Genomic DNA, 57671 nt, shown 5'->3' on the forward strand with positions numbered 1-57671 from the left:
AACGGTGGAATCGGTGAAAGCAGTTTCTGATATCTTGGCTTCTGTCAGTGGAAAAGTGGTTGAAGTCAATACTCTTGTCTTGGATACACCCGAATTGCTAAACAGTGATCCCTACGGTGAAGGCTGGTTAATTAAGGTCGAAGCTGAGGATTTGTCTCCTCTCAAAAGTATGATGACGGCTGAAGAATACGAAGCATTTTTAGCAGAGGAGGAACATTAGAATGAATTTCGTACCGAATACGGACAGCCAACAGGCACGGCTCTTAGCCCGTATCGGGGTTAAGTCGGTGGAAGATCTTTTTGTCGATATTCCGAAAGAAATTCGTTTAAGACGCCCTCTTGCTATTCACGGAGGAATGTCTGAGCAGGAATTAGTTAAGCATGTCAAGAAATTGGCGAATCAAAATACGACGGTCGAGGACTTCAGTTCTTATCTTGGTGCAGGAGCTTATGAGCATTATATTCCAAGTTTTGTGGATCAATTGTTGCTTCGCTCCGAGTTTTACACTGCTTATACACCCTACCAACCAGAAATTAGTCAGGGGACGCTTCAAGCCATTTATGAATATCAAACCTTAGTTTGTGAATTGACAGGGATGGATGTGGCTAATGCCTCTATGTATGATGGGGCATCCGCTTTGGCAGAAGCTGCTCTCATGACCTGCGATGCGACACGACGGGATAAGGTACTTGTGTTACAAACTGTGCATCCGGAATATCGCGATGTTCTAAAGACCTACTTGCCGCCACGGGGTGTAGAACTTGTGGAAATTCCCTTTAAGGATGGTGTAATGGATCGATCCGTTCTTGAGGCGGCGCTTCAAGAGGATATTGCAGGTGTCCTCGTTCAAAATCCCAACTTTTTTGGACGGATTGAAATGGCGGAAGAAATCGTTGAGCTTGCTCATGCCAAAGGAGCTCTTGTGGTTATGACAGTAAATCCCGTTTCTTTGGGGTTACTGAAGTCCCCAGGAGAATGTGGTGCTGATATTGTAGTTGGTGAAGGGCAACCCTTTGGTAATTCCCTTAATTTCGGAGGACCTTATTTAGGGTTTCTTGCAGTACGAGACAAATTTGTCCGACGGATGCCAGGACGGATTGTTGGGGCAACCATGGACAAAAGTGGGAAAAAAGGCTATGTTTTAACTCTTCAGGCCCGCGAACAGCATATTCGACGTGAAAAGGCCACGTCCAATATCTGCTCCAATGAAGCGCTTTGTGCGTTAGCTTTCACGATGCATCTGAGTGCACTCGGAAAAACAGGGGTTAAAGAATTGGCGTACCTGAATTTGCAAAACGCTCACTATGCTGCACAGGAGATTGCCAAACTTCCAGGGATGAAGTTGGCCTTCACAGGGCCGTTCTTCCATGAATTTGTAGTTGAGACGAAGATCGAACCGGCTAAAGTTAATGCTGCACTACTTAAAAATCGGATTATCGGAGGACTCGATCTTGCTCGTTTCTACCCAGAGTTCGATCATCATCTCCTCTTTTGTGTAACTGAAACGAAATGTAAAGCAGATATCGACAGGCTTGTAGGCAGATTGGGGGAGATCCAATGAAAGCATTAGAACCACTTATTTTCGAACTCAGCGCCAATGGACGAAGTGCAGTTAGCTTACCCTCGTGTGATGTACCGGAAGTTTCACTGGATACGATGATCCCAGCTAATATGTTACGCGAGCAGGAACCAAATCTCCCAGAACTTTCGGAAGTGGATGTGGTTCGTCACTTTACACATCTTTCTACTTTCAATTACGGTGTGGACACCGGGTTTTATCCACTAGGCTCTTGTACAATGAAATACAATCCTAAGGTTAATGAAATGTTAGCACGTCTCTCTGGCTTTACTACCCTCCACCCTTACCAACCTGAAGCTTTGACTCAAGGGGCTTTGCAACTCATGGCAGAACTTCAGGAAGATCTCTGTGAATTAGCGGGAATGGATGCCTTTACTCTTCAACCGGCTGCGGGTGCTCACGGGGAAATGACTGGTATGCTGATTATTAAGGGCTATCATGATCATCGTGGTGATAAAAAGCGTAAAAAAGTAATTGTCCCTGATTCAGCTCATGGGACGAATCCTGCGACCGCGGCAATGGCTGGATATGAAATCATTCAGGTTCCATCGAATGATCGCGGTGGGGTTGATCTTGAGGCCTTGAAAAAGGTCGTTAACGACGAAGTAGCTGCATTAATGCTGACGAATCCCAACACAGTGGGCCTCTTTGATGAAAATATCTTAGAGATCACAAAGCTGGTTCATGACGTGGGAGGGTTATTGTACTACGATGGGGCAAATACCAATGCGATTATGGGTCTTGCGCGCCCGGGAGATATGGGTTTTGACGTTGTACATCTCAACTTGCACAAAACATTCGCTACGCCTCACGGGGGTGGCGGACCTGGAGCTGGACCAGTGGGGGTTAAGAAATTCTTGGCGCCTTTCCTGCCAAAGCCTATGGTTGTTCGTTGTGAAGATGGAACCTTTATACTTGAGGAAAATTTGCCACTATCGATTGGCAGGGTACGCTCGTTTTATGCAAACTTCTCTGTGCTTGTAAAGGCCTATGCCTATATACGTAGCCTAGGTGGGGCAGGATTGAAGGCGGCATCGGAAAACGCGGTGTTAAATGCTAATTATTTAATGAGTCTTCTTAAAGACCATTATTTTCTGCCGTTTGAACGTGTTTGTCAACACGAATTTGTTATTACACCGAAATACCTAAAATCCACTGGGGTGCATACTTTAGATATTGCCAAGCGTTTGTTGGACTATGGTTATCATCCACCGACCATTTATTTCCCGATGATCGTTGAAGAAGCCATGATGATCGAGCCAACGGAAACAGAAAGCATCGAAACTCTGGATGAATTTGCAAAGGTACTTATCCAGATTGCAGAGGAAGCTCGAAGTAATTCGGATCTTGTTAAGAATGCACCCTATACCACATTAGTGACGCGGTTAGATGAGGTGGGTGCGGTACGAAAGCCGAACTTGCGTTGGAGGAAGGAACTCTAATAGTTATTGATAGAAATTCACTATCTTCATCTGCATAAATTTATGAGCTAATTGCTATTTTATATTAATGATGCGCTGATAAAGCAGCGCCTTGTTGAAGACTATAGAATTGTTTAATAAAAGGGATACATTAATTCATAGTATTTGTGAATTAATGTATCCTTAATTTTTTAACTGTTGTGGTTTTTATTGCTGTAGGGCTCTTTAGATCCTTGAAATAATATTTTAAATATTTGTAATAGGTAAAGGTAATGCCAAGTATGAATTTGGAAAAAATTAGATGTCGTTTTAAGGCGAAATAGAGTATACTAAGAGAAATAGAAATTTTTTCAGTTATGTTTCGGTAGGCTTAGTTCGAACAAGGAGGTTGAAGAAATTATGGCAAGTTTTAAAGTTCCCGTAGGTATTTCTAATCGACACATTCACTTGTCCCAAGAACATATTGAAGCTCTTTTTGGGCAAGGACACTCTTTAACTAAAACAAAAGATCTGAGCCAACCCGGCCAGTTTGCCTGTGAAGAGACGGTAACCCTAATTGGGCCAAAGGGCACTATGTCTGGGGTTCGAGTTTTAGGACCGGCTAGGAAAGCTTCACAGGTGGAGCTTTCAGCAACAGATACCTTTAAGATAGGGGTAAGACCACCAGTACGGGATTCTGGAATGCTCGAAGGAACTCCAGGTATTGATGTCCAAGGGCCTTTGGGCCAGGTTCATCTTGATCAAGGCGTAATTATTGCAGCCCGTCATATTCATATGACCCCTAGTGAAGGGACGAAATTTTCTTTGAAAGACGGAGATCATGTCCGTGTTGCGGTTCCTGGTAGCCGAGGTGGGGTTTTTGAGCATGTGCTCGTTCGTATAGGCCCCAATTATGCTTTGGATTTACATGTGGATACTGACGAAGGCAATGCACTCAGCCTGTCCAATGGGCAAGAACTAGATGTTTTGTGCGATTAGGTTTAGGAAACTTTACGATATAAAATTCATAAGAGCGTTAAAGCAACATCTTAGAAAACCAGGAATATTTATTCCTGGTTTTCTGTTTTTGTACCAAACAGAGCTTGATTTTGGGTTGAAAAAGTATAACTAAGGCATCGCCTTCGCAAAGGTTTGACGCTAACCAAGGTTTTCTTATTTCATTAGGCTTAATTTGTGCCTAAACTGCTTTTCAGGGCTTGTTGAAGTTTGTAGAGTTCTGTGTAAATTTCAAAGACGTGGGAACACTAAATTTGGTGGTTTAACGTGAGGTGAATAAAAAAGATGGACGTTTCCAACGATAAGAATAAATCGCCAATATCACGTTTGTCATGTAAAGAAGATGCCGGTCTCTTGAACATGCAAGAGTGGGTCGACGTGAGGCACCAAGTCACATTATTGGCAGAGACTCTAGAAAAAATGAGATTGGCGGAATATATTGCGTATCTGAATCGTCCAGGACGCATGCTCTGGTTTAATTTCGTCGTCGGCCTTTTGCGGGGATTGGGTACTGCGCTGGGAGCGGGACTTCTCGCAGGGGTTGCCTATTTTCTATTGAAACGTATTGTCGTGCTTAATTTGCCGGTTATTGGCGGGCTTATTGCTGAACTGAGTAAGTACGTTCATCAGCCTTAGGATAAATGTGAGGATGACAGGTCCTAATGTGAAGCACCAATAATGAGTAAGATAATGAGAGAATCTTAGCTTTGTGAGGGAGGTTTATTTATGGAAGAAAAGACGAGGTACACGAAACTGATCGATACACTTCATGAAGAGAAACAAGATTCAATGGAAACCGCCACAGAACTAATTAATGGAGATATGAGAGAGTCATTGGGCGAATTGTCGGTTATAGACAATCACCCTGCTGATATTGGCACAGAGGTTTATCAAAGGTCTCAAGATGTCGCAGAACACGACCGCTTGATACACAGAGTCGAAGCGATTGACGCTGCTTTAGAACGCTTTAAAAAGGGTGAGTATGGAATTTGTGAACATTGTGGCGGCGAGATACCGTACGATCGACTAGAGATCTTACCTCATACGACGGTATGTGCTGAATGTAGTCGCGAAGAGGAGAAGGAAGAGCAACACTCCTTTCACCGTGATCCCGTTGAGAACGAAATCTTGAATCGTCCTTTTTCGCGGACCTTTAACGATGGCACAGACCGCGTAGAGTTTGATGGAGAAGATTCTTGGCAGGCAGTGGCCCGTTATGGTACCTCGGATTCTGGCCAGGATTTGGGGACCAATCGAGATGTCGCGGATCCAAATGACGGATATGAAGATGCGGATGAGGTTATTGGGGCGGTCCAATATATTGAAACGATTGAAACTGAACGGGAACCGGAAGGGCGGGGTAATACGATTCACTATAGTAAGGAGCATGGAAGGACGCATTAAGAGGAGAGAAACGAATAGTTTGCCCTGGTTCGTGCCCTGTGTTAAGATGGGGAAAAGAGCGGGGGGGTTAGTCGGTTGTTGGTTTGGCTTGCTATGATCGGGGTATGGATAATTGATCGTTTATTTAAGGTTTTGGTGCAATCAAATTTTATTCCAGGTGAGACGCTGAAAGTCATTCCTAAAGTATTTCATCTGACGTATGTCTTAAATCCAGGCGCGGCGTTTGGCTTGATGGCCGGTCGGACCTGGATTTTTGTTGTTACTGCGCTTTTAGTTGTGGGCGGGGTGATTTATGGGCAGTTTCGTATTTCGCACGGTGAAGTGCTCACCCGCCTGTCCTTGGGTATGATCGGAGGAGGGGCATTAGGAAACCTGTATGATAGACTCGTTATTGGGCGTGTGGTAGATTATTTGGATTTCCAGATTTGGCCGTTTGTCTTTAATTTTGCGGATAGTATGATTGTTATAGGGGTAGGATTGCTTGTTTTTTGCTTATATCAGCAAGAGAGGGCTCAACAAGCTAAGGTTGAATCTATATCTCAGAATGAGAAATAGGAGTATAAACAAGGCTACTTATAGCAACTAATAGAGTTATTTAATGATTACGAGAAGGTTCATATTTAGTGTTGCGTTATCGCGATATATAAGAATTTGCGGGGTTAGAGAATGGAAAAAATGATAAGTGAAGTTGTGCTGGAGGATTTTGAATTGGACGAACAAGTTTCTGACGAGGAAAACTTGTTTGGAGGTATTGACTTATCGGTCGAAAAGGATACGTTTGAACTTCCCCAAGGAATTCGCTTAGACGTTGGGCTGACGGATGTTTTGGGCAAGAGTCGGTCTTTCGTTCAAGGACTCATAGAGCAAGAATGTGTAACAGTTAATGGCTTAGTTAAAAAAGCGAATTACAAGGTGCGCCAGGGTGATAAGATTGAGGTCGAGTTTCCTACCCCACGTGAATCTACAGCCGAACCTGAAAATATCCCGATTGAAATCCTTTATGAGGATGAGGATGTTTTGGTTGTGAATAAGCCCCAGGGGATGGTTGTTCATCCGGCTCCGGGCGCATGGACGGGAACCTTGGTTAATGCATTGTTATATCACTGTCAGAATCTTTCTGGCATTAATGGGGTATTACGTCCGGGAATTGTACATCGTATTGACAAAGATACGTCAGGGATTTTGGTGGTGGCTAAGAATGATATCGCTCATCAAGGGCTCGCAGCTCAACTTAAAGCACATACTATGGATCGGAAATATTTGGCGTTAGTTCATGGGGTGGTTTTAGAGCCTTCTGGTACGGTCGACGCACCTATTGGACGTGATCCAGCTGATCGTAAGCGGATGGCTGTGGTTATGCACCATTCGAAACTGGCTGTGTCGCATTACACTGTGTTAGAGAGGTTTAGTGAAAGTACTTATGTGGAAGTGCGTTTAGAGACTGGAAGAACCCATCAGATCCGGGTCCATATGCGCTATATTAAGCATCCCGTTCTTGGAGACCCAGTGTATGGACCAAAAAAGAATCAATTTGGGGTACAGGGACAAATGCTTCATGCAGCGCACTTAGGATTTGAGCATCCGAGAAGTGGGTTATGGATGAAATTTGAGGCTCCTGTGCCTAAAAAGTTTGCAAAATTAATGGAGAAGTTAAGGAAGGAAGTGTCTTAGAAGGAGTCAGTGTCTTAGCATCCTACGGCGATATGTATTCGTTGTGGGACAGCGCCTCCGGCGATAGTCTCCACTGGAGACTATCGTGTTCGCACACGCTCCATCGCTATTCGCTTGATGCCGCGGCTAAAACGCAAAACCTCAGGGATATTCTGCATGTTAACCGTTGCGTTTCTTCACGCCGTGTCATCTGCGCTCATTGACGCGATTCCGCTAAAGCGCTTCACTAAGCTAAGAAACTTCCTCGGGTTTGTGGGTCGACGGGGGTGTCGGAAGGGCTTCGGGGGCTGTTTACGTCTTTGACGCAAAGGCGCTCTGAAAGCAGGAGGAACGCAGTTGCGGGCTGTTGGGGAAGGAAGTGTGTGGTGGTTCGCATAACTTTTCGTGGTTGACATTTAGGGGGACCTGCAGTACACTTAGTGACAGTTATATAGCCTTTAATGAAGTCCTGAGAGGCTTGGGAAGGCAGACGGAAGTGATTGAGGACTGTCTGCTATTCAGACAGTTTTTTTGTACATTTCGATCTAATCTGCGGACCGAAAGATAAGCCCTAGGGGGAAAGGAGTTTGAAAGCTTTGGAAGGAACAATTAAAAGCAAAATCTTAGATGCGGATGGGATTCGCCGAGCAATTATACGGATTGCCCATGAAATTGTGGAAAAGAATAAAGGGACAGATAAACTTGTCTTGGTCGGTATTCGTCGTCGAGGGGTGCCGATAGCGGAACGGATTCAACAATATATTGAAGAATTTGAAGGGGTAAAAGTTCCACTCGGAATTTTGGATATCACTCTTTATCGAGATGACCTAAGTACTATTGATGTCCATCCGGTCGTTCATGAAACCGATGTACCAGTGAGTATTGAGGGGAAGGCCGTGATTCTGATTGACGATGTTCTGTATACAGGGCGGACGGCTCGTGCAGCCTTAGATGCGACGATGGACATAGGTAGACCGGAGCGCATTCAATTGGCAGTACTCGTGGATCGGGGACATCGGGAATTACCTATTCGGGCAGACTATGTTGGTAAAAATCTACCCACTTCAAAGCGGGAGATTGTAGCGGTGCGATTGCAGGAAATAGATGGCGATGAGGATGTACTTTTGCTGGAGCGGGAAGATAATCATACGAATTAAATAAGACTTAACCCTTTAAATGCTATCCTGAGAGATGGCCAAGGGCGAGTAGGATATAGGCTTATGTCTATTTGAAGTCCTCTCCCTCTAGGGAAGAGGATTTTTTGATACCCACTTTAGGATTAAGCATAAAATCATAAGAGATAATAAGAGTTAACGAAGTTAGGGAGGTTTACTATGAAATGGCAGCGTAAGGATATTTTAGCGATAGAGGATATGAGCGTGGAGGAAATTCGTCATATTCTGCAGACTGCAAAAGCGATGAAGGGAATTTTGATGCGCCCGATCAAGAAATTGCCTACGTTAAAAGGAAAATCCGTCGTTAATCTTTTCTATGAAGCAAGTACTAGAACTCGAACCTCCTTTGAAATGGCTGGAAAAGTATTAGGGGCCGACACAACGAGTATTGCCGTTGCCCAGAGTAGTGTGAGCAAAGGGGAGAGCTTATATGATACCGCTAAGACGATTCAGGCGATGCGTGCAGACCTGGTAATCCTTAGGCATCCCAGCTCGGGTTCTGCGAATTTTTTGGCAGACATTCTTGATTCCTCCGTCATTAATGCGGGAGACGGTCAGCATGAGCATCCAACTCAAGCTTTACTGGATATTTTCACAATGGAGGAGCGCCTAGGAACACTTGAAGGTAAGAAAGTAGTCATCGTTGGAGACGTTTTGCACTCTAGGGTTGCTCGGAGCAACGCTTGGTGTCTCAGCAAAATGGGTGTTGATGTCACCTTTGTAGGCCCTCCGACGTTGGTTCCTGTTGAAATGGAGGGCGTGGGTGTTAAATTGACCCATGATCTAGATGGGGCTTTACCAGGGGCGGATGTAGTAATGGCTTTACGCCTTCAACTTGAACGCCAGAAAAGTGGGCTCTTCCCGAGTCTTCGCGAGTATAGCCATCTTTATGGCCTCACGGTAGATCGCCTAAAGAAAACTGGAAAACAGAGTATCGTATTACATCCTGGGCCAATGAATAGGGGCGTGGAGATCTCGGATGACGTGGCTGATGGTGTAGACGCATTAATCGAGCGACAGGTTACGAACGGTGTGGCCATTCGCATGGCTCTTATATATCTACTGATAGGAGGATCTAGCAATGTGGTGGCTTAAAGAAGTACGGGTCATTGACCCGAGTCAAATGATTTCGTCCGCCCGGGATGTTTTGATTAAAAACGGGAAGGTGTTAGAAATCTCTTCCTCAATGACAGAAGCAGAGGTTTTGGCAAAAGCACAAGGTGAACCAGTGGAAGCCATCGAGGGAAAAGGGAAATTTCTCTTTCCCGGGCTAATCGATGTACACACTCATCTGCGTGAGCCGGGACAAGAGGATAAAGAAGATATTTTAAGTGGCTCACGTGCCGCAGTGCGCGGAGGATTTACGACTATTTTGGCGATGGCTAACACTCTGCCCGTGATCGATAACCGAGCTTTGGTTGAATTTGTACGATTACAGGGGGAACGTGCAGGATATGCTCGAGTGCTACCAATTGGGACGGTTACTAAAGGGATGAAAGGTGAAGAACTGGCCGAAATGGCAGATATGAAAGAGGGGGGAGCAGCGGCCTTTTCGGATGATGGTAAAAACATTCAAAATGCTGAAGTGATGCGGCTTGCTCTAGAATATGCCAAATTGACCGGATTACCCATTATTAGTCATTGTGAGGATAAGAATTTAGCCGGAGAAGGTTTGATGCGTCGCGGTCTGGCGTCTGGTCGGATGGGATTAAGAGGGATTCCTGCGAGTGCTGAAAGTGTCATTGTTGCTCGAGATTTGCTCTTGGCCGAGGAAACGGGTGGAAAACTCCATCTTGCTCATATTTCTACCGCGGAGAGTGTTGACTTGATTCGAAGAGCTAAAGCACGGGGTGTTAATGTCACGGCTGAAGTAAATCCTCACCACTTAATTTTTTGCGATGAAGAGATAACTCTTACAGATACGGTGCTAAAGGTGAATCCTCCTTTGGGTTCCCGAGAGGATAGAGATGCACTTATTGAGGGACTCCGAGATGGTACGATCGATATGATCGCGACGGACCATGCTCCCCACACCCAGGCCGAAAAGGCGCGACCTTTTGCGGAGGCTCCGTTTGGCATAGCAAGTCTTGAGACCGCACTGAGCGCAGTTTGGCAGTATTTGGTGTTGCCAGGGCGGTTGTCTATGGATCGGGTGATCGAGGCCTGGAGTGTTGCTCCAGCACAGCGGTTTGGTTTGAGTGGAGGTTCGCTTAAAGCGGGAGCAGTCGCAGATATGGTACTCTTTGACCCGGATTTCCATGAGGAGATTGTTCCAGCTAAGCTGGTTTCGAAAGCGCGGAATACACCGTTTTTAGGTAAGACCTTACAAGGTTTTCCCGTCATGGTATGGGTGGAAGGCAGACTTGTGCAGAGAAATCGCACCGTAATATAACGTAATTTTAAGTAAATATTGATAGAAATAGGTATCAATATTAGTTGGCCTTTATAAGGCAAGATTAATGAACAAAATCAAGGGCCAGTTACAAAAATACTGAAACCTATATTAATAGGCTTATAGCATCTCTTGATTGAAGGATTTAATGGGTTGAATAGAGGATTAGAGAGGAAGTGCCGAAGGTGGCTTATCTCGTATTTAAGGATGGGACAACCTTTGAGGGGGAAGAGTTTGGGGCGTGGTTGAAGGGTTTAAACTCAGTGACTGAGCAAGAAGTGGTCTTTAATACGTCCATGAGTGGCTATCAGGAAATGGTCACTGATTTGTCCTATGCGGGGCAGATTCTCGTCCTGACTCAACCGCAAATCGGAAATTATGGCTGGCATCACGAAGAAAATGAAGCAGATAAAACTCGTCTACAGGGACTCATCGTGAGGGAGCTTTCTGATGGAGAGGGTAGTTTACATGCTGAGGGATCGTTGGAGGACTATTGCCAGCAGCATGGAGTGAAGGGTTTAAAGGGAGTCGATACACGGGCTTTAACACGGTATTTGAGAGAATTTGGAACATTGCCTGGCGTACTTGTTCATACCCGGGAGATTGGTTTGGAGTTCTGGGCAAATTTTCAGGAGCATGATAAAGCAAAGGAAAAGAGCGAACACTGGGTTTACCGGTCAACGGTTAAGGAAGCTTACGAAATTCCAGGATTGGGCTCTTTAATTGCTGTTTTAGACTTTGGGGCTAAACGAAATATTGTCCGGCATCTTCAAAAACGAGGGTTCAGGATCATGGTGTTTCCGGCCGGATCGACGCCTGAAGAGATTTTGAGGCATCGTCCCAGCGGAATAGTTTTAAGCAATGGTCCCGGAGATCCTGAAGAGTTGCCGGAATGTGTAGCCACAGTGCGCGGATTATATGATAAGTTGCCAGTCTTAGGTATCTGTTTAGGACATCAACTTTTGGCTTTGGCAGCAGGTGGAGAGACGTATAAACTCCCTTATGGGCATCGCGGTGGTAATCATCCGGTCCTTGATGTTCGGACGGAAAAAGCGACCATGACTGCTCAAAACCACGGGTATGCCGTGCAGGAAGCCTCTTTGGCGGGTTCAGGCTTTGAAGTGACGTTGCGCAATCTCAACGACGGAACGGTAGAGGGGATGGAGCATGACACTTATCCAATCCTATCGGTACAGTTTCATCCTGAGGGTGCGCCGGGACCAGAGGAGAACGCTGAGATTTTCGATCGGTTTAAAGAATTAGTGGAAAGCAGCAGCTTAATCAGAAAGGGGAGAAACTAACGATGCCCAAGAAGGAATGGAAAAAGGTTTTGGTGATCGGGTCAGGTCCCATTGTGATTGGGCAGGCTGCTGAGTTTGACTATGCAGGTACCCAAGCCTGTCGTGCTATACGCGAAGAAGGGGTAGAAGTTATTCTCGTCAACTCCAACCCTGCAACGATTATGACAGATCGAGAAACGGCAGATCGAGTGTACATTGAGCCTTTGACCGTAGAATCTGTGGAACGGATTATTGAGCGGGAGAGGCCAGATGGACTGATCCCTACTATGGGAGGGCAAACCGGCTTGAACCTGGCTTATCAGCTTGCAAAACGGGGAGTTTTGGATCGCTGCGAGGTCACTTTAATGGGCACCTCTCTTCAAAGTATTGATCAAGCGGAAGATCGGGAAAGCTTCCGGTCCTTGATGAAGGAACTTGGGGAACCCATTCCTGAAAGTAAAATTGTGTCCAAAGTTGAAGATGCACTTGATTTCGCGAAGGAAACAGGCTACCCACTCATTGTGCGCCCAGCTTTTACCTTGGGAGGAACCGGGGGAGGGATTGTGCAGAGCGCTGAGGAACTGAAGCTGATTTCAGAGAGTGGATTACAGGCAAGTCTCATTGGACAGATTTTAGTGGAGCGCAGTGTAGCGGGCTGGAAAGAAGTCGAATTTGAAGTCTTACGCGATGGAGTCGGCAATTGCATAACGATTTGCCATATGGAAAATATGGATCCAGTGGGAGTACATACAGGGGATAGTATCGTCGTGGCGCCCTGCCTAACCTTGACAGATCGGGAAGTTCAGATGTTACGCAGCTCTTCACGGAAGATCGTAAATGGACTGGGAATTGAAGGGGGATGCAATGTCCAGTTTGCCTTGCATCCTTCAAGCATGGAATATGTAGTGATTGAGGTTAACCCCCGTCTAAGCCGTTCTAGTGCCCTCGCCTCTAAGGCTACTGGGTATCCGATCGCCAAGGTCGCGGCCAAAATAGCCTTGGGTTATGCCCTGACAGAAATCAAAAATGCTGTAACAGGAAAAACCTCGGCTTGTTTCGAACCAGCCTTAGACTATGTCGTGGTTAAAATTCCACGCTGGCCTTTTGATAAATTCACAGAGGCAGATCGGCGCTTAGGCACCCAGATGAAGGCAACCGGAGAAGTCATGGGTATCGGTCGTAATTTGGAAACTGCCTTACTCAAAGCCGTTCGTTCTCTCGATATAAAGGTGTACGGAGTTCGATTACGAGAGCTTGAGGGATTATCAGATACTGAACTCAAAACCTCGTGCCTTCAGCCCGATGACCGACAATTGTTTGTTCTTGCCGAGGCTTTGAAGCGCGGTTGGACGGTGGATTGGTTAGCAGAGTTGACGGGCTGGAATCGTTATTTTCTGGTTATTCTTAACCGTCTGGTGGACAACATGGTTTTACTGGAACAAGCACCTTGGGATAAGGAGATCATGCTTCGTGCTAAACGGCTTGGGTTTGCGGATTTAGAAATTGCAGCCCTTTGGAATAGTACAGAAGATGAGGTATATAGATTCAGGCAAGAGTCGGGTCTTCGACCTGTTTTTAAAATGGTTGATACTTGTGCCGGGGAGTTTGAGGCCACAACGCCGTACTTTTATTCTAGCTATGATGTTGAAGATGAAGGGGAAGTCCATAAGGTACCCAAGGTGGTCGTCTTAGGATCGGGCTCCATTCGGATCGGGCAAGGGATTGAATTTGACTATTGTTCCGTACATGCGGTTTTGGCACTGCGAAAAGCAGGCTTTGAAAGTATTATTATCAATAACAATCCCGAGACAGTCTCAACGGACTTTGACACAGCGGATCGACTGTATTTCGAGCCCTTGACCTTGGAAGATGTCTCTGCGATTTTAGACAAAGAACAGCCCGATGGTGTGGTGGTTCAGTTCGGAGGGCAAACAGCCATTGGCTTGGCCAGCGGATTAGCGCGGCGCGGATATAAAGTTTTGGGTACGACAGTGGAGGATATTGACCGAGCTGAGGAGCGGGGAACCTTCGATCGTGTACTTCATGACCTGGGGGCCAAACGGCCTCGCGGGGGCGGGGCCACGAATATGGAGCAAGTGCAACGTGTGGCCCAAGAGATAGGATTCCCCTTGGTGGTTCGGCCATCCTATGTCTTAGGTGGACGGGCCATGGATATTGTCTATGAAGAAACGGAACTAGAAGCTGTCGTCAAACGTGCTCTATTGGCATCCTCGGATCAGGAGATCTGGATGGATCAATATCTCCTGGGAACTGAGGTGGAAGTCGATGCAATCTCAGATGGAGAAAATGTCTTCATCCCGGGAATCATGGAACATTTAGAGCGGGCAGGGGTCCATTCTGGGGATTCTATAGCGGTCTATCCGCCGCAAACACTGGACTTAGATATGCAAGGGCGGATCATAGCTTTAACGGAATCGTTAGCCCGGTCATTAAAGATTAAAGGATTACTAAACATCCAGTATGTCATTTATCAGAAAGAACTCTTTGTCCTTGAAGTGAATCCTCGATCGAGTCGCACCGTTCCTTTCCTGAGTAAAGTTACTGGGGTCCCCATTGTAGACTGGGCGACCCAAGTCATCCTAGGAAGAGATTGGAAAGATATAAAGATCCCGCACGGCCTCTGGCCAATAGGGGATCGGGTAGCTGTCAAAGCACCTGTGTTCTCTTTCTCGAAACTTCAACGGGTCGAGCCATCATTAGGCCCAGAAATGAAATCTACGGGTGAAGTCATGGGAATGGATAGAACGTATGAAAAGGCCCTCTATAAAGCGCTTCTTGGTGCAGGGCTGTCATTTACGACATATGGTTCTGTGTTTGTTACCTTGGCAGACCGTGATAAAGCAGAAGGGGTTGCCCTCGCTCGGAGGTTTGCAGAACTTGGGTTTAGAATCTTAGCCACGGAGGGAACAACGCTTTACTTAAAGAATCAGGGGTTAAGAGTGGAACAGATTGCGAAATTGCACGATGGCTCCAACGAAATTATCGATGGAATTCGGAAACAAAAAATTCAATGTGTCGTTAATACTACAACCCATGGTCGTGTACAAGAAAGTGATGGGTTTGCGATCCGAAGAGCGGCTGTGGAACATGGAATCCCTTGCTTCACGAGCTTAGATACCGCCGGAGCATTGCTCCAAGTTCTGGAAAGTATTTCGCCAGGTCTCTTGCCACTTTAAGTAGCTCCATCTCTAGATTATTGAACTTATTTAGGATTGTGATATTCTATATTTCGAATTACGAACCAGGAGAGGAGGGGATGCCATGCTTACGGAAGGACAAGTAGTTGTTCATGAACGCATTGGAGATGAAGACCAAAGGCTTAGGCGATTGGTTCTAAAGGGACCGATTGCCCAAGTCGCGAAGGCTGGACAATTCGTCGCAATCCAGGTTCAGGATCCAGCGCTTTCGTCATTTGATCCGTTATTGCGACGGCCTATTAGCATTGCAGGTATTTCTCCCGAACGCGACGAGATTACCTTGCTTTATCGAATTATGGGTCGGGGAACTGAAATCTTAGCACGAGCTCGATGCGGAGAGCGGCTTAGTATTATGGGACCCTTGGGAAACGGTTTTTCGTTTCCCAAACAAGAAGGGGAATTGTGGCTGGTTGCAGGGGGAATCGGTGTATTCCCCCTATATGCTCTGGCTCAAAGCGCGCTTGCTCGGGGCCTTAAAGTGCGTTTGTTTTGGGGAGGCGAAAGTCACTCTTTTCTCGATAGTGCGGGGCTTTCCTCATGGCAAGCTTTGGGGCTTCCCATACATCTGAGTACGCTTGACGGAAGTATAGGGCAAAAGGGTTTTGTAACTGAGCAGGTACAGGAGCATTTATCACGGTTATCAGGGCAAGTGGTCTTGGCCGGACAGATGGAACAGGAAAATCAGGAGAGCCAAGGGAGTCAGGTTAAAACCGAACATACAAAACTAATATCAACTAGCGGTAGCATCATCGTGGCGACTTGTGGTCCAAAAAAGATGATGCAGGCTGTTACGGAACTGTGCATGAATTTTGGAGTTTCCGTAGAAGTTTCTCTGGAAGAACGTATGGGCTGTGCCGTAGGTGCTTGCTTAGGATGTGTATGTACGCTTAGGGATGAAGCGGGGAATCTGATTCATAAGAAAGTTTGTCAGGATGGACCAGTGTTTCGGGGTGAGGAGGTTGTCTGGGATGAGTCTTGTTGACCTAACAACACAGTTTGCAGGTATCAATTTAAGGAATCCGGTCCTCACCTCGTCAGGAACTTATGGATTTGGAGAGGAGTATGCCGCCTATTGTCCCGTCGAAGCTTTAGGGGGAATAACCTTAAAGGGGCTTACCCCATTGCCCAGACTGGGAAATCCAGTTCCTCGGCTAGCTGAAACTCCAGCAGGCTTACTAAACGCGGTAGGTCTTGAGAATCCGGGTCTTGAGGAATTTTTAAAATCCTATCTTCCCAAGGTACGCAAATTGCCCACAGCGGTGATTGCCAATATCTCTGGATTTTCGTTAGAGGATTATGTACAGATGGCCCAGGCGTTGAAAAAGGATTCTGGATTAGCTGCGCTTGAAGTGAATATTTCCTGCCCCAATGTTAAACATGGCGGGATGCATTTTGGAACAGATCCAGGGAGTGCAGAGGAAGTCATTGCGGCCGTGAAGGCTGTAACGGATCTCCCGATTATCGCCAAGCTTTCACCCAATGTCACAGATATTGTTGGAATGGCACGAGCGGTTCAGCGCGGAGGAGCAGATGCACTATCACTCATTAATACACTTTTGGGAATGCGTATTGACATTGATCAACAACGTCCCGTGTTAGCCAACACGTTTGGAGGGCTCTCTGGACCAGCGATTCGACCGGTTGCTGTCCGTATGGTTTGGCAAGTTTCTCAGGCCATAGATTTACCTATCATAGGTATGGGCGGAATCACCACTTGGCAGGATGCTGTGGAATTCCTTTTGGCTGGGGCGACGGCCGTAAGTATCGGCACGGGGAACTTTGTGAATCCTCAGGCTCCATTGGATATCCTAAGGGGAATCCAAGACTACTGCGAAAAACACGGACTGACTTCAGTGAGCGAATTAATAGGATTGGCACATAAGGCTTAGTGGGAAGTGCATGCCTAAATCATAGAATATTTCTCAACAAGTCCAAACCAGGAGAAACGGAGGGTTATCGTTTTGGATGAAACATCAAAAAATCAACGGGTCATGGTGGCTCTCGACGTGCAAGGGCGCGAAGAAGCATTAGTCCTTGCGAAAGCACTTCAAGGCAGTGGATGCTGGCTTAAAGTGGGGTTAGAGCTGTATGCATATACAGGTCCAGCGATGATTCAAGAACTGAAAGCTCTGGGATTTCCCATCTTCCTGGACTTAAAGCTTCACGACATTCCTACAACGGTGGAACGGGCGATTCGTGGATTCGTCCAGTGCGGTGTGGACATGATCAATGTTCATTGCAGTGGCGGGTATGATATGATGGCAAGGGCTGCGCACGCTGTGCGGGAAGCAGGGAGTACATTAGAGCGTGTACCGAAAGTTATTGGAGTTACGGTCCTCACAAGTATGTCAGAAGATCAATTTAGACAAGAGATGGGGGTTGAACGGAAACTCCAGGAGCATGTGGTGGAACTCGCGAAACTGGCAGAAAAGGCTGGATTAGACGGAGTTGTTGCTTCGGCTAGAGAAGCGAGGGAGATAAGGCGGAGCACCGAATCAGGTTTTCTGATTGTCACTCCGGGGATCCGTCCAACATGGAGTGAGGCGCAGGACCAGTCACGTGTCCTAACTCCCCATGAGGCCTTGGAAGCTGGAAGCTCGTATCTTGTGGTCGGGAGGCCGATTACACGTGCTGAAGATCCACGTCAAGCTTTGGAAAAACTTTGGGTACGGTAGGAAAAGGAGAGAAAAATAATGGATAAGCAATCGAATATAAATAGAACCCCACTCACGTCCGATGAATATCTTGACTTGTTCAGAAAAAGCGAAGCTTTGTTGGACGGGCATTTTCTGTTAACTTCAGGAAAACATAGTGCTCAGTACATGCAATGTGCTCAAGTACTGCAATACCCAGATAGAGCAGCCGTACTCGCAGAGGGACTCGCCGCATCATTCCGCGACAATGACATTCAAACCGTCATCGGTCCCGCCATGGGAGGGATTTTGGTGGCCCATGAAGTCGCCAAAGCCTTAGGGGTTCGAGCCTTATTCACAGAACGAGAAAATGGAATCATGCGTTTGCGCAGAGGGTTTACTCTTTCCCCGGGAGAACGCGTGTTAGTTGTGGAGGACGTAATCACGACGGGTGGATCCGTTCGTGAGGTGCTTTCTGCGGTTCGTGAATTCGGAGCCATTCCGGTGGGTGTCGGCGTGCTTGTTGATCGAACAGGCGGAAAGGTGGATTTTGGTCTGCCACAAAGCTCAATCATCCAGCTTAACATTCAGGCCTTTGAAGCGGAGGAATGTCCGCTATGTGCTCAAGGGATTCCTGCTATTAAACCTGGAAGCCGGAAAGTCTAAGAAATGGTTTTATCGCTTATGAATGTAGTAATAAAATAAAAAAACACGCTCTTTAAGTACGAGCGTGTAAAAGAATAAGATCTAGGTTAAGCTTGAATATCAATTTTGTAGTTGTTGGAAACAGAAGCAGTTGAAGGCTGAGTTACTTGTTGATTACTTCCAGCCTGATCAGATTTTTTGGCTTGTAGCTGTTGTATTTGCATTTCAAGTTGTGCTATTTGTGTTTGCAGTAATTGGACTTTCGACTCTTTTGTTTTAGCATCATCTTTGCTTTGACCCTCCGTTGTTACTTGCTTCTGGAGATTTTTGATTTGATTTTGGAGTTGCTTTACCTCACTACCATTCCCCGATGAATATGAGGTACTCGATGAAGAAGAAATTGATGAAATATGCATAGCTGTAGCCTCCTTGTTAAATAGATTTGAGGTTGAAACGATCTCGAATTTACTTAGTCTATCGAAATAAACTCTTGGAAATATCTGTAGTTTAATTAACTTTTACCAATCAATAACATTTATATAGTTAGTATATTCCAAGAGACCCGATGAATACAACTACTTCATCGGGTCTCTTTGTGTTGAAGTCTGAATCAAATCGTGACAATAGATAAATATTTGATATAATTAACCAAATAAGGTAGCGAGAAGGGAGCGAATCATGAAAAAGGTAATTCTATTTGTGATCGACTCACTTCATCCGGCAGTCTTGCGGAGGATCCTTTCGGAGGGGAATGCTCCGGCACTTGCCTTTCTAGCTAAACACGGAACCTATTTTGATCGCGTTGTCTCCTCTTTTCCAACCATGACCCCAGTAGCCACGAGTTCTATGATCACGGGAACTTGGCCTGATCGGCACAGGGTTCCTGGATTTATCTGGTATAACGAAGAAATTCGAAAGATCGTGGATTATGGAGCGACGTTGCAAAGTATCTTGAAAATTGGTCCAAAGAAAATTCTTCGCAACTTATTAATAAAGCTCAATGAAGAGCATCTTAATCCGGAAACACCAACTTTATATGAAGAATTGGAGTCCAGAGGATATAGTACGGGAAACGTTAATTTCTTTATGTATCGGGCAACACACCCGCACCAAGCGAAAATACCTTTTTCGCTTTCTTTGGCGACGGGTTTTCGGCTTAAACAAGAAACGGTTTCAGGCCCTTCTCATTTAACCTTAGGTCAGCTCGTTCACCCTCCTTTCTCAGGTCGGTTAACGTCCTACCCAAGAGGAGTGTTTCACCGTTTCGGCTTCAACGATGCCTTCTCAGGGAAAATAGTCGCTCAGCTCATCCGTGAGGGGAAGCAACCGGATTTTACTGTCGTTTATTTTCCGGATAATGATAAATATTCACATTACTACGGTCCATTACGCACCGGTCCTTCTATTGAACGTGCAGACCAGCAGGTTGCTTCGGTGCTGGATGAGTTTGGTTCTTGGGAGAAGGCCCTTGAAGAAAATGTCATGATTGTCACGGGAGACCATTCTCAGTCGACGGTCGGTTTGAGCGAGGAATACTTAATTGATTTAGATCATGCCTTAAAGTCCTTCAAACGACTAAGGGCTACGGAAGAGGCTAGCGAGGACAATAACAAAGAGATTGCCATTTGTCCAAATGAACGCATGGCCTTTATTTACCTTCTTCAGAGGAAAAGCGAAATTTTGCCTGAAATCGTGAGTATTCTGGCTAAAGATCCACGCAATGCCCAGATCGCCTGGAGAGTGTCCGAAAATAGATATTGCGTCATCCAAGGCGGTACGGAAAAGCGGCTTTTCTTTTCTCGCACAGGTGCCTATCAAGACGTATACGGACAAAGTTGGTCGTTGGAAGGGGACTTGTCCGTGGTAGGTGCCCAGGTTACGAGAGAACAAATAATTGAATTTGAGAAGTATCCAGACGCGTTCAATCGCCTATTTTCTGCCCTTGAGGCGCGGAGCGGTAGCAGGGTCGTCGTTTCTGCAGCATCAGGGTATGAGTATTTAGCCGTAGGGGCACCGATTCACCCAGGCGGGGGGAGCCACGGATCCCTTGAGGAAGAGGATTCGACAGTGCCAATGATCATTTCTGGTATGTCGGTTAGATTGGAGCACCCTAGAATTATTGATTTGTATCCAATGATTTTGGAGCATTTTGGGTTATAGGAGGGAGGAAGTTTCTTAGCCCGTTCGCACACGCTCCATTGCTATTCGCTTGATGCCGCGGCTAAAACGCAAAACCTCTAGGTCGTTCTGCATGTGAACCGTTGCGTTTCTTAACGCCTTAGCATCTGTGCTCATTGACGCAATTCCGCTAACGTGCTTCTCTAAGCTAAGAAACTTCCTCAGGACTCGACTTTTGGGATTTTTATTGGATACTGGAGTGTGGAAGTGAGGCTGATTAATATTTTGACGAACTATAAAGAAGGTGGTTATGCAGTTGCATTTATGAAAAGCAGAGAGGAATTGCAAAAGCTGTTGCCCCAAAGTATTATGGAGGGGTCACTTTGCGAATTCAATTCCCCAAGGGGCTGCTTCAAAGTTGTTAGCTTCGGTCAAACCATCGAAATATCCTATCCAGAAGGGCAGATAATTAATATTGGTTCCGATACCACCCTCTCACTCGGTTGGAGATTAATCCTCCTTAATTATTTATCCTATGCGAAGAATATTCCGCTGTCAGGCCAACGGATATCTTACCGTGATTTACCATTAGGGAATGTTTTCTATCCAAATATTAGGAAGCATTCCCTTGAGCCCTTGGGTAACTTCTTTTCGAGTTGTGACCAAGATATATTACGTCAGAGCTTAATCGAAGCAGGGTTCACTTTATTACAAGCCAAAGCTGATATCGCTGCAATGGGTTTCTTTGCTCCTAGGATTCCAGTACAGCTACACTTCTGGGAGGGAGAAGAGGGTATACCGTCTGCCTGTCAGATCCTTTTCGATAGTACGATTGTAGACCAAATGCATATTGAAGATAGTGCCGCCTTGTGTAGTGTCATAAAAGACCATATACTGCGAAACTATGAGCTCCTTGTTCAGAGGACTAGATCCTTAAGGTGAGGCTCGGCCTAAAATAAATTGACCGAGCTCCGCTAAAGATTAACTCTTCTGACGTGCTGATTCCAGGTTTATTTTACTGTCCCTTTGGTATAGTAAAAAACAAGAACAGAAATCTCTAGCGGATTTCTGTTCTTGTTTTTTACTCTGAAAGCTCTTCACTAGCCAGTAACTGTTCTAAGACCTCCAGCTTAGGCGTGAGGTATAAGGTCCAGTTCTGTTCGTAAATTACCATTCCGGGCTTTGCGGAGTTGGGTTTCTTTAGCTGTTTGACATGTGTGTAATCCACAGGGACTTGGGAAGAACCGCGAGCCTGACTGTAATAGATCGCTAGAGCAGCTGCTTCTTCAAGGGTGCTGTCATCCGGGAACTCTTCCCCTTCTTCTAGGGGGACTAGGACATGGGAACCAGGGATCTGCTTGACATGGAGCCAAAGATCATTGGGTTTGCCTTTGCGTAAGGATAACCAGTCATTTTGAGCATTGTTTTTACCAACATAGATTATTCTGCCTTGGCTAGAACGGTACACCCTTGGGTGGATAGCCTCTTTGGGAGTTTTTACGTTCGCCTTTGATTTTGATTTGGTATTAGGGCGGCCTTTTTTAGGTTTGAAGTTATCCTTTTTCAAATGCTTTCCGGCCACATAACCTTGATTCACAAGTTCGACATGGATTTCATCAAGTTCAGCTAGAGTAGATGCTTGTTCTAAACTGACCCGTAAGGAATCGAGGTATCTAACTTCCTCAAGTGCGGCTTCTTTGAGCGGCTCAGTTTGGCGCAGTGTGGCCTTCGCTTTATTATACCGCTTGTAGTAGCGCTGGGCGTTGTCGATGGCACTAATATGAGGATTGAGGGGAATGACCACAGAGGACAGTAAGGGGTCATAATAATCTTCCACCGCCACTTCAACCGATCCCTGAGAAATATGATAGAGGTTAGCGGTAAGAAGTTCTCCCCATTTTTGATACGCCAGGCCTGAATTTGCATTGGAAAGGGCTTCATCATAGAGCTTCAGTTTCTTGCTGAAATGGGCGTGTTGATCTTGAACAACTTTTCGTAGAGAACCACGTTTAGATTCAAGAGTGTTGTTGTTGGATTTCGACAGGTAAAAGCTCCTGATTGCGTCATTTAATGAGGAGGGGTTTTCTATCCTTAGCTCTTGGTATTGTTGAAAGGGGACAAAGCTGAATGCAACGGGAGAGGATTGGGGTGTGGAATTATAATAGAGGCAGGGTCTAATCTCAGGAACCCCCTCGGGATTACTTAACCTTCGATAAGCCTGGTATAGTCGTGAAAAGTCAATGTCTCCGCATTGATGGAGGCGGATCTCCATATTCACCCCAGCCTGTATGACGATTTCTCGGGCCAATTCCGGACTGATTCCGGCAAAACGGGCGAGTAGTAAGCTAGTAATGGGGCGATCTAGATCTTCCTCATAGAGGGTCTTTCGCCATAGTTCTTCGTCCTCTAAAGGAGGCTGTTTTCCCTGTGAGGGGGGCGCGAGATAAGTTCGTCCGGGCAAGACTTCGCGATAGCGACTTATGGCGTGAGAGTACCGTTTTAGACCGTCGAGAATCGTAGAGGTCGTCGGGTCAACGAGGATAAGGTTACTATGTTTACCCATGATTTCTAAGTGAAGATGCAAGGTGACTAAATCGCCACGGTCGTTGTAATTTTGAATCTCAAAGGTTACGACTCGTTCTAGCTCCCTTTGATGTAGGTCCACGATTTTTCCACCCTCGAGGTGTTTACGTAAAATCATACAAAACATAGGGGGCGAGGGCGGGTTCTTCTTGTTTTCCTGAGTGAGGTGGAAGCGGGGGGAGGTTGCACTGGTACTAAGCAAAAGACGTATAGAACCGTGCTGTAGTCGCAGCTGAAAATGGACTTCATCTTTTTCGGGTTGAGAGATTTTATCAATACGTGCTCCGGTAAGTTGTGGAGCAAGTTCGCTAACTAAATAGGCGAGGGTTACACCGTCTAACGCCATGGGGGATACTCCTTTCATCACTTGAATCGCTTTTTAGTATAACACACTTGTTCTGACGAGGCATTTTTCAACTCCTTTGGGAATAAGCATGTACTACAAAAGGGACAAAGCCTTTTATGTGTTTTAAAGCAAAGGAGGAAAAACGGCATGCGACAACAGGCATGGCATGTGTTGCCTTGGCTTGATGTGGCCAAGGCCTTGGATGTACATCCAGGCAAAGGGTTAAGTGTCAAAGAAGTGCGTCAGCGGTTAGTTGAGGTCGGCAAGAATGTTCTGGAGGTGAAGAAAGGGGTTCACCCAGTATTTTTGTTTCTAGGACAATTTAAAGATTTCATGGTTCTAGTCTTACTGGCGGCCACGGTTGTCTCTGGACTTTTAGGCGAAATGGCGGATGCCATTACGATTTTGGCGATCATTATTATTAATGCCATTCTTGGCTTTGTTCAGGAGTTTCGTGCGGAGCGTTCCATGGAATCCCTCCGTTCCCTCACCGCCCCTGAAGCGCGGGTGTTGCGAGAAGGTATGGAGCAACGGATTCCGGCCGCGGATGTTGTACCTGGGGATATTGTGCTTCTTGAAGCGGGGGATCGTATTCCAGCAGATGTGCGTTGGATCCAGGCTGTCAATATGCAAGTGGAAGAGTCCGCCCTGACGGGGGAATCTCATCCAGTAGGCAAAAGTATTTCTCCACTCCAGGAAGAACTCACGCCCATGGCCGATCGCAAAAACATGGGGTATATGGGGACCTCTGTGGTCAATGGCCGGGGTGCCGGAGTTGTTGTGGCGACTGGTATGGAGACTGAGATGGGTGTTATCGCCGGAATGATTCAAAGTGTGGAGGAGGAAGAAACTCCTTTACAAAAACGTTTAGCAGAACTCGGTAAATGGTTGGTTCTGATTAGTTTGCTTGTCTGTGTCGTTGTGGTAGTCACTGGAGTTTTAAGGGGAGAAGATTTCTATAAAATGTTCTTCACCGGAGTGTCATTGGCGGTGGCGGCCATTCCAGAAGGCCTGCCTGCCATTGTCACGGTGGCTTTAGCAGTGGGGGTGCAACGTATGGTTAAACGGCAGGCGATCATTCGGAAACTTCCTGCTGTTGAAACCTTGGGGTGTGCGACGGTGATCTGTTCCGACAAGACTGGGACGCTGACCCAGAATGAAATGACCGTGCGCCAAATTTATTCGGATGGACGAAAAGTTGCCGTTTCTGGTCAAGGATACGACCCTAAAGGAGAGTTCAAAGGCGCTGATCCGGAGAAAGAACGGGATCCCTTACATGCAGCGTTAAAGATTGCAGCACTGTGTAACAATTCCAAGTTGACCAAGAAAGGGGTTCAGGTTGCTGGGCTTTTTCGTTCCAAAGGAAGCGATGCCCCTTGGGGCATTGAGGGAGATCCGACGGAGGGGGCCATTTTAGTGGCTGCCGCTAAGGCGGGGATATGGCGTGAGGTTTTGGAACGCAAACAAGAGCGAATTGGAGAATTACCGTTTGACTCGGACCGTAAGCGAATGAGCGTTGTTTACCAGACGAAACATGGCAAAATGGCTTACGCTAAAGGGGCCCCTGATATGGTTTTGAAACTTTGTCAGCGGGAGTTGACAGAGCAAGGGGTCGTGGAGCTGACAGCTGAACGCAAGCAAAGCATAATGCGAGCGAATGACGAAATGGCACGGCATGCCCTCCGTGTCCTAGCAGTTGCCGAAAAACCGTTGACAGATTCTGAGCCACTTGATGAGAACGTTGAACAAGGGTTGACGTTTGTCGGATTGCTGGGAATGATCGACCCACCGCGACCGAGTGCTATTAAAGCGATCAAAATTTGCCGACAGGCTGGCATCAAACCAGTCATGATTACGGGTGATCATCGCTTGACCGCGGAAGCCGTTGCCCATGAGTTGGGGATTTTACGTGGAACGGGTGGCGGAGTTGTCACTGGGGAAGACCTTGAGCGAATGTCTGACCGAGATTTAAACGAGCGTGTCATGGATATTTCCGTCTATGCACGTGTGACTCCAAAGGATAAACTCAGAATAGTGCGTGCGCTGAAGAGGCGTGGGCAAGTGGTTGCCATGACCGGGGACGGGGTTAATGATGCCCCTGCGGTCAAGGAAGCGGATATCGGGGTAGCTATGGGCCTGACAGGAACGGATGTAACCAAAGAAGCATCTTCCATGGTTTTAGGCGATGATAACTTCGCGACAATTGTAGCTGCTGTAGAAGAGGGACGAGGGATTTACGACAACATCCGCAAGTTCATCCGTTACCTGCTTTCTTGTAATTTGGGCGAAGTTCTGACCATGTTTTTGGCGACACTGGTGGGCTTGCCACTTCCGTTGCTTCCAATTCAGATCTTGTGGGTTAATCTTGTGACTGATGGCTTGCCGGCAATGGCTTTAGGTGTCGATGGAGCTGAGCCGGGCATTATGAATCGTCTCCCCAGGGCTCCAGGAGAAAGTATTTTTGCACGGGGATTGGCTCGTAAAATAGGAGTACGAGGAACTATGATTGGACTTGGAACGCTCTTTGTGTTCGTTGTTGGTCTTTTGATGGGGGTTAACATGTTAGGCGCTCGAACGATGGCCTTTACGACTCTCGTATTTTCCCAGTTGTTTCATGTCTTCGATTGTCGGTCTGAAGAACGAGGTATCTTTGAAGTTGGCCTTTTCACAAATCCCTATCTTGTTGGGGCGGTGCTGGTTTCTACGATCATGCAGCTGAGTGTGATCTATCTTTCTCCTTTACAAGCGATCTTCAAGACAGCGCCTTTAAACAGCTGGCAATGGATTTTAATTCTTTGCGTAGCTGGTGGACCTTCAGTCCTGATCGGATTTGCCCGGCTCATAAAGAACAGCTGGCTAGGAAAACCGTCTATAGCCAAGGGATAGATATTTATGAGCAGGTAGGGTCACGATACATCGTGACCCTACACACTTCAAGGACACCACGTATAATGCTCTCTCAACTCGTGTATACTTGGTTCAAAAGGTTGACCCACTTCATACAGCGTAGTATCCTTTTAAGGAGATAATACGTAGGATAGAGGAAGCTTGCTTGCTTGTGATGAGCACAAAAGCTCATACCATAAGATTAGTAGAGTTTATCCAGGGGCTTGGCGCCATTTTATCTTCCTATTAATGTGGACTATTAAGAAGAGGAGATCCTGTGGCTGTTAGCCGTCGGATCAGTATAGAGGGGGAAGCACGATGGAATTCATTAAAATGCATGGTCTGGGGAATGATTTTGTTTTCCTAGACCATTTTTCTGTCTCGGAGGACTTAGATTATCCGAAGTTGGCTAAAAAGCTCTGTCATCGGCAATTCGGAATCGGAGGGGATGGGTTAGCTGTTATTCTACCTTCGAACGTCGCAGATGCTAGGATGCGTATCTATAATTCAGACGGATCTGAACCAGAAATGTGTGGGAATGCTATACGATGTTTTGCACGGTATGTTTACGATCAGGGGATTGTCCTACATAACCCAATGCGTGTTGAAACCCTAGCGGGAGTTTTGACCTTAGGACTTGATATTCAAGAAGGCACTGTTCAAGGAGTACGGGTGGATATGGGTGAGCCCATTCTACGGGCGGACCTCATTCCAGTCCTGGGGGGTGAGGAACCGGTGGTTGCGCAGTCCCTTGAAGCAATGGGGGAGAAATTTCAATATACGGCCGTTTCCATGGGGAATCCGCACTGTGTAATCTTTGTAGAGGATTTTGCAACGTTGGATTTTGAACATATTGGACCGGCAATTGAAAAACATCCGTTGTTTCCACGTAAGACGAATGTCGAGTTCATTCGTGTCGATTCTCCTCGTGAAATGACTATGAAAGTTTGGGAGCGGGGTGCTGGACCGACGCTAGCCTGTGGTACGGGTGCTTGTGGCTCTACGGTTGCTGCCGTGCTTAACCATAAGACAGAACGTGCTGTAATTGTTCATCTGCCAGGTGGGGACTTATTTATTGAGTGGGGAAACGACAATCACGTCTATATGACTGGTCCCGCCACTTATGCGTTTAAGGGCGAATGGTTGGATTCCTAGATTTTCATTTAGGCTGTATTATGAGAGGGTAATCTAGTTGATTGAAGCTTTGGAGGAGGTTTTCTCAATATATGAGGGTTAACTTCCGGATTTCGCTGACGATTAATACGGAACGATTTAGGGAAGCATTCTAGTGTTTGTAGGATAGCTCTGGGGAATTGGAACTTTAGCAAGGATGGGAAACCTCTTGAGGTTCCCTTTTTGCTTTATGGCCATAGGTAATTTATAATATTAGGAAGGAGTAACTAGGTTTATATTCAGTTAAAGCGATCGATCGTGGCTTATTAATAATAAAGAGGTGAATAAACCTGGTTGGGCGATGCTCATGCCGGGTGGCCTATGGCAAATAGTATGACTGGATTTGGACGAGGAGAGGCAAGTGGAAATGGTTATCAGTTCTCTATTGAGCTTAAATCCGTTAATCATCGTTTTCTGGAAATTGTAGTGCGTTCGCCACGTAACTTTACTAGTTTTGAGGAACGAATACGCAAAATACTACAAGCGGAGTTCCAGCGCGGTCGGATCGAAGTGCATGTTAATGTGGTGGAAACAGAAGGACGAAAGAGATTGGTGAAGGTTGACAAAGAATTAGCCCTGTCGTATGATAAGGCATTGAAGGATCTCGCCTTAGCTCTACATACAGCGTATGAAGCGGATATTTACCGTTTAGTCACCTTGCCGGATGTTCTTGGGGTTGAAGAGCCTGAATTTGAGCTTGATGTTTTGTGGGAGGCATGTGCTGTAGCACTTTCGAAGGCCTCCGATGGTTTCAAGCAAATGCGCCGGAAGGAAGGAGAAAAGTTAACGATCGATCTATTACAAAGGCTCGATCTTATTGCTGAGTATCTGCAGACGATTGCCGGGCGTGCTCCAAATGTCGTAACAGACTATCAAGAACGCTTGCAGGGACGTATCCAAACACTCCTGGGAGAAGTTGAGTTGGATGCGGCGCGAATGGCAAATGAAGTGGTTTATTTTGCGGATCGTACATCAATTACTGAAGAGTTGGTTCGCTTTGACAGCCATCTAGCTCAATGTCGGGAAGCCTTGCGAAGTTGTGATCCTGTAGGGCGTAAACTTGATTTCTTAGTTCAGGAAATGAACCGAGAAATCAATACTATTGGATCGAAGGCTAATGATTTAAGGATTGGACAGCAAGTGGTTAGTGTGAAAAGCGAATTAGAAAAGGTGCGCGAGCAAATTCAAAATTTAGAGTAATGGAGGATTCCTCTTGGACATTAAGCTCATCAACATCGGGTTTGGCAATATTGTATCTGCCAATCGAATTATTTCGATCGTTAGTCCTGAATCCGCCCCGATCAAACGCATTATTCAAGAAGCACGGGATGCAGGCATGTTGATTGATGCTACCTATGGTCGGCGTACTCGCGCGGTAATTATTTGTGACAGCCAACATGTGATTTTATCCGCAGTTCAGCCTGAAACAGTGGCACATCGCCTTTCAACAAAAGAGTCTAGTACCCATGTAGAAGACCCGGCAGATTAGAGGTGTAGTGTGGAAAAAGGTCATGGTTTATTAATTATACTTTCGGGCCCTTCCGGGGCTGGCAAAGGGACACTTTGTCAAGAATTGCTTCGTCAAATGCCCGATCTGAGATATTCTGTCTCGATGACGACGAGGACGCCACGACCTGGTGAAGTGGAAGGGGTTCATTATTTTTTTCGTCCACGTCAAGAATTCGAATCCATGATTGCTGGGGATGATTTGTTGGAATGGGCTGCGTTTTGTGATCATTACTATGGTACGCCACGATTTGCAGTAGAACAAGCGATTCGAGCAGGACAGGATGTCATTTTAGAGATTGAAATACAAGGGGCACTACAAATCAAGAAACGGTTTCCTCAAGGTGTGTTTACCTTTATTGTCCCGCCTTCGTTAGATGTTCTTTCTGAACGCATTCACAAACGGGGAACTGAGACAGAGGAAGTCATTCAGAAACGGTTAGCCACTGCTATTCAGGAACTTGAATATATTAGTGAGTATGACTATGTCGTTGTTAACGATGAAGTTCCTGTCGCTGTCGATAAATTAAAGAGTATTCTCGTGGCCGAAAAATGTCGCGTTAAACGAAAACCGTTTGTTTTTAAGGGGGAGTCTACATGAAACAACCTTCACTGGACCGCCTAATGGATAAGGTGGATAGCAAGTACACGTTGGTCCTTGTGGTAGCCAAACGGGCTCGTGAGATAATGGAAGAGGCAAAGCACGAAGATTTGGCTAAGGGTATAAAGCCTGTGAGTATTTCGCTCGAGGAGATTTCTAATTCCAAATTCACTTATGAATGTACTCCAGAAGAGAGTCTGTGATGCTTTCAGGGAAGAAAATTCTTGTCGGGGTCACTGGTGGAGTCGCTGCTTATAAGGCAGCGGAAATTATAAGCCGTTTGCGTAAGTTAAACGCTGAAGTTCATGTTGCAATGACGAAGTCCGCAACGGAATTTATTGCACCACTTACACTGCGGACACTTTCCGCTAATCCTGTGTACGTGGATATGTTTGATGAGCCCAAATTGTGGAATGTTGAGCATATTGCTTTAGCTGAGCATGTTGATTTAGTAATTGTTGCTCCGGCTACGGCCAATATGTTGGCAAAAATGGCTATTGGATTGGCGGATGATTTTCTTTCAACAGTTCTTCTAGCAACGCGTGCACCAATTTTTGTAGCACCAGCGATGAACCATGCGATGTATCTTCACCCTGCGACACAGGACAATCTTGCTCGCCTTGTAGATCGAGGAATCCAAATTATTGGTCCTTCAACAGGCTTTCAAGCGTGTGGTACGGAAGGGATCGGGCGAATGAGTGAAGCGGTGGAGATCGTGGAATCGTTAACTCGGTTTTTATCCGGTGGTGGGTCTTTAAAGGGTAAGAAGGCACTTGTGACGGCTGGAGGAACTCAAGAACCGCTGGACCCGGTTCGTTATCTCGGTAACCGAAGTTCTGGACGAATGGGGTATGCAATCGCTCAAGCTCTACAGGAAGCGGGTGCAGAAACCGTTCTCGTCAGTGCGCCAACAGATTTTAAAACCCCACCTGGAGTAACCCGTATATCCGTGCAGACAGCACTTGAGATGTATGATGCGGTCTTAGAGCGTTTCTCTGAGATTGATGTTGTTGTCAAGGCTGCGGCGGTTGCGGATTATCGCCCTGCTGTTCAGGCCGAACAGAAGATTAAGAAGAATGGGACTAATCGGATGATTGAGTTAGTCCCGAACCCGGATATCTTAGCTGAACTGGGTCGTAGGAAAACGTCCCAGGTTCTTATAGGATTTGCAGCCGAAACGGAGAATCTTTTGGCTAATGCTCAGGATAAAATGCACAGGAAGAACGTAAATCTCTTAGTCGCTAATGATGTTACCAAGCCGGGAGCTGGCTTTGGTAGCCCGACGAATATAGTCAGTTTTCTTTTTCCCGACGGAAGAAGAATAGATTTTCCTCAGATGAGCAAACTAGAGGTTGCGCGAAATCTCGTTCGTGAGATTGCCAGCCTCCTCGATGTGGAAACAAAGGAGTGAAGTAATTGGTTAGAAAATTATTTACATCCGAGTCTGTGACAGAAGGACATCCAGATAAGATCTGTGATCAAATTTCAGATGCTATTCTTGATGCTATTTATGCGCAAGACCCTAATGCTCGAGTTGCTTGTGAAACAACTGTGACGACGGGATTGGTTCTGGTTAGTGGAGAGATTACCACGACGTGTTATGTGGATATCCCTCATGTTGTAAGGGAGACAATTCGCGGGGTTGGTTATACACGGGCGAAATATGGTTTTGATGCGGATACCTGTGCGGTCTTAACTTCGATAGGGGAGCAATCAGCTGATATAGCGCTGGGTGTAAATCGAGCTTTGGAAGCGAAGACTGGCGATATGACGGACCGTGATATTGAAGCGATCGGAGCCGGTGACCAGGGTATGATGTTCGGCTATGCGACGAATGAGAGTGAAAGTTTCATGCCGCTTCCTATTGACTTAGCCCACCGCTTGGCACGAAAACTCAGTGAGATGAGAAAATCTGATTTTTTAAGCTACCTTCGTCCAGATGGTAAAACACAGGTTACCGTGGAATATGAGGACAACAAACCGATCCGTGTGGATACCATCGTAATCTCCACTCAGCATCATCCTGATGTCACCCAAGACCAAATCCGACGTGATTTGCTGCAATATGTTGTCTATCCAACCGTTCCTAAAGAACTTCTGGATGAGGATACGAAGTATTTCATCAACCCAACTGGACGGTTTGTCATCGGGGGTCCCCAAGGGGATTGTGGTCTAACGGGACGTAAGATTATTGTCGACACGTATGGTGGAATGGCTCGCCATGGCGGTGGTGCGTTCTCCGGCAAAGACCCCACAAAGGTTGATCGTTCAGCAGCTTATGCCGCTCGTTATGTGGCAAAAAATGTCGTTGCTGCAGGATTGGCTGAGCGGTGCGAATTGCAAATCGCTTATGCAATTGGAGTAGCCCGTCCGGTATCCGTCTCGATTGAGACCTTTGGTACAGCAAAACTACCCGATGCTCAGATTGCGGAGTTTGTCATGCAGATATTTGACCTACGTCCGGCGGGAATTATTAAAACGTTGGATCTTCGTCGTCCGATTTATCGTCAAACGGCAGCTTATGGGCATTTTGGACGAACGGACCTTGATCTCCCTTGGGAAAGAACAGATAAGGTTGAAGCCTTGAGGAAACTTGCGGGATTGCAACTCTAAATATAAACGTGGTTTGAAAGCGCCCTATATCACAATGCGTGATGTGGGGCGTTATTTTGCCGTTAGTCGATCTTCAAAAGTTACCTTGACAAAATGTTGATAATTTATGTATGATAACCGAAACTGTATTATAGTAGTCTAACAAATTTTGATTTAGGTGGAACGTGTTATAGAAATGGATATTGTACATAAAATTCAGGGTAGGGAGAGATTGGGTAATGGACAAAGTAGAACATGAAGATATGGGAGCTGAGCTGGCAGAGAAACATTGGCTAAAAGGTCTTCGAAAAACGGTAGAGAGTGTGTTTCCTATTCCCTACTATCAAGAACGATTTAAAGCAGTGGGGATTAACCAAGCAGAGGATATTCAGACTCTGAGGGATTTTCAGAAAATCCCACTGACTACGAAGGAGGATTTGCGCCAAAATTATCCGTTTGGGCTTTTTGCCGAACCGATGGATAATATTGTGCGCCTTCATGCCTCTTCTGGAACAACGGGTAAGCCGACGGTTGTGGGGTATACCCGTAATGACATATCGCTTTGGGCAAAGATCGTCGCAAGTGGACTTAAAAGAGCGGGCGTAACCCGGAAGGATATCGTTCAAATTGCTTATGGATACGGCTTATTTACTGGCGGTATGGGGCTGCACTATGGCTGTGAAGAACTGGGTGCTGTGGTCGTGCCCATTTCAGGAGGAAATACTGCGCGTCAGCTCATGCTTATGCGGGATTTTGGTACAACTGTGTTGGCATGCACTCCTTCCTACGCGTTATATTTAGCGGAAAGTTTAGAAGAATCGGGGATTTCACGGGATGAATTAAAGCTGAGAATTGGAATCTTCGGAGCAGAGCCTTGGACAGAAGGCATGAGGGAGCAAATCGAAGCACGATTGGGTATCAAGGCGTTTGATATCTATGGGCTCAGTGAAACCATGGGACCGGGTGTAGCTTTGGAATGTCCGGCTCATCAGGGATTACATATTGACGAACATTTTTATCCGGAGATTTTGGATCCTGAGGGGAATCCATTGACTGAAGGAGAACGAGGGGAGTTGGTTATTACTAGTTTAGAAAAGGAAGGGTTCCCGTCTTTGCGCTATCGGACAAAAGATTTGACCACGTTAGATTATGGAACATGTTCCTGCGGAAACGTCGGCTGGACAATGGAACGAGTTTCGGCTCGAGTAGATGATATGTTAATCATTCGAGGAGTCAATGTCTTTCCCAGTCAAGTTGAGGAGGCTATCCTTTCCTTGGGAGGGTTTGAACCGCATTATCTCTTAGTCGTTTACCGAGTGGGAAACTTGGATCAATTAGAAGTCCAGGTGGAAGTCAATGAAGCCAGCTTCTTTGACGAAGTACGAGAGTTGGAAGCGCGTCAAGAACTCCTAAAACAGAGAATTGAAGAAATTCTGGGGATCTCGGTTCGTATTCGCTTGGTGGAACCCAAGAGCATTCCACGGAGTGAGGGGAAAGCCGTACGGGTTATCGACAAACGTCAATAGGGAGGGGTAGAGTATGTTACAATTATCGATTTTCCTGGAGAATGCAAAAGGGCGGTTGTCCGAGGTCATTAATCTACTCGCTGAACTTAAGGTGAATTTGCGGGCTCTATCGCTGGCGGATACCAAAGATTATGGGGTGTTGCGGATTATCGTGGATGAGCCTGAAGTAACAACGGAAAAATTACGGCAACACAAAGTCGTTGTTTCCTTAACTCAGGTTTGGGTACTTAAGGTACCAGATCGCGCCGGAGGGCTGGCTGAGATGCTCAACGAACTTGTCAAAGAGGACGTTGTAGTGGAATATATTTATGCTTTTGTAGAAAAGGAAAATGAACAGGCCCAAGTTGTTCTCCGAGTACAAGATCAGGTGATTATGGAGAAGGCGATGCAGAAGATCAATTCGCTGATAAGGTAGGAGTCAGTTTCTCAGCCGTTTACATACGCGCTGCTTTGTTATCTTCTTGACGATGTTGCTAAAACCCATTAGAAGACAACTAGAGTGCTCTCTACTGAGAAGCTTCCTCTAGGTAAGTCATTGGTGGGCGTTGGGTACGACGGTAAGAGAGGCGTTTGAATAGGATGACGACCGTTTCTAAGAGAGAAATAAGATGACGGAGGCAATGATGAGGTTTTTCGTTTCGGAAAAGTCTACTTTAGCCTCGATAAGAGTACGTAAACCTGCCGTGCCGATCATCCCGAAGAGGAGTATGGTGACTCCACCCATAACTGCTGTAGGAATGGACATGATTGCGGCTTGTAAAGGATTGAACAGACTGAAGACGACGGCGATGATCGCTGCCATCCAGATGTTGAAGGTACTATAAACCTTGGTTACAGCAAGCATTCCAATGTTCTCACCGTAGGTGGTCACCGGAGGACCTCCGAGAAAACTAGCTACGGTGGTGGCTAAGCCGTTACCAAGAAGGACACGATGAAATCCGGGGTTATCAAGAAAGTTCAGTCTATAAGAATAATTTTTTGGTGGTAACACCAAATTACATCGAACATAGTGAAGATTACAAACAATAATACCCTGATTAGCTTCGATAAAAAGCCAAATCTAACACCTCCCATAAAACGGGAGGTGTTCTCATTTCGATATTATACGAGATTAGCAAACTTCGCATCCTACTAATGCGAAGTAGCTCATAAAAAAATCACGTACTTTGATGAATCTTATTATACTATTATATTTCACGACCTATATCGGTAAGCGCTATGAGATATGTACTGATTTAGAGAAGATGAAGCAAGGTGTGTCTTCTGAAAATGGTCGCATTTACCGACATGGTTCGGCTGGCACATCTGAGGAAGAAGCGATCCGTCAGTTTGAAGCGCAAGTCAGACGTATTGAGGATGCCAGTTAAGAATGTGCTGGTAATAGAAAACAGCCTAGCGAGGATATAATCCTGCTAGGCTGTTTCTTAGCTTGTAAGGAGTCGCAACATTAACTCTCCTATTTTGCGGCCTCTTTGGTCATATCTAATACCTCTTCAGTTTCAGCCTTGAGAATAAGATTTAAGAAAATTCCTGCTAGAGTAGCAAACATGATACCATGATTAGTTAACCCGATGCCTAAAGCGAATATTACTGCTGCAATAATAAGGTTTTTGTTTTGTGAAAAATCGACTTTAGCTTCGATGAGAGTTCTTAGTCCAGCTGCGCCAATCATTCCGAATAATAGGATTACTACGCCACCCATAACTGGGGTTGGAATGGACATAATCAATGCTTGCAAGGGGTTAAAGGTACTTAGAATAATGGCACTAATAGCCGCAATCCATATATTGAATGTGCTATATACCTTCGTAATGGCTAATACACCGATATTTTCTGCATACGTTGTCAGTGGAACTCCACCAAACAAACTGGCTATACCTGTTGCTAAACCATTCCCTAAAACAACTCTATCAAAACCTGGGTCTTGAATTGGATCAGTATGAGTAATGTTACCAAGAATCATCATATGACCTAAATCTTCAATCAGTGTAATGAGAGCTAATGGAGCGAAAGTTAGTATAGCAGTTACATTAAAGTTGAGTGTGCCAAAACTGCTGAATGGTAAAACAAATGGCGTTTTAAAAGATGCAATAATCTTGGCTGTATCAACTAATCCCATAAACCCAGCAAGTATATATCCTGCCACAATCGCTATAAGAATTGGTATGACTTTAGGAAACCCTTTAGCATATACACTGACTAAAATTGCTACTGCTAATGTAAAGATTGCTACAATCCAATTTGCACCTGCCATTGATATTGCTACTGGTGTTAAACTTAATCCGATAATTGCTACAACACTTCCTGCAACAACAGGGGGGATTATTTTGTTTATCCACTTAGTACCAAATAGGCGAAGTATAAAGTAAATGAGAATATATGCTATACCTACCGATAAAACTCCGGTCATTGCTGAAGCTAGATTATGCTGATCCTTGATAAATGCTGTTAAACTGGCAATAAAGGCGAAAGATGAACCGAGATAAGCAGGAACTTTGCTACGTGTTAGAAGTAAGAATACTATTGTCCCAATACCTGAACAAAACAATGCTGTGGCGGGACTTAGCCCCGTCAGGAAAGGCACTAAAATTGTGGACCCCGTCATGGCAAACAAATGTTGCACTCCGAGGGGTATAGCTCTAGTTAATGGTAATCTTTCGTTAATTTGAACTTCATTCATCATCTTGTCATCCTCCTAATTGTACTTAATGCCTATACAGGCATGTAAACTCTCAGGTATTACTCTGAAGGAATCCTCCTTACAGTCGGTGCTGTCTTCGTTTCGCTAACGCGAAACTCAGCTAGACCTTGTGTTCTTTTAACCCTTCGGGTTAGATTGGTTAGTAACTCAATCCAATCAATTACTACATATCTCATATAGAATTTTTATGAAATAATAATGCCTCAACCCGTTGGTAATTAAGGTACTCTAGTTATTATCGTAATATACACCGAGTTTAAAAGGGACAAGAACCGTAGCACCGAACATGGCAAAGACGTGTAGTGAACCGAGAGGGACCGCCTGGGCAAGGGGGAGTTTTTCGTGGATTTGAATTTCTGTAGACATCGTATTCCTCCTCTTTCTAAACAAAAAACCTCTTCCCTGCCCGCAAGCAAGAAAGAGGTGTCCATGTTTAATCCATGGTTCGCCATTCCCTTCTTAGTCTCACGGGACTAATTTAAAGGTGCAAGGATTTAACTTGTATTGAGCATACCATAATTCATTCTATTTTGACAAGAGGTTATTAATTTCTTAGCCTCAATTATCTGGCTCGGCATGTTCAGCGGTGTGTTGACATACTGTCCTATAACTGTTACACTGTTTTTTAATTTCATAAATCTCTTATCTGGAGTGGTGGAGGGACTGGCCCAATGAAACCCGGCAACCAGCCGTTAACTCTTGCGTTTTGATGCAAGGAAGCGGTATGGTGCTAATTCCTGCAGAAGACAGTTATAATGATTCTTCTGATAGATAAGAGGAGTGGCAAATAATGGGCAAGCCTCTTCTCTTTTCAGAAGGGGCTTTTTGTTTCTTCTTAAATTCCTTTCGAAGATTTTCAGTTACAGATGCGGCGATGGAGCACTTTAAGGGGATTTATCTGATCACTCCTTTTAATTACTATGAGATGACGGTTGAGTTGACAAAGTATATAATGGTAAGGTAATGTTGATATTTTTGCTGATAAGGAGGCGTCTTGGTGTTTCGCTATGCTGAAGTATTGGTTGATGTAGCAAATCGGCGCCTGGATCAAAGTTATCATTATGCTATTCCTGAGCATTTTGCCTTGATAATAGGAATGCGAGTACTCGTCTTTCTTCAAAACCGTAAGGTTCAGGGACTTGTCGTGAATGTGACCAATGATCTGCCAGATGAACTGGCGTCTGTAAAGCTGAAACCCGTTCTGGAGATTGTGGACGAAGAGAGTCTTGTTCCTACGGAGCTGATTGAGCTGGCACATTGGTTAGCAAAAACGACAATCTGCTCTGTGGCACAATGCTTACATACGGTCTGGCCGCTACTCAAAGGAAAAGTAGAAGAGTGGATCATTCTCCAGGTATCTATTAAGGATCCAGATGTTCAGACTCTGCAGTGGCTGGATACGGATGCTTATCGTGCGATTTCGGTGCTTAACCGGGCGCGGAGTAAGTCTATATCTCTAAAGATCTTCTTAAAACGAGCGAATATCTCCGTGGAGATGCTTGAGAAACTTATCCAACAAGGGTTGGCGAAAAAGGAAACTCGCTTTGTTTCGACCGGGGAAGGGTCTAAAAGGAAAGCATCTTGCAATGAAGGTCCATTAGAGATCAATGGCTCCAACTCTCCTTCAGGTCGGACTTACGAATTAACCGTGGAGCAAGCCTCGGCAGTGAGCAAAGTGTCGGCTGCATTAGAGGGAGGTTCATCTCAAACTGTTTTATTGCATGGTGTGACAGGTAGTGGAAAAACGGACGTCTATCGAGAGTTGATCACAAAGGTATTAGTCGAAGGTGGAGATGCCATTCTCCTTGTACCTGAGATTTCCTTGACTTCTCAAGTTGCTCGTTATTTCGAAACTCAATTCGGCGGGAAAGTCATAATTTTGCACTCTGGCTTACAGCCAAGGGAAAAAATGAAAGCCTGGGAAGACATTTTATCTGGGCAAAAGCGGATCGTCATCGGGGCTCGTTCGGCTGTGTTTGCACCTCTGCCAAATTTACGTCTCATCATTTTAGATGAGGAACACGATGGCGCGTATAAACAAGATGAGAATCCCAAATACCATGCACGAGATGTTGCCCGTAAGCGGATGGAACAGCGAAAGGGTGTGGTATTACTCGGGAGTGCGACTCCTTCCTTAGAAGCCTATGCTGCAGCGCAATCGGGTAAAATACACTTGTTAACGATGACTGCGCGGATTGGAATGAGTGTCTTACCGCCCGTTGAAATCGTGGATATGCGGGAGGAACTTTTAAATGGAAATCGGAGCATGTTTTCTCTTCTTCTACAACAAAAATTGAGGGAAAGACTTGAACGTGGCGAGCAAACCATGCTTTTTTTAAATCGCAGGGGGTATTCCACCTTTGTAGTTTGCAGGGAATGTGGTTATGTGATGGGTTGTCCTAATTGTGATATTGCCCTCACTTATCATAGTCAAGGGCAGGCTATGTGTTGCCACTATTGTAACCACAAAGAGCTTCCTCCTCATACGTGTCCGCAATGTGGTAGTCGGTACATCCGGTTTTTTGGACAAGGAACACAGCGTGTGGAGGAGGAGCTTCAGGGCTTGTTGCCAGAGGTTCCTATATTGCGATTAGACTTCGATACGACACGATCTGGCGAAGCACATCGCACGATCTTGGAAAGTTTTCGTCGTCAAAAAGCATCTATTCTGGTAGGGACGCAAATGATGGCCAAAGGGCTCGATTTTCCGAATGTCACGTTAGTTGGAGTGATTGCCGCAGATCAGATGCTCAATATGCCCGATTTCCGGGCCAGAGAACGGACGTTTCAACTTTTAACTCAGGTCGCTGGTCGAGCGGGGCGGAGCATAAAAGCGGGTGAAGTTGTCATTCAAACGTATTCGCCGACAGAGGGTGCTATTTTGAGGGCAGCCCATCATGATTTCCAAGGGTTTTTTTGGGAAGAGATTCGGTATCGTAAAGTGCGAAGGTATCCGCCGTTCACCCATATCATCCGTGTCCTACTACTTCATGAAAAAGAGGATCGGGTCATCAGAGGGGCTAATGATTTGGGGGCATGTCTGCAGCAGGGAATGCAAAACCCTAAATTTGGAAATAATGAATTAGATATCCTGGGACCCGCTCCAGCTGTTTTACCTAGACTTAAGAATCAATGGAGATGGCAAGTATCCGTTAAAGGGACAAATTTGGATCAACTCAGGGCGTTTTTGCATCGAGGGGTTCAAATGTTTTACAAAAATTCTGCTAGTAGTGGCGTTGTTTTGAACATTGAAGTCGACCCCCTTTCCAGTTAAAAAGCAATTTTATTTGATAACGAAATAAAGTATATTATGGATAATTGCAAAATTACTTACTAGAAAGCATAGATAAAATAGTGACAAAAGACTTCAGTTAGGGCTTTATTGAAAGGAGTAATTGAAAAATGGCTGTTTATAAGATTGTTGAAATGGGTGCAGAGGTATTACGTGAAAAGGCAAAAGAAGTTAAAGAAATTAATCCTTCTATCATAAAACTCCTTGATAACATGGTTGATACAATGCGTGCTGCAGAGGGAGTGGGGTTGGCCGCTCCTCAAATCGGAGTATCCAAGAGGGTCGTCGTTATTGAAGTAGGAGATAGGTTGTTGGAACTCATTAATCCTGTCATTTTAGAAAAAGAGGGGGAGCAAATGGATGAGGAAGGGTGCCTTAGCATTCCAAAGATGACAGGTGATGTACTGAGGGCTGCTAAAGTTCGTGTTCAGGGCCTAAATCGCCAAGGAGAACTGTTGGATATTCAGGCGGATCGTTTGTTGGCTCGGGCTTTACAACACGAAATTGACCATCTCGAAGGAATTTTATTTGTTGATGTTGCGAAAAAGACCTATAGAAGCTGAACGCTGGCGGGTTAGGCTGTCGAGAGCGCTTTCTGCAAGCGTCAGTTGGTTGCGTCGCTGCTCTATGGACAGCACCTTCTAACTCATCCGCTTAGCAGAAACGTTCCGATCCACGAACTTCGGACTTCGAGAAGGGGGAATCAGTATGCGTTTAGTTTTTATGGGTACACCGGATTTTGCCGTACCTTCTTTACGAGCCTTGGTGAATGGAGGACATGATGTTGTGGGGGTCTTTACACAACCTGATCGGCCGGCTGGGCGAGGCAAAAATTTAAAGCCCAGTCAGGTTAAAGTTGCGGCAGAGGAATTAGGAATACCTGTTTTTCAACCGAAAAAGATTAAAACTTCGGAAGGAATCCAGTTGCTACGGGTCTTAGCTCCAGATAGTATTATTGTTGTTGCCTATGGACAAATCTTATCAAAGGATATTTTGCAATTGCCTCCAAAGGGGTGTATTAATGTCCATGCTTCCCTGTTACCCGCTTACCGTGGGGCAGCCCCAATTCATTGGGCGGTCATGAAGGGAGAATCCCATACGGGAGTGACTACTATGCTTATGGATGAAGGTTTAGATACAGGGGACATATTGCTAAAACAAGAGGTTCCAATTTCTAACGAAGCAACAACCGGCGAGATTCATGATGAGTTAGCCGCTCTCGGTGGAGGTCTCTTAATAGAAACTCTACGTGAATTGGAAATGGGAAGTTTAATTGCTACACCTCAAATTGGAGAATCCAATTATGCGCCCCTGCTGAAACGTGAACATGAAGGTGTCGATTGGTCACGTAAGGCGACTGAATTGCATGATCAGATTCGCGGGTTGAATCCTTGGCCAGGCGCGTTTTCGACTTTTCGGGGAGAAAATCTTAAGATTTGGCGAAGCATGCCCTTTTCCTGGTCAGACAAGGATTTAGAAACGGAAGGGTTTGCGAGGGAAGTAACCGCTGAACCGGGTCAAATAATCGAGATGCTTGGGACTGGGTTACTGGTTCAGACTGGGAATGGAATTCTTCGAATTATAGAGGTCCAACCAGCAGGGAAACGTGCTATGTCAGCTCGTGATTTCTTTAATGGTCGGCATGGGCAGATTGGAGAGAAATTCAACTGATAGATTCAAGAGTTAAGCTATTACGGGTTATATATCTACAATAATCAGATATTAATTAGAAACTCCTGCTTTGGGGATTTTACACTGGTTGTAAATGGAGGGTGCATTATGTTTTGGGATTCTACAATGGTCCTTTTAATTCCGGCAATATTACTCTCTTTATTCGCGCAATACCGAATTTCTTCTGCCTACAAGCATTATTCTTCCATACGTGCCCAGTCGGGGCTTACGGGAGCACAGGCTGCGCGAGCAATATTAAATGGTAACGGGCTTTACGATGTGCGTGTGGAACCGATTGGGGGGCGGCTAAGTGATCACTACGACCCGCGTAGCAGGGTCATTAATCTCAGTGAAGATGTCTATCACGGTAATTCACTTTCTTCCGTGGCAGTGGCGGCTCATGAAACGGGTCATGCGTTACAACACGCGTCAGGGTATTTTCCCATGCAACTTAGGTCGTCCTTTGTCCCTGTGGCTAATATTGGCAGTGGGGCTGGCCCGATTCTAATCATGATAGGTCTTTTTATGCCGAGTTTTGGCTGGCTCCTTCAGTTGGGGATTTTGGCGTTTACATTTGCAGTCCTGTTTCAGTTGATCACCCTTCCTGTGGAATATAATGCCAGTCACAGAGCGTTGTTGCTCTTACAGGAGGGACGTATGTTGGGGAGTGATGAAGTCCGTGGCGCACGTTCGGTGTTAAATGCGGCTGCGTTGACCTATGTTGCCGCTGCCTTGGCTGCAGTACTGCAGTTGGCTCGGTTTATTCTGATAGCTAGAGGTAGAAGTGATGATTAAGGAAACCGCACGGAAGATGGCAGTTCAGATCCTGACACGAGTCGAAGCAGAGGGAGGCTACGCCAATCTCGTGTTACAGAAAACCATTGGTAGGCTCACAGATTCTAGAGACCGCCAATTTGTCACGTTATTGGTAAATGGCTCACTTAAACACCGCCTAACCTTGGATTATGCGCTACGTTTTTATTTGAGCAAACCAATGTCGGCACTTCCTCATGAAGTTCGCGCAATTTTGCGTATCGGAGCTTTTCAACTGCTTTATCTCGATAAAGTTCCGCACGCGGTCGCGGTCAATGAAAGTGTCGAGTTAGCAAAAACCTTCCCTAAATTCACTGGATTGGTGAATGTCGTCTTGCGGAGAGTCATGAATAAAGGGTGGGATTTTCCTTGGCCGGATTCGAAGCGGGAAACAGTACGCTACCTTTCGGTGCGCTACTCTCACCCGGAATGGATGATTCGACGATGGCTAAAGCGTTGGGGCTTGGAGGAAACGGAGGCTTTGTGTCATGCCAATAATGAGCCAGCCCAAACTTGGATTCGTACAAATACACTTAAGATTTCACGCGAAGATTTAGTGGAGCGTCTCACGCGAGAAGGAATTGCGGTCGAATTGGGTACTCGGATACCGGAAAGTTTAAGAATTCAAAATTTCGGGGCGCTAGACCAACTCGAGAGTTTTCGGGAGGGGCTTTTTACGGTTCAGGATGAAAGCTCTCAACTTGTTGCACATGTTGTTGATCCAAAACCAGGACAACGCGTGTTGGATACCTGTAGTGCTCCTGGTGGAAAAACGACGCACTTAGCGCAAAGGATGAACGATGAGGGAGAAATTCAAGCGTTTGATATCCATACTCACAAACTGGAACTTATTGACCAGCTAACCCAAAGACTTGGTATTACGATCGTTCAATCTCATGGGGGCGATGCTCGGGATTTACCTGGAATACAACTTTGCTCGCAACATCGCGTGTTGGTTGATGCTCCTTGTTCTGGTTTGGGTGTTCTTAGACGTAGGGCAGATCTGCGTTGGCAGAAAGAAGAACAGGATTTGAAGGATTTACCTCCGCTTCAACTGGCTATTTTAGAACGTGCCGCTTCTTGTGTTGATGTAGGAGGAGATTTAATCTACTCGACCTGTACGACTGAACCGGAAGAGAACTTTGAACTAGTTAAGATGTTTCGCACTTCGCATCCTGAATTTGAGCCTGTCAATTTGGTGGAGGATTTGCCTTTTACCCTTGAAGATTCACGCGATATTCAACAGGCGAGTAAAGGGATGCTGCAACTCTTACCGCATCGGCATGGGATGGATGGATTTTTCTTAGCAAAATTTCATCGTAAGGAAGTTTAAGTGGAATGAATTGGGTGAATAATAAAGATTATGGAAAGTGTTGAGCTGCGCGGTTGTTCAATCGATGAACTGATTGAGATTTGTCAAGAGATAGGCCTAAAACGGTTTCGGGCGACCCAATTATTTCAATGGGCGCAACAAAAAGCAGTGCGTACTTGGGACCAGATGAAAACTGTTGGGGAAGGAGACCGCCAAACGTTAAGTTCCCACTTGCATCTTTATCCGTTGGAGCGGATTCGTGAACAGCGTTCCCAGGATGGCACACGTAAATATTTGTTTCGTCTTAACGATGGAGAAACCATTGAGTGTGTTTTAATGGATTATGCGCGCACTATATCACGAGATCGTCATACCGTTTGTGTCTCTACTCAAGTTGGGTGCGCGGTAGGGTGCGCATTTTGTGCTACTGGGTTGGAAGGCTTTCGGAGAAATCTAAGTGTCGCTGAAATTGTGGGTCAAGTTCTAGATATTACCCATTATGTCCGTCAGGAAGATCCGGATTTCCAGGTGACCAACATTGTCTTTATGGGTATGGGCGAGCCCCTACTCAATTATGATCAGGTTCTCAAGGGGATCCAACTTTTGAACCATGGGCAAGGCCAGGCTATTGGCATGCGACGGATGACGATTTCAACCTGTGGGGTGGTGCCTAAGATTATTCAACTGGCTAAAGATAATCCCCAGGTTGGGCTGGCTGTTTCGCTTCATGCAGCTCAGGACGAAGTGCGAAATGATTTGATTCCGATGAATCGGCGTTATCCACTGGCTCAACTGATGGAGGCTTGTCAAGAATACAGCCAAATCACGCATCGTCGGATCACCTTTGAGGTCGCTTTGACCTCGAAGAATGCGAGGCGGGGGGAAGCAGAGGCGCTCGCGAGACTACTAAAAGGACAGCTAGGGCATGTCAATTTGATTCCGGTAAACCCAGTCGAGGGGACTGGGATGGAGCGTCCCGATATAGAACAGATCAAGAGGTTCGCTCAGGTGTTAGAAAATGCCGGTATTCCCGTCTCTTCGCGGGAGGAACGGGGGGGAGATATTGACGCAGCTTGCGGTCAACTTCGTAGAAAGTGGGAGGGTGAGTTGTAATGAGCTTATTGGCCCGATTTGAAGGAATGGCCGAATTTCTATTTACCGGAGCTTTCAAAAAAGGTGCGGCCCGGCTCCAACCAGTAGAAATCGCTAAAGAACTTGTGAAGGCAATGCTTAGAAATAAGCAAGTCAGCATTTCACAAGTGTATGTACCGAATATTTACCGGGTTTATCTTCATTCAAGTGATTGGGGGCCATTGGCTAACTTTGGGGATGTATTTCTCATTGAACTTTCAAAGTATCTATTTGCAGAAGCACAGCGGAATGGGTACACGTTTTTATCGAAACCAGCCATTGAACTTCATGCCGATGAGACGGTGAATCCCCGAGAAATGGCTATTGAAGTTGATTTCGATGACTCTATTGAGGTAGACTGGGGAGACGAGGAAGATGAGCATAATGACGCAGCTCCTGAACAAGATTGGCGCGAAAATACTACGATCTTTCGAGAAAGTGTTAAGACAAACTTAACCGAGGTTGAGCAGTTAGGAAGGAATTCAGAATACTTTCTCGAAATTATTGAAGGACCAGATGTTGGTGAGTCATTTTCTCTGCAGGATGGAGATGTGTTCATTGGCCGTCATGGGCAATGTGACCTCGTACTTCACGACCCTGAGGTTTCACGACGGCATTTGAAAATTGCTTCAGGGGAGAACAGTTGGTGGTTGGATGATTTGGGAAGTACAAACGGTTCGTTTGTTAATGGCCAAAGAATTACTCATCAAATGACGGCTCCAGGTGACCGTATTCAAATTGGACAAAGTGTCTTGGTCATACAAAGATCACCTCTAGTAGGACTATAAATTGGAGGCTTTGCGAAGCACCTCTGATTTTTGATTTGGAGGGTTGTATGCAATTTGTTTTTGTCATTGGACGGCTAGTTTTTGTCGCCCTTATCTATCTTTTTATCTTTCGTATTTTTACAGCACTTTTAGCAGATCTGCAACTAAAGGGGATTTTTCAACGCTCGATTACCGAATATGGCCGATTAGAGGTCCTGACTGGATCAGAATCGCTTTCCAGAGGACGAATCTTTAAAGTAGATGGGAAAGGCCTGCGATTAGGACGTGGTAAGCATAATGATATCGTTTTACCGGATCATTTTGCTTCCATCGATCACGCTATTTTTCGGTTGCAAAAAGGACAGACCATCGTGGAAGACCTTGGAAGCACGAATGGAACTTGGGTTAATGGCGAGCAAATTCATTCTCCAGTACAAATGGTTGCAGGAGATTATGTGAAAATTGGAAGTATTACCTTCCAATACTCGAGGTGGCAAAATGAGAGTACTAAGCTTTAGCGAAAAAGGGTGTATTCGTAAAAACAATGAGGATTCTTTATTAGTGATGCTTTCCCAAGGCCTGTATGCGGTGGCTGACGGGATGGGAGGCCACCGGGCGGGTGAAGTAGCTTCTTCGACAGCTTTGCATGAATTGGAAAAATTAGTAGTTCACTTTGGCGATCTTGAAATTCAGGCCTTGGAAAGTAAGTTGGCTGAAGCCTTTGTTCAAGCTAATCAGGTCGTCTATCAATCGTCAATAACGGATCCCGAAAATGCTGGGATGGGAACGACTCTGACAGTTTTGTTGGTGCGCAACACAATGGCCGTAATTGCTCATGTAGGAGACAGTCGGGCTTATCTATGGCGCGATGAGGTGTTAACACCCTTGACAATCGATCACTCACTCGTTGGTGAACTTGTGCGGTTAGGACAGATCTCCCCTGCAGAAGCGGAAAAACACCCTCAACGGAATGTTCTGATGCGTGCAGTGGGAGCAGACCCAAAGATTGAAGTGGATTGTCGGAGTATAAGCTTACAGACAGGAGATGTTTTTCTCCTGTGTACTGACGGTTTTTCTAATATGATTCATGATCGAGAGCTTGCAAAAGAATTTATGGAGCAGTACTCCTGGGAAGAACGGCTTGAGAGATTGCGTCATCTTACCTTAGAACGGGGTGCACCGGATAATTTCACAGCCTTGTGCTGTATTATGGAGTAAGCTGATGATTCAGAGATTAACTTCGCGCTTATTAATTTTAGGAATAATGTGGGTGGGACTCAGCTTGCTGAAATGGGGGAGCCAGAAAAACCAAATCTTCTGGCTAGCACTTATTTTTTCAGGCATAATCTTCCTAGGGAGCTTGATGGAGCAGATCCTCCATTATCGAGGTGATCCCTATATTCTGCCTGCAGTTCAGGCCATTATGGCCATAGGACTTGTGTTTGTGGTGCGAATTAATCCGGAAATTGCAGTGCGCCAATTTTGGTGGGCAAATATCGGTCAGTTGATCTTCTATGCGGTTTTATGGTCGATCCGAGATTATCGAAAGTTGGGAAGGTTTAGATACCTCTGGGGACTTTTAGCAGTGGGATTGTTGTTGGTGACACTATTGTTCGGTTCTACGGCAGGTGGAGCAACAAGTTGGCTACACATTGGGGGAATCGGCATTGAACCGGAGGAATTTGTCAAGCTAGCCTTACTTTTATTCATGGCGACGTATTTGGAAGAGAATGAAGAATTGTTGCGTGTAGGAACAGTGCAATGGGGAAAATTCTCTTTGCCAGATTGGCGGACTTTGGGACCGTTTATGATCATGGTTGCTTTCGTTCTTGGGATTTTGGCGGCGCAGAAAAGCTTGGGGACGGCCTTGGTGTTTTATATGCTTTTTGCGCTTATGCTATATGTGGTAACGGAACGAGCTCTTTATTTAGGAATATCGTTGCCTATTTTCCTTTTAACTGGAAGCGTGGGTTATATGCTCTTTAGGCACGTACGTGTTAGGGTTTTGGTATGGATGAATCCTTGGCAGGATCCCACAGGGGGAGGATACCAAATTGCCCAATCTCTTTTTGCGATTGGCGGAGGTAATATCCTTGGTACGGGATTAGGCAACGGTATAGGGGCATCGACAGTACCAGCAGCTAGTACGGATTTTATCTTTTCTGTGATTGCTGAAGAACTTGGATTTGCCGGGGCTATGGCTGTACTCGTACTTTTTCTCATTGTTGTCATGAGAGCTTTTGCTGTAAGTCTCAAGGCGAAGGATCGGTTCGGGCAAATCTTAGCTGCTGGAATTGGAATTCTCCTGGGAACAGAAACGTTGATTATTCTCGCTGGAGTGACTAAATTACTTCCTTTGACAGGCATACCACTTCCCTGGGTGAGTTATGGTGGAAGTTCTCTCATTGTTCATTTCATTTTGCTGGGGGTGTTGCAGAATATCTCGATCCCCACCACAGTGGGTTCCCTCAGCACCAAGAATAATGGAAGGGAGTATGCAACATAATGCGAGGGGTACGTCGGGTAGCACTAGGGATGGCTTTGAGTTTTTTTGTACTGAGTCTTGGTTTAGCGTATTGGCAAGTTGTCCAGGCGGATACACTTCTGGAGAATCCATCCAATAGACGTTTGATTCTTATGGAAAGCCGAGTGACTAGGGGAGGAATTTTTGATCGCAACGGCGAAATAATAGCACAAACCCAAATTTCTAAGGAAAAAAAGGTCCGGGTCTATCCGAAAGGAGAGATGTTTGAACCTGCCTTGGGTTATTCGACTGTAAAATTGGGTGCTTCTGGTCTCGAAGGAACCTTAGCAGATTGGTTGCTGGGAATTAAGAACGCGACGCCCACCCAGTCAGTTCAGCAACTCTTTGCACTTCCCCGCCAAGGGGATGATGTTGTACTCACCTTGGATTCCCGTTTGCAGAGCATTGCTTATAATGCGCTTAAGGGGAAAATGGGAGCAGTTGTAGCCATTGATCCCCGGACAGGAGAAGTATTGGCCTTGGTGAGCCAACCAAGCTTTGATCCTACATCCCTCGAACAAAACTGGAAGGATATCGTTAGTCGCAAACAGGAAAGGCCGCTTGAAAATCGCGCTTTTTCCCTCTTTCCTCCGGGATCGACCATGAAGGTTGTTACGTCTGCCTCTTTATTTCGTAGTGGAATCAATACGACCGATCTCTATGAAAGTACAGGATCAGCGATTATTAACGGTCAAGTCATTAAGGAACAAAACGGCAAGGCTTTTGGCTGGGTTAACTATAATATGGCGTTGGCCGACTCCTGCAACACATACTTCGCAACGTTTGGGGTTCAGGCGGGGGATAAAAATTTTCTTTCCGTAGTTAAAGGCTTTGGTTTCGGTCAGAAAATTCCTCTGGAACTCAATGTTCCAACGAGTTCAATTACAAACTCAGCGAAAATCCCTGCAACGTTAAATACAAATCTTCTTGCCGCAAGTGCTTTCGGGCAAGGAGAAGTTTTGGTCACCCCATTTCATATGGCCTTAATTACGGCCGGTATTGCAAACCACGGAGTTATTATGACCCCACATCTTGTAGAACGCGTCCTAGACCCCTCTCAAACCGTAATCTTCGAACAGAAACCTCAGCCTTGGTTGACTGCGCTTACTAAAGAGGAAGCGGATAAGATTACGAGTGCAATGGTGACCGCAGTAACCGATGGAACAGCTGCGCCAGGGGCTCTAGACGATGTTCAGGTAGCCGCCAAGACGGGTTCAGCAGAACCCGGAGGTAATGTCCCAACTCATGGCTGGTATATTGCTTTTGCGCCAGCCGATGCCCCAAAGATCGCGATAGCTGTTATTGTGGAACATGGGGGAACAGGAGGAGGGGCGGCCGCCCCGATTGCGCGGCAAATCATGCAAGAAGCATTGATTAGAAAGTAGGTGACAAATAGTGAGTAAAATCTTCGGGGGACGATATGAGGTCTTGGAGCGAATTGGTGCCGGCGGGATGGCAAATGTTTATAAGGCCAAGGATCTTCTACTTAACCGTGTTGTGACGATCAAGGTGCTCCGGGAGCAGTTTGTCACAGATGAAGACTTTATTCGCCGTTTTCGGAGGGAAGCCCAGTCAGCAGCGAGTTTGTCCCATTCCAATATAGTTTCTGTCTATGATGTGGGTAAAGAAGGAGATACTGAATATATTGTCATGGAATATGTGGAGGGTCGCAATCTTAAAGAAATTATACGAGATTACGCTCCACTATCCACTGACCAAGCCATAAACCTTGCTCGGCAAATCACAGGGGCTGTTCAAAATGCCCATGAACATCATATTATCCATAGAGATATTAAACCGCACAATATTTTAGTGACAGCTGACGGACACGCTAAGGTTACAGATTTTGGAATTGCGCGAGCCGTCTCTTCGGCAACCGTAACACATACTGGTGATATCATAGGTTCGGTTCATTACTTGTCGCCCGAACAGGCCAAGGGACTTCAAAGTAACGAACAATCGGACATTTACTCCCTCGGAATCGTACTCTACGAATTGCTCACGGGTAAAGTTCCCTATGATGGAGAAACTCCGATCGCCATTGCCCTAAAACATCTTCAGGAACAACCTGTTCTGCCGAGTAAGCTAAATCCTCGAATCGAAAAGGAATTTGAGGCTGTCATTATGCGTGCTATCGCAAAATCGCCTGAGCAACGATACGTGTCTGCTAAAGATCTGTTGGAGGATCTGAACCATATCCAAGCTGGTCGACCGATTAAACAGCAGGAAATTCCTTTCGTTGCTGACCCAGAAGCAACTCAGACTCACAAAGGAATGGGCGATGTTCTGGCGCCAATTATCGCAAAGGATTCTATGGGTGTAAATCCTTCCCTCGGTAAGATTGGTCATAGGAAGCGTTGGCCTTGGATCGTGGGGGGCCTAGTACTTCTGTTCTTCTTGCTCGGAGGGTTTGCATTAAAGAACTATTTAGCGGGAGGATCAACAAAGGTTCCCGATGTTATCGGGAAAACTGTGCCTGTTGCAGGAGATTATATGAAACAGGCAAAACTGAAACTTAGTCCAGATGTTACCTACGAGTTCGATAACAAAGTCGAAAAAGATAGAATCATTGATCAAGAACCAAAGGCAGACCAAATGGTTAAACTCGATCGGGAAATTAAAGTCGTTGTGAGTAAAGGCCCCGACGTAGGGAAATTTCCAGATGTCACGACTGGGCAAATGTCTAAAGAAAGTGCCATGAACCTTATTCAAAATGCGGGATTTACTGGAACTATAACCTTTGACACTAAGCCCAGTGAGAACGTGGTCAAAGATAATGTCTCCGAACAGAGTCCAGCACCAGGTGCTTCTTGGCCGAAAGACGGGGCTATTCGTCTTACTATAAGTGCGGGATCTCAATGGCAAGTGATCAATATGCCCAATGTGATTGGCAAGACATCCTCCGATGCCAGGAGTTTGCTTGAACAGAATAAATTGGTTGTTCTTATAGAAACTCAGGATTCTACCACTTCTCCTGCAGATGTGGTGATGAGCACGACTCCCAAACCAGGAGAAACGGTCAAACAGGGTGCTGAAGTCACGATGGTCGTTTCGCGTGGTCCGGGGCCCCTCGCTCAAGCAATTGATGCAAGGGCAATCCTAGCTCAAATTCTTGGCGTCACACAGAAAAATGGCAAAGGTAAGAAACATTAAATAAATGATCTCAGCAAGGTAATAGTGAGGAATAGCTATGATTGATGGAGTCTTACTCAAAGGATATGGTGGATTTTATTATGTCTATGGAGAGGACCGAGTGTGGGAATGTTCCCTGCGCGGTCGCTTTCGTGTTAAGGATCAAGACTTTTTGCCTGGAGATCGGGTGAAAATCCTAGTGGAAGAGGATAAAGCGACGATCGAAGCTGTCGAGCCACGGCACAACGCTTTGATTCGGCCAGCGATTGCCAATGTGGATCAGGCCATTCTCGTCTTTGCGATGACATCTCCTAAGCCTGATCTTAATCTTCTGGACCGATTGTTGATTCAGGTACTGGACGAAGAAGTTGAGCCTGTTTTAGTTTTCACTAAATTGGACAAGTTTAGGGAAGCCGCCGCTTTAACGACAAGTTCTGAGGAACATACTATTACGGATGTTTACCGCAAAATAGGATACAATGTTTATGAGGTTTCGAATGAGACGGGACAAGGAATAGAGGAAGTTAGAGCTCAGTTAGTGGATAAGATTAGCGTACTGGCCGGGCCTTCCGGGACTGGTAAATCTAGTCTTTTCAATGCGTTATCTCCTGGAAAGAAACTAAAAACAGGGGAAATAAGCCTGCGGTCTAAGCGCGGTCGCCACACCACACGCCATGTCGAACTGATGGTTTGTGCCGGGGGATTGGTGGCGGATACGCCGGGTTTTTCGTCTCTCTTTTTACCGAATTTGAAACGCGCAGAATTGGCAAATTATTTTCCGGAATTTGTGGATCGTCGCCGACAGTGTCGATTTAACAGTTGCCTGCATGATAAAGAACCAGATTGTGCAATTAAAGCTGCCTTAGAAAGCGGGGAGATTTCTCCTGATCGTTATGAGCACTACCAAATATTCTTGCAAGAAGTCATAGAAGCAGAGAGGAGATATTAACGTGATTCAGATTGCCCCTTCTATTTTATCCGCCGATTTCTCGCGACTGGGGGAACAGGTACAGTTAGTGGAAGATGCAGGCGCGGAGGTTTTACATATTGATGTTATGGACGGGCACTTTGTCCCGAATCTTACCTTTGGTCCGTCTTTGGTCAAGTCTTTAAGGGATCATTCGCGTATGCGTTTTGATGTTCACTTAATGGTTGAAGAGCCAGAGCGTTTTATTGCAGATTTTGCTGCTGCGGGTGCTGATCATATTACCTTTCATTTAGAGACGTCTCGCCATGCGCATCGAGTGATTCAACAGATTAAAGAACTTGGAATGACGGCCGGAATTGCACTTAATCCTGCTACACCGCTTGATGGTCTCAAGTATATCCTGCAGGATTTAGACATGGTGCTATTGATGACGGTCAACCCCGGATTCGGAGGACAAAATTTTATTTCAAATGTTATTCCTAAAATCCAGGTCCTTCATCGTCATCTTGAACAGACGCAATCCTCTTGTCTAATTGAAGTGGATGGGGGAGTTAATTTGGAAACAGCCCCGGTGGTCGCAAACGCAGGTGCTCATATTTTGGTGGCAGGAGCCGCAGTTTTTGCTCAACCTGATCCTAAACAAGCAGTGCTAGAGCTTCGTCAAGCAGCGGGTTTAAAGTAGGGTGAATAAGATCAAGAAGCTTGCCGTGTTGGCAAATGGCGCATGGGATCACGACTGGGGAAAACGAATCCTCAAGGAAGTCGATTTCTTGATATGTGCGGATGGAGGGGCAAATTATGCTATTCTTTCTGGACGTATGCCTAACCTTCTGGTCGGAGATTTGGATTCGATCTTACCGGAAAACTTGGTTCAATGTAAAACCGCGGGTTGTGTCATAGAACAATATCCCTGCGAGAAGGATGAGACAGATCTCGAATTGGCCCTTTCTCGGGCCGAGGAACAGGCCTTCCTCGCGGGTGAACAAGATATTTGGCTGTATGGGGCGACTGGAAAGCGAATCGATCATTTCTTAGGTAATGTGGCCCTTATGCTCGGATATGCTCAAAAAGGGTACCGAGTCCGCTTAGTTGATCCCGATCATGAAATGTGGGTCCTTCGAGATTGCGAAAGGATAAGGGGATTGAAGGGACAAGAGCTCTCTTTGATCCCCTTATCAGAGAAAGCGGTTGTCACGACAGAGGGGCTGTATTATCCACTCCATCGGGGAGTACTTCCTCAGGCATCCCCGCGTGGCATAAGCAATGTATTTCTTGGAGAGGAAGCCGTGATCGAGGTTCACGAAGGATGGGTTTTGGTGGTTTTGCTGACGGGGGAGACGGTGTGAAGAGCACGGCACAAGTTCACCTCAGGGTAATACCTGGTGTGAACTTGTGCCGTGCTAACGCCGAATAATTTAAGCAAGGTTGACGCGACTCTGCTGGATGGGTTCGCTCCGCAAATTAACACCATTCTGGGTTTGGAACGACGAAGGTTGGGAACGATGTGGTAGAGGACATTCCGTGCCACATCTGATTCAAGTAACTGAACGATTTAATAAAGGAAGAGATTAATGCAACAGGATGAATTATGGATCGGCACAATGCTTGAGGGTAATGCTCGTTGGGTTTTGGTAAGGTCAACGGACACGGTAGAAGAGGCTCGCAAACGTCACGGGATGTCACCGGTTGCTACGGCAGCTTTGGGGCGCCTGATGACAGGAGATCTTATCTTGGCTAGTTCACTCAAGGGGGAAGAGAACATCACCTTGCGCTTACTGGGAGACGGTCCTTTAGAGGGGGTTGTAGCAGTAGGAAATGCGCAGGGAGAGGTTCGGGGTTATGTCAGGGAACCTTTGGTAGATTTACCGTTGAAAGCTTCTGGGAAACTTGATGTGGCTACAGCGGTTGGTTCTGGCGAGTTGGCAGTTAGCCGAAGTTTGCAAAATGGCGAAGTTTATACAGGGATGGTTCCGTTGGTTAGTGGCGAGATTGCCGAAGATCTCGTGCATTATTTGTTGACCTCTGAACAGATTCCTTCCGCTATGCTTCTTGGGGTATTGGTCGAAAAGGATTATCATGTGGCTGGGGCGGCAGGTCTATTAATTCAACCGTTGCCTGGAGCGACTGAAGGGGATATCCAAGCGATTGAAAGTCTACTGGGGCAGATAAGGGTAGGTATCAGTGAACTGGCATCTCAGAGCCAAAGTATGGACGAATTGCTTGCTCATCTGATGGGACAACTCTCTTATCAAGTCCTTGAACGCCGGACTGTTAAATTTTTATGTACGTGTTCAAAAGCACGCTTGAGTGATACTTTGGTTTCACTGGGGAAAAAAGAAATAGCAGACCTGATCTCGGATGGGAAAGCCGAGATAGTTTGCCATTTTTGTAATGAACATTATTTGTTTAACGTGGAAGAGCTTCAGCAGATTTCGGAGCAGGCAGGAATGGTGTGAAATTAGGGATGGAGTGAAATTGCTCCGCTCACCACAGCGCCGTCGCTATCTCGCTTAATTACGAGGCGAGCGTGGCAAACCCCTGGGTTGTTCTGCATGTGTGTCGCTCATTGCCATCCTTGGCACCGTGACATCAGTCCATCCATGGACAAGTCCCGCTGCCACGCTTTGCGCCTCGTAATCTAAGCGCGATTGACGCGACTCTGCTGAATGGTTCGGCTTTGCAAATTAACTCCATCCGGGCTGGGAACGACGAGGGTACCACGAGAGCAAGGAACGGATTGGCTGAGAATATGAGGAAAATGAAAAAAGCCCGACAAATGTCGAGCTTTTGATTCATTAGCTAGCGCGCTGAACTTTGCCGGAACGTAAGCATCTGGTGCAAACTTTAATCCGGGCTGGAGTACCGTTCACAATTGCGTGAACGCTTTGCAAGTTTGGTTTCCAAGTTCGCTTTGTCCGTATATGAGAGTGGCTGACTTGAAATCCAGTTTTTACTCCTTTGGCGCATACTGCACAAACATTAGCCATGCTCTAAAACCTCCTTTGCAACCGAAATGACACTTGTATATTCTATCAAAGGTCTTGCGGGTTGGCAAGGTTTCTCGAGAATTTTCTTGGAGCTTGTTAAAAAAACCCAAGAAAGTTTCGCTAGGAGAAGATTTCCATAAGATATTTGAATTTTTCTTTGAACATTTCTCATTTAATTGATAGAATAGACTCTATATGGACGATACCGGGAAGAGGAGGTCCTTTTTTGTGGGTAAAGAAATTTTAAATAGTTTAGGGAAAATAAATATTTCTGAAGAAGTTATAGCTACTATCGCAGGTGCCACGGCAGTTGAATGTTACGGCTTGGTGGGAATGGCCTCACGCAAAATTACAGACGGTTTTGTGGACTTACTAGGACGGGAAAATCTGGCCCGTGGTGTTGTGGTTTCGATTAAAGACAATGAGGTTGTTATTGATCTCCATATTGTTGTCGGGTATGGTGTTAGAATTTCTGAAGTTGCAGCCAGTGTTATGGAACGCGTTCGTTATACGACTGAAAAACTTACTGGATTGAACGTGTCCCAAGTGAATGTGAATGTTCAAGGAGTTCGAATATTAGAGTAGTTCAAGAGTAGGGGGATACTGTTTTGAGGCCAGCTACGGACATAATAAGTGTTCTTGATGGAAAACTATGGAGAAGTATGATGGTGGCCGGCGCAAAGGCCCTAGAGCTGAGAAAGCACGATGTTGATGCCCTGAACGTTTTTCCAGTGCCTGATGGTGATACGGGGACAAATATGTTTCTAACGATTCAATCCGCGGCCAGGGATGCAGAAAAAATGTCTAGTAATTCGATCAGGGAAGTAGCGACTGCAGCTTCGATGGGTTCATTAATGGGGGCACGCGGAAATTCAGGGGTGATTCTATCTCAGATTTTACGTGGGATTGCCAAAGGGTTTGATGGATTACATACGGCAAACCCAATCCAAGTGGCACAAGCCTTGCAATCTGGGGTTGACACGGCGTATAAGGCGGTAATGAAGCCTGTCGAGGGCACGATCCTGACGGTTTCAAAAGAAACGGCGCGGGGTGCTTTAACTAGGGCAAAGGCAGGAGGTTCACTTCTCGAAACTCTTCAAGAAGCTGAGCGCAAGGGTTTAGAATCCTTAGCGAAAACTCCCGAATTGTTATCAGTGTTAAAACAAGCGGGTGTGGTCGATGCAGGAGGGCAAGGGTTCCTTGTCATTCTAAGCGGATGGATCTCTGTTCTGACTGGAGAAATGATCAATCTTGATACTCCGACTGGACAAGAAGATAAGCCTGTTTCTCTTGTTAAAGACAACCAAGAAACTAAATGGGAATCTTTGAAGATCGAAAATCTTGATTACCCGTATTGTACTGAATTCCTGGTTAAGGGAAACCATTTAAAGGTTGAACAGATACGACAGGATTTAAAAGATCGCGGGGACTGCTTACTAGTAGTCGGAACACAAGAAGTGGTGAAGATTCATGTACATGTTAAAAATCCGGGTAAGATTTTAGATTATGCCTTACAGTGGGGTTCGCTTCACGAAGTCCAAATACATAACATGTTAGAACAAAATGAGAACATGGCTCACGCGAATAAGACTGAATCGTCCGATTCAGTAGAAGCTCAAATAAACACTACAAGTGAAGACCAACCCCTGAAAGAATATGGTGTGGTTGCTGTTGCGATGGGAAAAGGTATTGCGGATGTTTTTGTTAGTTTGGGTGTCGATGAAGTTGTGTATGGCGGACAAACCATGAATCCCAGCACGGAAGATCTTGCTGAAGCTGTTCGCAAGGTTCAGGCGCGCAATGTCTATATTTTACCAAATAATGGTAACATCATTATGGCAGCTCGACAAGTTAAAGATGTTGTTCAGGACTGTGAAGTACATGTCATATCCAGTAAATCGATACCTCAAGGAATTTCCGCTCTTTTAAACTTTAATGCAGAAGGGGAAATTGAGACTAACAGTAAAAATATGGAACGTGCGCTAGGCAATGTTCGCTCTGGAGAAGTAACCTATGCGGTTCGTGATTCTCAGTATGGGGCTCTAAGCATTTCGGATGGAGACATTTTGGGGTTGGTAGAAGACGTAATTGTCACAACAGGCCAAACGTTATTTGAAGTAGCCAAGTCAACCTTGGAAAAAATGGAATGGCAAACGCACGATTTGGTAACAATATTTTATGGGGAAGAAACAAAACAAGAAGACGTTGAACAGCTTCAGAATTGGCTTCATGATGAGAATTCGAACGTCGAAGTAGAGGTTCATCCCGGTAGGCAACCGCTCTACTATTATATCTTTGGTGTGGAATAGGTTATCCTCCGGAAATTTTCCGGAGGTTTTTTAATTTAGGAGGACAGAGTTGTGGGTAAAAGTAATGTGTTTGATCTTCTCGGGCCAATCATGGTTGGTCCGTCAAGTTCACATACGGCCGGTGCGGTCCGTTTGGGAGCCATGGCCAAAAAGATATTGGGGGAAGAACCGATTGAGGGAACGATCACTCTCCATGGTTCATTTGCGAAAACGGGCAAGGGGCATGGGACAAATTTAGCGTTGGTTGCCGGCCTTTTAGGAATGTCACCAGATGACGAACGTATTCCTGAAGCGCCTAAGATGGCAAAAGAACGTGGACTCAATTTCAATTTTGAAACTTCGGACCTCGGAGATGTTCATCCAAATAGTGTGAAATTTA

Annotated in this window: 55 protein-coding genes, 1 pseudogene and 1 riboswitch (2 of these 57 only partly in view); of the genes and pseudogenes, 50 read left to right on the forward strand and 6 right to left on the reverse strand. The window is 45.7% G+C overall.

All coding sequences use genetic code 11. The features are described 5' to 3' along the window. The 17 genes from gcvH to pyrE all read left to right on the forward strand — a co-directional run. On the forward strand, positions 1-220 hold the 3' portion of the coding sequence (gene gcvH / locus E4K68_RS11060; protein WP_135378982.1) for a glycine cleavage system protein GcvH. 167 nt of this gene lie to the left of the window's left edge; only the last 220 of its 387 coding nucleotides appear in the window; its start codon lies beyond the left edge, outside the window; its stop codon occupies positions 218-220. A gap of 1 nt (position 221) precedes the next feature. Further along, entirely contained in the window at positions 222-1562 is a 1341-nt protein-coding gene (gcvPA, locus tag E4K68_RS11065; protein ID WP_135378983.1) for an aminomethyl-transferring glycine dehydrogenase subunit GcvPA, read from the forward strand. Next, positions 1559-3022 (forward strand): aminomethyl-transferring glycine dehydrogenase subunit GcvPB, encoded by a 1464-nt coding sequence (gene gcvPB / locus E4K68_RS11070; RefSeq protein WP_135378984.1) that lies wholly within the window; start codon positions 1559-1561, stop codon positions 3020-3022. Before gcvPA ends, gcvPB begins: the two co-directional genes overlap by 4 nt. Before the next feature lie 378 nt (positions 3023-3400). Next, a complete protein-coding gene (locus E4K68_RS11075; protein WP_135378985.1) occupies positions 3401-3979 on the forward strand; it encodes a phosphate propanoyltransferase in 579 nt (192 codons plus the stop codon). 303 nt (positions 3980-4282) lie between these two features. Continuing rightward, the gene (locus tag E4K68_RS11080; protein ID WP_199241747.1) at positions 4283-4633 is read left to right on the forward strand and encodes a DUF5665 domain-containing protein; all 351 of its coding nucleotides are present in this window, start codon (positions 4283-4285) and stop codon (positions 4631-4633) included. 90 nt (positions 4634-4723) lie between these two features. Continuing rightward, positions 4724-5401 carry a TraR/DksA C4-type zinc finger protein gene (locus E4K68_RS11085; protein WP_135378986.1) on the forward strand — a complete coding sequence of 226 codons (678 nt, stop codon included), beginning with the start codon at positions 4724-4726 and terminating at the stop codon, positions 5399-5401. Positions 5402-5476: 75 nt separating this feature from the next. Next, positions 5477-5956 (forward strand): signal peptidase II, encoded by a 480-nt coding sequence (lspA, locus tag E4K68_RS11090; RefSeq protein ID WP_135378987.1) that lies wholly within the window; start codon positions 5477-5479, stop codon positions 5954-5956. A gap of 111 nt (positions 5957-6067) precedes the next feature. Next, complete coding sequence (locus E4K68_RS11095) at positions 6068-7072, forward strand: RluA family pseudouridine synthase (RefSeq protein ID WP_135378988.1); 1005 nt, start codon at positions 6068-6070, stop codon at positions 7070-7072. A 575-nt stretch (positions 7073-7647) separates the two neighbouring features. After that, complete coding sequence (pyrR, locus tag E4K68_RS11100; RefSeq protein WP_135379097.1) at positions 7648-8208, forward strand: bifunctional pyr operon transcriptional regulator/uracil phosphoribosyltransferase PyrR; 561 nt, start codon at positions 7648-7650, stop codon at positions 8206-8208. Between the two features lie 177 nt (positions 8209-8385). After that, positions 8386-9321, forward strand: a complete 936-nt coding sequence (locus tag E4K68_RS11105) for an aspartate carbamoyltransferase catalytic subunit (RefSeq protein WP_135378989.1) — start codon at positions 8386-8388, stop codon at positions 9319-9321. Next, positions 9308-10618, forward strand: a complete 1311-nt coding sequence (locus E4K68_RS11110; RefSeq protein ID WP_135378990.1) for a dihydroorotase — start codon at positions 9308-9310, stop codon at positions 10616-10618. The genes E4K68_RS11105 and E4K68_RS11110 overlap by 14 nt, the downstream gene beginning before the upstream one ends. 185 nt (positions 10619-10803) lie before the next feature. Then, entirely contained in the window at positions 10804-11919 is a 1116-nt protein-coding gene (carA, locus tag E4K68_RS11115) for a glutamine-hydrolyzing carbamoyl-phosphate synthase small subunit (RefSeq protein WP_135378991.1), read from the forward strand. A gap of 2 nt (positions 11920-11921) precedes the next feature. Then, positions 11922-15095, forward strand: a complete 3174-nt coding sequence (gene carB / locus E4K68_RS11120; RefSeq protein ID WP_135378992.1) for a carbamoyl-phosphate synthase large subunit — start codon at positions 11922-11924, stop codon at positions 15093-15095. An 85-nt stretch (positions 15096-15180) separates the two neighbouring features. Continuing rightward, a complete protein-coding gene (locus E4K68_RS11125) occupies positions 15181-16098 on the forward strand; it encodes a dihydroorotate dehydrogenase electron transfer subunit (RefSeq protein WP_135378993.1) in 918 nt (305 codons plus the stop codon). Beyond that, entirely contained in the window at positions 16085-17005 is a 921-nt protein-coding gene (locus E4K68_RS11130; RefSeq protein ID WP_135378994.1) for a dihydroorotate dehydrogenase, read from the forward strand. Before E4K68_RS11125 ends, E4K68_RS11130 begins: the two co-directional genes overlap by 14 nt. Before the next feature lie 72 nt (positions 17006-17077). Then, positions 17078-17791 carry an orotidine-5'-phosphate decarboxylase gene (pyrF, locus tag E4K68_RS11135; protein WP_282432982.1) on the forward strand — a complete coding sequence of 238 codons (714 nt, stop codon included), beginning with the start codon at positions 17078-17080 and terminating at the stop codon, positions 17789-17791. 18 nt (positions 17792-17809) lie between these two features. Further along, on the forward strand, positions 17810-18415 hold the full coding sequence (gene pyrE, locus E4K68_RS11140) for an orotate phosphoribosyltransferase (RefSeq protein WP_135378995.1): 606 nt from the start codon (positions 17810-17812) through the stop codon (positions 18413-18415). A gap of 86 nt (positions 18416-18501) precedes the next feature. Here the strand turns inward: pyrE and E4K68_RS11145 are convergent, their stop codons facing one another. After that, positions 18502-18810: a FlxA-like family protein gene (locus E4K68_RS11145; protein WP_135378996.1), complete on the reverse strand. Its 309-nt coding sequence runs from the start codon at positions 18808-18810 to the stop codon at positions 18502-18504. A gap of 262 nt (positions 18811-19072) precedes the next feature. On the opposite strand from E4K68_RS11145, the gene E4K68_RS11150 reads away from it, so the two are divergent. Together E4K68_RS11150 and E4K68_RS11155 are read left to right on the forward strand one after the other, a co-directional pair. Beyond that, positions 19073-20554 (forward strand): alkaline phosphatase family protein, encoded by a 1482-nt coding sequence (locus E4K68_RS11150; RefSeq protein WP_135378997.1) that lies wholly within the window; start codon positions 19073-19075, stop codon positions 20552-20554. A 225-nt stretch (positions 20555-20779) separates the two neighbouring features. Continuing rightward, positions 20780-21454 (forward strand): DUF3786 domain-containing protein, encoded by a 675-nt coding sequence (locus E4K68_RS11155; RefSeq protein ID WP_243450341.1) that lies wholly within the window; start codon positions 20780-20782, stop codon positions 21452-21454. 139 nt (positions 21455-21593) lie between these two features. Here the strand turns inward: E4K68_RS11155 and E4K68_RS11160 are convergent, their stop codons facing one another. Next, positions 21594-23441 (reverse strand): NFACT RNA binding domain-containing protein, encoded by a 1848-nt coding sequence (locus tag E4K68_RS11160; protein ID WP_135378998.1) that lies wholly within the window; start codon positions 23439-23441, stop codon positions 21594-21596. Between the two features lie 147 nt (positions 23442-23588). On the opposite strand from E4K68_RS11160, the gene E4K68_RS11165 reads away from it, so the two are divergent. The 10 genes from E4K68_RS11165 to E4K68_RS11210 all read left to right on the forward strand — a co-directional run bounded on the left by E4K68_RS11165 (position 23589) and on the right by E4K68_RS11210 (position 34140). Beyond that, complete coding sequence (locus E4K68_RS11165; protein WP_135378999.1) at positions 23589-26327, forward strand: calcium-transporting P-type ATPase, PMR1-type; 2739 nt, start codon at positions 23589-23591, stop codon at positions 26325-26327. Between the two features lie 318 nt (positions 26328-26645). Further along, positions 26646-27482: a diaminopimelate epimerase gene (gene dapF, locus E4K68_RS11170; protein ID WP_135379000.1), complete on the forward strand. Its 837-nt coding sequence runs from the start codon at positions 26646-26648 to the stop codon at positions 27480-27482. Positions 27483-27821: 339 nt separating this feature from the next. Beyond that, the gene (locus tag E4K68_RS11175) at positions 27822-28700 is read left to right on the forward strand and encodes a YicC/YloC family endoribonuclease (RefSeq protein ID WP_135379001.1); all 879 of its coding nucleotides are present in this window, start codon (positions 27822-27824) and stop codon (positions 28698-28700) included. 13 nt (positions 28701-28713) lie between these two features. Beyond that, on the forward strand, positions 28714-28989 hold the full coding sequence (locus E4K68_RS11180) for a DUF370 domain-containing protein (protein WP_135379002.1): 276 nt from the start codon (positions 28714-28716) through the stop codon (positions 28987-28989). A 9-nt stretch (positions 28990-28998) separates the two neighbouring features. Then, on the forward strand, positions 28999-29607 hold the full coding sequence (gmk, locus tag E4K68_RS11185; protein WP_135379003.1) for a guanylate kinase: 609 nt from the start codon (positions 28999-29001) through the stop codon (positions 29605-29607). Then, complete coding sequence (gene rpoZ, locus E4K68_RS11190) at positions 29604-29810, forward strand: DNA-directed RNA polymerase subunit omega (RefSeq protein ID WP_135379004.1); 207 nt, start codon at positions 29604-29606, stop codon at positions 29808-29810. The genes gmk and rpoZ overlap by 4 nt, the downstream gene beginning before the upstream one ends. Beyond that, on the forward strand, positions 29810-31018 hold the full coding sequence (gene coaBC / locus E4K68_RS11195; RefSeq protein ID WP_135379005.1) for a bifunctional phosphopantothenoylcysteine decarboxylase/phosphopantothenate--cysteine ligase CoaBC: 1209 nt from the start codon (positions 29810-29812) through the stop codon (positions 31016-31018). The genes rpoZ and coaBC overlap by 1 nt, the downstream gene beginning before the upstream one ends. 5 nt (positions 31019-31023) lie before the next feature. After that, positions 31024-32220 (forward strand): methionine adenosyltransferase, encoded by a 1197-nt coding sequence (gene metK, locus E4K68_RS11200; protein ID WP_135379006.1) that lies wholly within the window; start codon positions 31024-31026, stop codon positions 32218-32220. A gap of 218 nt (positions 32221-32438) precedes the next feature. Beyond that, positions 32439-33725 carry a phenylacetate--CoA ligase gene (locus E4K68_RS11205; RefSeq protein WP_135379007.1) on the forward strand — a complete coding sequence of 429 codons (1287 nt, stop codon included), beginning with the start codon at positions 32439-32441 and terminating at the stop codon, positions 33723-33725. 13 nt (positions 33726-33738) lie between these two features. Beyond that, positions 33739-34140 (forward strand): ACT domain-containing protein, encoded by a 402-nt coding sequence (locus tag E4K68_RS11210; protein ID WP_135379008.1) that lies wholly within the window; start codon positions 33739-33741, stop codon positions 34138-34140. 192 nt (positions 34141-34332) lie between these two features. On the opposite strand, the pseudogene E4K68_RS11215 reads toward E4K68_RS11210, so the two are convergent. After that, positions 34333-34677: pseudogene (locus E4K68_RS11215) on the reverse strand (solute carrier family 23 protein); the annotation flags it as partial. A gap of 292 nt (positions 34678-34969) precedes the next feature. Here E4K68_RS11215 and E4K68_RS21435 point away from each other — a divergent pair. Then, a complete protein-coding gene (locus E4K68_RS21435; protein WP_282432983.1) occupies positions 34970-35092 on the forward strand; it encodes a hypothetical protein in 123 nt (40 codons plus the stop codon). An 89-nt stretch (positions 35093-35181) separates the two neighbouring features. Here E4K68_RS21435 and E4K68_RS11220 read toward each other — a convergent pair whose 3' ends face one another. Both E4K68_RS11220 and E4K68_RS20370 read right to left on the reverse strand, forming a co-directional pair. Then, positions 35182-36408 (reverse strand): solute carrier family 23 protein, encoded by a 1227-nt coding sequence (locus tag E4K68_RS11220; protein WP_135379009.1) that lies wholly within the window; start codon positions 36406-36408, stop codon positions 35182-35184. A 246-nt stretch (positions 36409-36654) separates the two neighbouring features. Then, a complete protein-coding gene (locus tag E4K68_RS20370) occupies positions 36655-36792 on the reverse strand; it encodes a hypothetical protein (protein ID WP_158291411.1) in 138 nt (45 codons plus the stop codon). A gap of 273 nt (positions 36793-37065) precedes the next feature. Further along, positions 37066-37204: riboswitch (SAM riboswitch) on the forward strand. 12 nt (positions 37205-37216) lie between these two features. Between E4K68_RS20370 and E4K68_RS20375 the strand changes: the two genes are divergently transcribed. From E4K68_RS20375 to hslO, 17 genes are all read left to right on the forward strand, one after another. Further along, entirely contained in the window at positions 37217-37390 is a 174-nt protein-coding gene (locus tag E4K68_RS20375) for a hypothetical protein (protein ID WP_158291412.1), read from the forward strand. A gap of 33 nt (positions 37391-37423) precedes the next feature. Then, positions 37424-39700, forward strand: a complete 2277-nt coding sequence (gene priA / locus E4K68_RS11225) for a primosomal protein N' (protein ID WP_135379010.1) — start codon at positions 37424-37426, stop codon at positions 39698-39700. Positions 39701-39828: 128 nt separating this feature from the next. Further along, the gene (def, locus tag E4K68_RS11230) at positions 39829-40281 is read left to right on the forward strand and encodes a peptide deformylase (protein ID WP_135379011.1); all 453 of its coding nucleotides are present in this window, start codon (positions 39829-39831) and stop codon (positions 40279-40281) included. A 145-nt stretch (positions 40282-40426) separates the two neighbouring features. Next, complete coding sequence (gene fmt / locus E4K68_RS11235; RefSeq protein ID WP_135379012.1) at positions 40427-41389, forward strand: methionyl-tRNA formyltransferase; 963 nt, start codon at positions 40427-40429, stop codon at positions 41387-41389. Between the two features lie 108 nt (positions 41390-41497). After that, positions 41498-42184 carry a zinc metallopeptidase gene (locus E4K68_RS11240; protein ID WP_135379013.1) on the forward strand — a complete coding sequence of 229 codons (687 nt, stop codon included), beginning with the start codon at positions 41498-41500 and terminating at the stop codon, positions 42182-42184. After that, positions 42177-43535, forward strand: a complete 1359-nt coding sequence (gene rsmB / locus E4K68_RS11245) for a 16S rRNA (cytosine(967)-C(5))-methyltransferase RsmB (protein WP_135379014.1) — start codon at positions 42177-42179, stop codon at positions 43533-43535. Before E4K68_RS11240 ends, rsmB begins: the two co-directional genes overlap by 8 nt. Positions 43536-43556: 21 nt before the next feature. Beyond that, the gene (rlmN, locus tag E4K68_RS11250) at positions 43557-44627 is read left to right on the forward strand and encodes a 23S rRNA (adenine(2503)-C(2))-methyltransferase RlmN (RefSeq protein WP_199241753.1); all 1071 of its coding nucleotides are present in this window, start codon (positions 43557-43559) and stop codon (positions 44625-44627) included. Further along, entirely contained in the window at positions 44627-45433 is an 807-nt protein-coding gene (locus E4K68_RS11255; RefSeq protein ID WP_135379016.1) for an FhaA domain-containing protein, read from the forward strand. Before rlmN ends, E4K68_RS11255 begins: the two co-directional genes overlap by 1 nt. A 47-nt stretch (positions 45434-45480) precedes the next feature. Continuing rightward, positions 45481-45930 (forward strand): FHA domain-containing protein, encoded by a 450-nt coding sequence (locus E4K68_RS11260; RefSeq protein ID WP_135379017.1) that lies wholly within the window; start codon positions 45481-45483, stop codon positions 45928-45930. Next, the gene (locus tag E4K68_RS11265) at positions 45911-46630 is read left to right on the forward strand and encodes a Stp1/IreP family PP2C-type Ser/Thr phosphatase (protein ID WP_135379018.1); all 720 of its coding nucleotides are present in this window, start codon (positions 45911-45913) and stop codon (positions 46628-46630) included. Before E4K68_RS11260 ends, E4K68_RS11265 begins: the two co-directional genes overlap by 20 nt. Before the next feature lie 4 nt (positions 46631-46634). Beyond that, the gene (locus tag E4K68_RS11270; protein ID WP_135379019.1) at positions 46635-47918 is read left to right on the forward strand and encodes an FtsW/RodA/SpoVE family cell cycle protein; all 1284 of its coding nucleotides are present in this window, start codon (positions 46635-46637) and stop codon (positions 47916-47918) included. After that, complete coding sequence (locus E4K68_RS11275; protein WP_135379020.1) at positions 47918-49321, forward strand: penicillin-binding transpeptidase domain-containing protein; 1404 nt, start codon at positions 47918-47920, stop codon at positions 49319-49321. Before E4K68_RS11270 ends, E4K68_RS11275 begins: the two co-directional genes overlap by 1 nt. Before the next feature lie 10 nt (positions 49322-49331). Next, positions 49332-51089 carry a Stk1 family PASTA domain-containing Ser/Thr kinase gene (gene pknB, locus E4K68_RS11280; RefSeq protein ID WP_135379021.1) on the forward strand — a complete coding sequence of 586 codons (1758 nt, stop codon included), beginning with the start codon at positions 49332-49334 and terminating at the stop codon, positions 51087-51089. A gap of 37 nt (positions 51090-51126) precedes the next feature. Beyond that, entirely contained in the window at positions 51127-52017 is an 891-nt protein-coding gene (gene rsgA / locus E4K68_RS11285) for a ribosome small subunit-dependent GTPase A (protein ID WP_135379022.1), read from the forward strand. Position 52018: 1 nt separating this feature from the next. Then, on the forward strand, positions 52019-52678 hold the full coding sequence (gene rpe, locus E4K68_RS11290; protein WP_135379023.1) for a ribulose-phosphate 3-epimerase: 660 nt from the start codon (positions 52019-52021) through the stop codon (positions 52676-52678). A 1-nt stretch (position 52679) separates the two neighbouring features. After that, positions 52680-53342, forward strand: coding sequence for a thiamine diphosphokinase (locus E4K68_RS11295; RefSeq protein ID WP_135379024.1), 663 nt, complete (start codon positions 52680-52682; stop codon positions 53340-53342). A 225-nt stretch (positions 53343-53567) separates the two neighbouring features. Continuing rightward, on the forward strand, positions 53568-54452 hold the full coding sequence (gene hslO / locus E4K68_RS11300; RefSeq protein WP_135379025.1) for an Hsp33 family molecular chaperone HslO: 885 nt from the start codon (positions 53568-53570) through the stop codon (positions 54450-54452). Between the two features lie 339 nt (positions 54453-54791). Here the strand turns inward: hslO and rpmB are convergent, their stop codons facing one another. Then, positions 54792-54983: a 50S ribosomal protein L28 gene (rpmB, locus tag E4K68_RS11305; protein WP_135379026.1), complete on the reverse strand. Its 192-nt coding sequence runs from the start codon at positions 54981-54983 to the stop codon at positions 54792-54794. A 228-nt stretch (positions 54984-55211) separates the two neighbouring features. Here rpmB and E4K68_RS11310 point away from each other — a divergent pair, with 228 nt between their 5' ends. The 3 genes in view from E4K68_RS11310 to sdaAB are tightly spaced (at most 51 nt apart) and all read left to right on the forward strand, a layout consistent with a single transcriptional unit that may run on beyond the window. Next, positions 55212-55568 (forward strand): Asp23/Gls24 family envelope stress response protein, encoded by a 357-nt coding sequence (locus tag E4K68_RS11310; RefSeq protein ID WP_135379027.1) that lies wholly within the window; start codon positions 55212-55214, stop codon positions 55566-55568. A gap of 23 nt (positions 55569-55591) precedes the next feature. After that, positions 55592-57292 (forward strand): DAK2 domain-containing protein, encoded by a 1701-nt coding sequence (locus tag E4K68_RS11315; protein ID WP_243450342.1) that lies wholly within the window; start codon positions 55592-55594, stop codon positions 57290-57292. Between the two features lie 51 nt (positions 57293-57343). Then, positions 57344-57671: the 5' end (the start) of an L-serine ammonia-lyase, iron-sulfur-dependent subunit beta gene (gene sdaAB / locus E4K68_RS11320; RefSeq protein ID WP_135379028.1), read on the forward strand. The gene runs 344 nt beyond the window's last position; 328 of the gene's 672 nt are visible here — the first part of the coding sequence; it begins with the start codon at positions 57344-57346; the stop codon falls past the right edge of the window.

It is taken from the genome of Desulfosporosinus sp. Sb-LF (assembly GCF_004766055.1).
Taxonomy (GTDB): domain Bacteria; phylum Bacillota; class Desulfitobacteriia; order Desulfitobacteriales; family Desulfitobacteriaceae; genus Desulfosporosinus.

Excerpts from the sequence above, each read along its gene's own strand:
- gcvPA (WP_135378983.1), top strand. The coding sequence starts at position 222 with ATGAATTTCGTACCGAATACGGACAGCCAACAGGCACGGCTCTTAGCC.
- gcvPB (WP_135378984.1), top strand. The coding sequence starts at position 1,559 with ATGAAAGCATTAGAACCACTTATTTTCGAACTCAGCGCCAATGGACGA.
- E4K68_RS11075 (WP_135378985.1), top strand. The coding sequence starts at position 3,401 with ATGGCAAGTTTTAAAGTTCCCGTAGGTATTTCTAATCGACACATTCAC.
- E4K68_RS11080 (WP_199241747.1), top strand. The coding sequence starts at position 4,283 with ATGGACGTTTCCAACGATAAGAATAAATCGCCAATATCACGTTTGTCA.
- E4K68_RS11085 (WP_135378986.1), top strand. The coding sequence starts at position 4,724 with ATGGAAGAAAAGACGAGGTACACGAAACTGATCGATACACTTCATGAA.
- E4K68_RS11095 (WP_135378988.1), top strand. The coding sequence starts at position 6,068 with ATGGAAAAAATGATAAGTGAAGTTGTGCTGGAGGATTTTGAATTGGAC.
- E4K68_RS11105 (WP_135378989.1), top strand. The coding sequence starts at position 8,386 with ATGAAATGGCAGCGTAAGGATATTTTAGCGATAGAGGATATGAGCGTG.
- E4K68_RS11110 (WP_135378990.1), top strand. The coding sequence starts at position 9,308 with ATGTGGTGGCTTAAAGAAGTACGGGTCATTGACCCGAGTCAAATGATT.
- carB (WP_135378992.1), top strand. The coding sequence starts at position 11,922 with ATGCCCAAGAAGGAATGGAAAAAGGTTTTGGTGATCGGGTCAGGTCCC.
- E4K68_RS11125 (WP_135378993.1), top strand. The coding sequence starts at position 15,181 with ATGCTTACGGAAGGACAAGTAGTTGTTCATGAACGCATTGGAGATGAA.
- E4K68_RS11130 (WP_135378994.1), top strand. The coding sequence starts at position 16,085 with ATGAGTCTTGTTGACCTAACAACACAGTTTGCAGGTATCAATTTAAGG.
- pyrE (WP_135378995.1), top strand. The coding sequence starts at position 17,810 with ATGGATAAGCAATCGAATATAAATAGAACCCCACTCACGTCCGATGAA.
- E4K68_RS11145 (WP_135378996.1), bottom strand. The coding sequence starts at position 18,810 with ATGCATATTTCATCAATTTCTTCTTCATCGAGTACCTCATATTCATCG.
- E4K68_RS11150 (WP_135378997.1), top strand. The coding sequence starts at position 19,073 with ATGAAAAAGGTAATTCTATTTGTGATCGACTCACTTCATCCGGCAGTC.
- E4K68_RS11160 (WP_135378998.1), bottom strand. The coding sequence starts at position 23,441 with ATGGCGTTAGACGGTGTAACCCTCGCCTATTTAGTTAGCGAACTTGCT.
- E4K68_RS11165 (WP_135378999.1), top strand. The coding sequence starts at position 23,589 with ATGCGACAACAGGCATGGCATGTGTTGCCTTGGCTTGATGTGGCCAAG.
- dapF (WP_135379000.1), top strand. The coding sequence starts at position 26,646 with ATGGAATTCATTAAAATGCATGGTCTGGGGAATGATTTTGTTTTCCTA.
- E4K68_RS11175 (WP_135379001.1), top strand. The coding sequence starts at position 27,822 with ATGGCAAATAGTATGACTGGATTTGGACGAGGAGAGGCAAGTGGAAAT.
- rpoZ (WP_135379004.1), top strand. The coding sequence starts at position 29,604 with ATGAAACAACCTTCACTGGACCGCCTAATGGATAAGGTGGATAGCAAG.
- coaBC (WP_135379005.1), top strand. The coding sequence starts at position 29,810 with ATGCTTTCAGGGAAGAAAATTCTTGTCGGGGTCACTGGTGGAGTCGCT.
- E4K68_RS11205 (WP_135379007.1), top strand. The coding sequence starts at position 32,439 with ATGGACAAAGTAGAACATGAAGATATGGGAGCTGAGCTGGCAGAGAAA.
- E4K68_RS11210 (WP_135379008.1), top strand. The coding sequence starts at position 33,739 with ATGTTACAATTATCGATTTTCCTGGAGAATGCAAAAGGGCGGTTGTCC.
- E4K68_RS21435 (WP_282432983.1), top strand. The coding sequence starts at position 34,970 with ATGAAGCAAGGTGTGTCTTCTGAAAATGGTCGCATTTACCGACATGGT.
- E4K68_RS11220 (WP_135379009.1), bottom strand. The coding sequence starts at position 36,408 with ATGATGAATGAAGTTCAAATTAACGAAAGATTACCATTAACTAGAGCT.
- E4K68_RS20370 (WP_158291411.1), bottom strand. The coding sequence starts at position 36,792 with ATGTCTACAGAAATTCAAATCCACGAAAAACTCCCCCTTGCCCAGGCG.
- E4K68_RS20375 (WP_158291412.1), top strand. The coding sequence starts at position 37,217 with ATGGGCAAGCCTCTTCTCTTTTCAGAAGGGGCTTTTTGTTTCTTCTTA.
- def (WP_135379011.1), top strand. The coding sequence starts at position 39,829 with ATGGCTGTTTATAAGATTGTTGAAATGGGTGCAGAGGTATTACGTGAA.
- fmt (WP_135379012.1), top strand. The coding sequence starts at position 40,427 with ATGCGTTTAGTTTTTATGGGTACACCGGATTTTGCCGTACCTTCTTTA.
- E4K68_RS11240 (WP_135379013.1), top strand. The coding sequence starts at position 41,498 with ATGTTTTGGGATTCTACAATGGTCCTTTTAATTCCGGCAATATTACTC.
- rsmB (WP_135379014.1), top strand. The coding sequence starts at position 42,177 with ATGATTAAGGAAACCGCACGGAAGATGGCAGTTCAGATCCTGACACGA.
- E4K68_RS11255 (WP_135379016.1), top strand. The coding sequence starts at position 44,627 with ATGAGCTTATTGGCCCGATTTGAAGGAATGGCCGAATTTCTATTTACC.
- E4K68_RS11260 (WP_135379017.1), top strand. The coding sequence starts at position 45,481 with ATGCAATTTGTTTTTGTCATTGGACGGCTAGTTTTTGTCGCCCTTATC.
- E4K68_RS11265 (WP_135379018.1), top strand. The coding sequence starts at position 45,911 with ATGAGAGTACTAAGCTTTAGCGAAAAAGGGTGTATTCGTAAAAACAAT.
- E4K68_RS11270 (WP_135379019.1), top strand. The coding sequence starts at position 46,635 with ATGATTCAGAGATTAACTTCGCGCTTATTAATTTTAGGAATAATGTGG.
- E4K68_RS11275 (WP_135379020.1), top strand. The coding sequence starts at position 47,918 with ATGCGAGGGGTACGTCGGGTAGCACTAGGGATGGCTTTGAGTTTTTTT.
- rsgA (WP_135379022.1), top strand. The coding sequence starts at position 51,127 with ATGATTGATGGAGTCTTACTCAAAGGATATGGTGGATTTTATTATGTC.
- hslO (WP_135379025.1), top strand. The coding sequence starts at position 53,568 with ATGCAACAGGATGAATTATGGATCGGCACAATGCTTGAGGGTAATGCT.
- rpmB (WP_135379026.1), bottom strand. The coding sequence starts at position 54,983 with ATGGCTAATGTTTGTGCAGTATGCGCCAAAGGAGTAAAAACTGGATTT.